At 39.0% G+C, this 56,575-nt stretch carries 64 protein-coding genes (1 of these 64 cut by a window edge); 31 read left to right on the top strand and 33 right to left on the bottom strand.

The window, feature by feature from the left end; genetic code table 11:
- From CDOM16188_RS07245 to CDOM16188_RS07210, 8 genes are all read left to right on the top strand, one after another.
- Window positions 1-318, top strand: partial view of a TonB C-terminal domain-containing protein gene (locus CDOM16188_RS07245; protein WP_172200898.1) — the 3' end only. Its footprint begins 516 nt before the window's first position; 318 of the gene's 834 nt are visible here — the last part of the coding sequence; its start codon lies beyond the left edge, outside the window; it ends in the stop codon at window positions 316-318.
- A 14-nt stretch (window positions 319-332) separates the two neighbouring features.
- Window positions 333-1,607, top strand: a complete 1,275-nt coding sequence (tolB, locus tag CDOM16188_RS07240) for a Tol-Pal system protein TolB (protein WP_172200896.1) — start codon at window positions 333-335, stop codon at window positions 1,605-1,607.
- Window positions 1,608-1,670: 63 nt separating this feature from the next.
- Entirely contained in the window at window positions 1,671-2,192 is a 522-nt protein-coding gene (locus CDOM16188_RS07235; RefSeq protein ID WP_169942757.1) for an OmpA family protein, read from the top strand.
- A gap of 6 nt (window positions 2,193-2,198) precedes the next feature.
- Window positions 2,199-3,110, top strand: coding sequence for a tol-pal system YbgF family protein (locus CDOM16188_RS07230; protein ID WP_172200894.1), 912 nt, complete (start codon window positions 2,199-2,201; stop codon window positions 3,108-3,110).
- 60 nt (window positions 3,111-3,170) lie between these two features.
- Window positions 3,171-3,818, top strand: coding sequence for a peptidylprolyl isomerase (locus CDOM16188_RS07225; protein ID WP_172200891.1), 648 nt, complete (start codon window positions 3,171-3,173; stop codon window positions 3,816-3,818).
- 9 nt (window positions 3,819-3,827) lie between these two features.
- Complete coding sequence (gene fabD / locus CDOM16188_RS07220) at window positions 3,828-4,754, top strand: ACP S-malonyltransferase (RefSeq protein ID WP_172200888.1); 927 nt, start codon at window positions 3,828-3,830, stop codon at window positions 4,752-4,754.
- Window positions 4,751-5,434, top strand: a complete 684-nt coding sequence (locus CDOM16188_RS07215) for a 5'-methylthioadenosine/adenosylhomocysteine nucleosidase (RefSeq protein ID WP_172200885.1) — start codon at window positions 4,751-4,753, stop codon at window positions 5,432-5,434. Before fabD ends, CDOM16188_RS07215 begins: the two co-directional genes overlap by 4 nt.
- Window positions 5,431-6,180, top strand: a complete 750-nt coding sequence (locus CDOM16188_RS07210; RefSeq protein WP_172200882.1) for a tRNA 2-thiocytidine biosynthesis TtcA family protein — start codon at window positions 5,431-5,433, stop codon at window positions 6,178-6,180. The genes CDOM16188_RS07215 and CDOM16188_RS07210 overlap by 4 nt, the downstream gene beginning before the upstream one ends.
- 173 nt (window positions 6,181-6,353) lie before the next feature.
- Here CDOM16188_RS07210 and CDOM16188_RS07205 read toward each other — a convergent pair whose 3' ends face one another.
- From CDOM16188_RS07205 to CDOM16188_RS07125, 17 genes are all read right to left on the bottom strand, one after another.
- Complete coding sequence (locus CDOM16188_RS07205; RefSeq protein WP_172200879.1) at window positions 6,354-6,749, bottom strand: hypothetical protein; 396 nt, start codon at window positions 6,747-6,749, stop codon at window positions 6,354-6,356.
- Window positions 6,731-6,925 (bottom strand): hypothetical protein, encoded by a 195-nt coding sequence (locus tag CDOM16188_RS07200; RefSeq protein WP_172200876.1) that lies wholly within the window; start codon window positions 6,923-6,925, stop codon window positions 6,731-6,733. Before CDOM16188_RS07200 ends, CDOM16188_RS07205 begins: the two co-directional genes overlap by 19 nt.
- A gap of 258 nt (window positions 6,926-7,183) precedes the next feature.
- A complete protein-coding gene (gene recO, locus CDOM16188_RS07195; protein ID WP_172200873.1) occupies window positions 7,184-7,798 on the bottom strand; it encodes a recombination protein RecO in 615 nt (204 codons plus the stop codon).
- 3 nt (window positions 7,799-7,801) lie between these two features.
- Window positions 7,802-8,728 (bottom strand): tRNA-dihydrouridine synthase, encoded by a 927-nt coding sequence (locus CDOM16188_RS07190; protein WP_172200870.1) that lies wholly within the window; start codon window positions 8,726-8,728, stop codon window positions 7,802-7,804.
- Complete coding sequence (locus CDOM16188_RS07185) at window positions 8,725-9,726, bottom strand: LapA family protein (RefSeq protein WP_172200867.1); 1,002 nt, start codon at window positions 9,724-9,726, stop codon at window positions 8,725-8,727. The genes CDOM16188_RS07190 and CDOM16188_RS07185 overlap by 4 nt, the downstream gene beginning before the upstream one ends.
- Before the next feature lie 9 nt (window positions 9,727-9,735).
- Window positions 9,736-10,092 carry an RNA polymerase-binding protein DksA gene (gene dksA / locus CDOM16188_RS07180; protein ID WP_172200864.1) on the bottom strand — a complete coding sequence of 119 codons (357 nt, stop codon included), beginning with the start codon at window positions 10,090-10,092 and terminating at the stop codon, window positions 9,736-9,738.
- A gap of 9 nt (window positions 10,093-10,101) precedes the next feature.
- Entirely contained in the window at window positions 10,102-10,557 is a 456-nt protein-coding gene (locus CDOM16188_RS07175; protein WP_172200861.1) for a 23S rRNA (pseudouridine(1915)-N(3))-methyltransferase RlmH, read from the bottom strand.
- A gap of 3 nt (window positions 10,558-10,560) precedes the next feature.
- Entirely contained in the window at window positions 10,561-11,463 is a 903-nt protein-coding gene (accD, locus tag CDOM16188_RS07170; protein ID WP_172200858.1) for an acetyl-CoA carboxylase, carboxyltransferase subunit beta, read from the bottom strand.
- 154 nt (window positions 11,464-11,617) lie between these two features.
- Window positions 11,618-12,046: a ribosome maturation factor RimP gene (gene rimP / locus CDOM16188_RS07165; RefSeq protein ID WP_172200855.1), complete on the bottom strand. Its 429-nt coding sequence runs from the start codon at window positions 12,044-12,046 to the stop codon at window positions 11,618-11,620.
- The gene (gene rbfA, locus CDOM16188_RS07160; protein ID WP_172200852.1) at window positions 12,033-12,404 is read right to left on the bottom strand and encodes a 30S ribosome-binding factor RbfA; all 372 of its coding nucleotides are present in this window, start codon (window positions 12,402-12,404) and stop codon (window positions 12,033-12,035) included. The genes rimP and rbfA overlap by 14 nt, the downstream gene beginning before the upstream one ends.
- Entirely contained in the window at window positions 12,401-15,061 is a 2,661-nt protein-coding gene (gene infB, locus CDOM16188_RS07155) for a translation initiation factor IF-2 (protein WP_172200850.1), read from the bottom strand. Before infB ends, rbfA begins: the two co-directional genes overlap by 4 nt.
- On the bottom strand, window positions 15,027-15,311 hold the full coding sequence (locus CDOM16188_RS07150; protein ID WP_172200847.1) for a DUF448 domain-containing protein: 285 nt from the start codon (window positions 15,309-15,311) through the stop codon (window positions 15,027-15,029). Before CDOM16188_RS07150 ends, infB begins: the two co-directional genes overlap by 35 nt.
- A 25-nt stretch (window positions 15,312-15,336) precedes the next feature.
- A complete protein-coding gene (gene thrB, locus CDOM16188_RS07145; protein WP_172200844.1) occupies window positions 15,337-16,218 on the bottom strand; it encodes a homoserine kinase in 882 nt (293 codons plus the stop codon).
- Between the two features lie 8 nt (window positions 16,219-16,226).
- Window positions 16,227-16,595, bottom strand: coding sequence for a glycoprotease (locus CDOM16188_RS07140; RefSeq protein WP_172200841.1), 369 nt, complete (start codon window positions 16,593-16,595; stop codon window positions 16,227-16,229).
- Window positions 16,596-16,678: 83 nt separating this feature from the next.
- Window positions 16,679-17,563, bottom strand: a complete 885-nt coding sequence (lpxC, locus tag CDOM16188_RS07135) for a UDP-3-O-acyl-N-acetylglucosamine deacetylase (protein ID WP_172200839.1) — start codon at window positions 17,561-17,563, stop codon at window positions 16,679-16,681.
- Window positions 17,564-17,625: 62 nt separating this feature from the next.
- Window positions 17,626-19,002 carry a M23 family metallopeptidase gene (locus CDOM16188_RS07130; RefSeq protein WP_172200837.1) on the bottom strand — a complete coding sequence of 459 codons (1,377 nt, stop codon included), beginning with the start codon at window positions 19,000-19,002 and terminating at the stop codon, window positions 17,626-17,628.
- Between the two features lie 61 nt (window positions 19,003-19,063).
- On the bottom strand, window positions 19,064-19,894 hold the full coding sequence (locus CDOM16188_RS07125) for a prephenate dehydrogenase (RefSeq protein WP_172200835.1): 831 nt from the start codon (window positions 19,892-19,894) through the stop codon (window positions 19,064-19,066).
- Window positions 19,895-19,986: 92 nt separating this feature from the next.
- Between CDOM16188_RS07125 and bamA the strand changes: the two genes are divergently transcribed.
- The gene (gene bamA / locus CDOM16188_RS07120) at window positions 19,987-22,209 is read left to right on the top strand and encodes an outer membrane protein assembly factor BamA (RefSeq protein WP_172200833.1); all 2,223 of its coding nucleotides are present in this window, start codon (window positions 19,987-19,989) and stop codon (window positions 22,207-22,209) included.
- Window positions 22,210-22,339: 130 nt separating this feature from the next.
- A complete protein-coding gene (gene ribD / locus CDOM16188_RS07115; protein WP_172200831.1) occupies window positions 22,340-23,407 on the top strand; it encodes a bifunctional diaminohydroxyphosphoribosylaminopyrimidine deaminase/5-amino-6-(5-phosphoribosylamino)uracil reductase RibD in 1,068 nt (355 codons plus the stop codon).
- 783 nt (window positions 23,408-24,190) lie between these two features.
- Here ribD and sppA read toward each other — a convergent pair.
- Together sppA and CDOM16188_RS07105 are read right to left on the bottom strand one after the other, a co-directional pair.
- On the bottom strand, window positions 24,191-25,060 hold the full coding sequence (sppA, locus tag CDOM16188_RS07110; protein WP_172200829.1) for a signal peptide peptidase SppA: 870 nt from the start codon (window positions 25,058-25,060) through the stop codon (window positions 24,191-24,193).
- A gap of 105 nt (window positions 25,061-25,165) precedes the next feature.
- A complete protein-coding gene (locus tag CDOM16188_RS07105) occupies window positions 25,166-26,386 on the bottom strand; it encodes a metal-dependent hydrolase (protein WP_172200827.1) in 1,221 nt (406 codons plus the stop codon).
- A 116-nt stretch (window positions 26,387-26,502) separates the two neighbouring features.
- On the opposite strand from CDOM16188_RS07105, the gene aroQ reads away from it, so the two are divergent.
- From aroQ to mnmA, 11 genes are all read left to right on the top strand, one after another.
- On the top strand, window positions 26,503-26,982 hold the full coding sequence (gene aroQ, locus CDOM16188_RS07100) for a type II 3-dehydroquinate dehydratase (protein ID WP_172200824.1): 480 nt from the start codon (window positions 26,503-26,505) through the stop codon (window positions 26,980-26,982).
- 2 nt (window positions 26,983-26,984) lie between these two features.
- On the top strand, window positions 26,985-28,010 hold the full coding sequence (locus tag CDOM16188_RS07095; RefSeq protein ID WP_172200821.1) for a Xaa-Pro peptidase family protein: 1,026 nt from the start codon (window positions 26,985-26,987) through the stop codon (window positions 28,008-28,010).
- Complete coding sequence (folK, locus tag CDOM16188_RS07090; protein WP_172200818.1) at window positions 28,007-28,489, top strand: 2-amino-4-hydroxy-6-hydroxymethyldihydropteridine diphosphokinase; 483 nt, start codon at window positions 28,007-28,009, stop codon at window positions 28,487-28,489. Before CDOM16188_RS07095 ends, folK begins: the two co-directional genes overlap by 4 nt.
- 9 nt (window positions 28,490-28,498) lie before the next feature.
- Window positions 28,499-29,878 (top strand): flagellar biosynthesis protein FlhF, encoded by a 1,380-nt coding sequence (gene flhF / locus CDOM16188_RS07085; RefSeq protein ID WP_172200815.1) that lies wholly within the window; start codon window positions 28,499-28,501, stop codon window positions 29,876-29,878.
- On the top strand, window positions 29,871-30,737 hold the full coding sequence (locus CDOM16188_RS07080; protein WP_169942676.1) for a MinD/ParA family protein: 867 nt from the start codon (window positions 29,871-29,873) through the stop codon (window positions 30,735-30,737). Before flhF ends, CDOM16188_RS07080 begins: the two co-directional genes overlap by 8 nt.
- Before the next feature lie 14 nt (window positions 30,738-30,751).
- Window positions 30,752-31,108 (top strand): hypothetical protein, encoded by a 357-nt coding sequence (locus tag CDOM16188_RS07075; protein WP_169942674.1) that lies wholly within the window; start codon window positions 30,752-30,754, stop codon window positions 31,106-31,108.
- Entirely contained in the window at window positions 31,080-31,787 is a 708-nt protein-coding gene (locus CDOM16188_RS07070) for an RNA polymerase sigma factor FliA (RefSeq protein WP_172200812.1), read from the top strand. Before CDOM16188_RS07075 ends, CDOM16188_RS07070 begins: the two co-directional genes overlap by 29 nt.
- Window positions 31,787-32,893, top strand: a complete 1,107-nt coding sequence (gene fliM / locus CDOM16188_RS07065; protein WP_169942670.1) for a flagellar motor switch protein FliM — start codon at window positions 31,787-31,789, stop codon at window positions 32,891-32,893. Before CDOM16188_RS07070 ends, fliM begins: the two co-directional genes overlap by 1 nt.
- Window positions 32,883-33,731, top strand: coding sequence for a flagellar motor switch protein FliY (gene fliY, locus CDOM16188_RS07060; protein WP_172200809.1), 849 nt, complete (start codon window positions 32,883-32,885; stop codon window positions 33,729-33,731). The genes fliM and fliY overlap by 11 nt, the downstream gene beginning before the upstream one ends.
- A gap of 72 nt (window positions 33,732-33,803) precedes the next feature.
- Window positions 33,804-34,397 carry a TIGR00730 family Rossman fold protein gene (locus CDOM16188_RS07055; RefSeq protein WP_367649341.1) on the top strand — a complete coding sequence of 198 codons (594 nt, stop codon included), beginning with the start codon at window positions 33,804-33,806 and terminating at the stop codon, window positions 34,395-34,397.
- Window positions 34,398-34,531: 134 nt separating this feature from the next.
- Window positions 34,532-35,545, top strand: coding sequence for a tRNA 2-thiouridine(34) synthase MnmA (mnmA, locus tag CDOM16188_RS07050; RefSeq protein WP_172200803.1), 1,014 nt, complete (start codon window positions 34,532-34,534; stop codon window positions 35,543-35,545).
- Window positions 35,546-35,717: 172 nt separating this feature from the next.
- Here mnmA and CDOM16188_RS07045 read toward each other — a convergent pair whose 3' ends face one another.
- Window positions 35,718-36,023, bottom strand: coding sequence for a monooxygenase (locus CDOM16188_RS07045; protein ID WP_172200800.1), 306 nt, complete (start codon window positions 36,021-36,023; stop codon window positions 35,718-35,720).
- A 208-nt stretch (window positions 36,024-36,231) separates the two neighbouring features.
- Here CDOM16188_RS07045 and CDOM16188_RS07040 point away from each other — a divergent pair, with 208 nt between their 5' ends.
- Window positions 36,232-37,161, top strand: a complete 930-nt coding sequence (locus CDOM16188_RS07040; protein ID WP_169942662.1) for a ribose-phosphate pyrophosphokinase — start codon at window positions 36,232-36,234, stop codon at window positions 37,159-37,161.
- Window positions 37,162-37,188: 27 nt separating this feature from the next.
- On the opposite strand, the gene CDOM16188_RS07035 is transcribed toward CDOM16188_RS07040, so the two are convergent.
- Window positions 37,189-37,917 (bottom strand): cytochrome c biogenesis CcdA family protein, encoded by a 729-nt coding sequence (locus tag CDOM16188_RS07035; RefSeq protein WP_172200797.1) that lies wholly within the window; start codon window positions 37,915-37,917, stop codon window positions 37,189-37,191.
- Between the two features lie 9 nt (window positions 37,918-37,926).
- Window positions 37,927-38,295 (bottom strand): thioredoxin family protein, encoded by a 369-nt coding sequence (locus tag CDOM16188_RS07030; RefSeq protein ID WP_169942658.1) that lies wholly within the window; start codon window positions 38,293-38,295, stop codon window positions 37,927-37,929.
- A gap of 174 nt (window positions 38,296-38,469) precedes the next feature.
- Between CDOM16188_RS07030 and CDOM16188_RS07025 the strand changes: the two genes are divergently transcribed.
- Genes CDOM16188_RS07025 through CDOM16188_RS07005 form a run of 5 tightly spaced genes read left to right on the top strand, consistent with a single transcriptional unit; the run spans window position 38,470 to window position 41,470 of the window.
- Complete coding sequence (locus tag CDOM16188_RS07025; RefSeq protein WP_172200794.1) at window positions 38,470-39,186, top strand: DUF4198 domain-containing protein; 717 nt, start codon at window positions 38,470-38,472, stop codon at window positions 39,184-39,186.
- Window positions 39,186-39,611 (top strand): hypothetical protein, encoded by a 426-nt coding sequence (locus CDOM16188_RS07020; protein WP_172200791.1) that lies wholly within the window; start codon window positions 39,186-39,188, stop codon window positions 39,609-39,611. The genes CDOM16188_RS07025 and CDOM16188_RS07020 overlap by 1 nt, the downstream gene beginning before the upstream one ends.
- Before the next feature lie 3 nt (window positions 39,612-39,614).
- Entirely contained in the window at window positions 39,615-40,196 is a 582-nt protein-coding gene (gene cbiM / locus CDOM16188_RS07015; protein WP_172200788.1) for a cobalt transporter CbiM, read from the top strand.
- Complete coding sequence (locus tag CDOM16188_RS07010) at window positions 40,193-40,846, top strand: CbiQ family ECF transporter T component (RefSeq protein ID WP_172200785.1); 654 nt, start codon at window positions 40,193-40,195, stop codon at window positions 40,844-40,846. Before cbiM ends, CDOM16188_RS07010 begins: the two co-directional genes overlap by 4 nt.
- A 9-nt stretch (window positions 40,847-40,855) precedes the next feature.
- Window positions 40,856-41,470 carry an energy-coupling factor ABC transporter ATP-binding protein gene (locus CDOM16188_RS07005; RefSeq protein ID WP_172200782.1) on the top strand — a complete coding sequence of 205 codons (615 nt, stop codon included), beginning with the start codon at window positions 40,856-40,858 and terminating at the stop codon, window positions 41,468-41,470.
- Window positions 41,471-41,563: 93 nt separating this feature from the next.
- Here CDOM16188_RS07005 and CDOM16188_RS07000 read toward each other — a convergent pair whose 3' ends face one another.
- The 11 genes from CDOM16188_RS07000 to CDOM16188_RS06950 all read right to left on the bottom strand — a co-directional run bounded on the left by CDOM16188_RS07000 (window position 41,564) and on the right by CDOM16188_RS06950 (window position 53,007).
- Window positions 41,564-42,070 (bottom strand): YqhA family protein, encoded by a 507-nt coding sequence (locus tag CDOM16188_RS07000; protein WP_169942646.1) that lies wholly within the window; start codon window positions 42,068-42,070, stop codon window positions 41,564-41,566.
- Window positions 42,071-42,307: 237 nt separating this feature from the next.
- Window positions 42,308-43,333 (bottom strand): aspartate-semialdehyde dehydrogenase, encoded by a 1,026-nt coding sequence (locus CDOM16188_RS06995; protein ID WP_172200779.1) that lies wholly within the window; start codon window positions 43,331-43,333, stop codon window positions 42,308-42,310.
- Window positions 43,330-44,634 carry a sigma-54 dependent transcriptional regulator gene (locus CDOM16188_RS06990; protein ID WP_172200762.1) on the bottom strand — a complete coding sequence of 435 codons (1,305 nt, stop codon included), beginning with the start codon at window positions 44,632-44,634 and terminating at the stop codon, window positions 43,330-43,332. The genes CDOM16188_RS06995 and CDOM16188_RS06990 overlap by 4 nt, the downstream gene beginning before the upstream one ends.
- A gap of 3 nt (window positions 44,635-44,637) precedes the next feature.
- Entirely contained in the window at window positions 44,638-45,048 is a 411-nt protein-coding gene (locus CDOM16188_RS06985; RefSeq protein WP_169942640.1) for a hypothetical protein, read from the bottom strand.
- A complete protein-coding gene (locus CDOM16188_RS06980; RefSeq protein WP_253908147.1) occupies window positions 45,024-45,479 on the bottom strand; it encodes an LPP20 family lipoprotein in 456 nt (151 codons plus the stop codon). The genes CDOM16188_RS06985 and CDOM16188_RS06980 overlap by 25 nt, the downstream gene beginning before the upstream one ends.
- A gap of 86 nt (window positions 45,480-45,565) precedes the next feature.
- Window positions 45,566-48,166 (bottom strand): DNA gyrase subunit A, encoded by a 2,601-nt coding sequence (gyrA, locus tag CDOM16188_RS06975; protein WP_172200756.1) that lies wholly within the window; start codon window positions 48,164-48,166, stop codon window positions 45,566-45,568.
- Between the two features lie 249 nt (window positions 48,167-48,415).
- Window positions 48,416-48,988 (bottom strand): ComF family protein, encoded by a 573-nt coding sequence (locus CDOM16188_RS06970; protein WP_172200753.1) that lies wholly within the window; start codon window positions 48,986-48,988, stop codon window positions 48,416-48,418.
- Window positions 48,988-49,539, bottom strand: a complete 552-nt coding sequence (locus CDOM16188_RS06965) for a YajG family lipoprotein (RefSeq protein WP_172200750.1) — start codon at window positions 49,537-49,539, stop codon at window positions 48,988-48,990. Before CDOM16188_RS06965 ends, CDOM16188_RS06970 begins: the two co-directional genes overlap by 1 nt.
- A 9-nt stretch (window positions 49,540-49,548) precedes the next feature.
- Window positions 49,549-50,241 (bottom strand): hypothetical protein, encoded by a 693-nt coding sequence (locus CDOM16188_RS06960; RefSeq protein WP_172200747.1) that lies wholly within the window; start codon window positions 50,239-50,241, stop codon window positions 49,549-49,551.
- Window positions 50,242-50,301: 60 nt separating this feature from the next.
- Window positions 50,302-52,092, bottom strand: a complete 1,791-nt coding sequence (lepA, locus tag CDOM16188_RS06955; protein WP_172200744.1) for a translation elongation factor 4 — start codon at window positions 52,090-52,092, stop codon at window positions 50,302-50,304.
- Between the two features lie 60 nt (window positions 52,093-52,152).
- Window positions 52,153-53,007, bottom strand: coding sequence for an ABC transporter six-transmembrane domain-containing protein (locus tag CDOM16188_RS06950; protein ID WP_172200741.1), 855 nt, complete (start codon window positions 53,005-53,007; stop codon window positions 52,153-52,155).
- Window positions 53,008-53,166: 159 nt separating this feature from the next.
- On the opposite strand from CDOM16188_RS06950, the gene CDOM16188_RS06945 reads away from it, so the two are divergent.
- The 4 genes from CDOM16188_RS06945 to CDOM16188_RS06930 form a co-directional block, all read left to right on the top strand.
- Entirely contained in the window at window positions 53,167-53,802 is a 636-nt protein-coding gene (locus CDOM16188_RS06945; RefSeq protein WP_172200738.1) for an NAD(P)-dependent oxidoreductase, read from the top strand.
- 69 nt (window positions 53,803-53,871) lie between these two features.
- Window positions 53,872-54,297: an Rrf2 family transcriptional regulator gene (locus CDOM16188_RS06940; protein WP_172200735.1), complete on the top strand. Its 426-nt coding sequence runs from the start codon at window positions 53,872-53,874 to the stop codon at window positions 54,295-54,297.
- Between the two features lie 203 nt (window positions 54,298-54,500).
- A complete protein-coding gene (hemE, locus tag CDOM16188_RS06935) occupies window positions 54,501-55,523 on the top strand; it encodes a uroporphyrinogen decarboxylase (RefSeq protein WP_172200732.1) in 1,023 nt (340 codons plus the stop codon).
- Between the two features lie 33 nt (window positions 55,524-55,556).
- A partial coding sequence (locus tag CDOM16188_RS06930) for a nitrate- and nitrite sensing domain-containing protein (protein ID WP_172200729.1) occupies window positions 55,557-56,575 on the top strand: 1,019 nt, incomplete at its 3' end.

Raw genomic sequence — 56,575 nt, 5'->3', positions numbered from 1 at the left:
CAGCTTGATAAGGTAGCCAAGACACCAAAATCGCAAAGGACTGGCGAGTACAATCCTTATGCTGGAGAAATAAGTAGGATTTTAGAGACAAAATGGACGGCATATAAGGCTGATTCTAATGATAATGCTAAAGTTGAGATTAGTATAGATGTCAACGGAAATTTTAGTTACAATATAAAACAGCTGTCATATAACAGTGAATTTAACGATAAGGTAAGAGAATTTTTGCAAAAGATGACATTTGAAAAATTTCCGCCTTCTCAATTAGGAAGACCATTTGTTTTTGAAACAACATTATTGGATAAAATAGAAAATTAAACAACGGAGGATAGATGAAAAAGATTGTATTATTACTAAGCCTAGCTATCGGCTTATTTGCTGCAGATGCAACGATAGCCATCGTAAATAAAGGACTTGCGCTTCCTAAAATCGTTTTGCAAGATGCGACGACTATGGTTAGCGATCAAGCGTTTAAAAGCAGATTTCACAAGATCATGCTTGGAGATTTAAAGGTAAGTTCTGATTTTGAAGTGCTTGATGAATACATCCAAAGCAGCTACGAAGGGGATTCAAACACAAACGTGATGAGCGAAAAGGGCGCGCAACTGATTTTTAGATACGCACTTGAAGGCTCTCCTTCAACTCCGCTTAGACTCAAAGTAAAGCTGATAAATGCCAAAACCGCTACTGCACAATACGAGCGTGCTTACACTATGGACGACGGAGCCAAATTTCCGTTTTTGGCGCATAAAGCTATAGTCGAGCTTGTAAATGAGCTAAAAATGCCTCCTGTAAATTGGATGGAGAAATTTATCGTATTTGCCAAAGGAACAGGCTCAAAACAAAGCGAAATCGTAGTGGCCGACTATACTCTAACATATCAGAAAGTAATTGTTCGCGGCGGATTAAATATATTTCCTAAATGGTCGGGAGCCGATCAAAGTGCGTTTTACTACTCTGACTACAGCGGCACAAAGCTAGTGCTTTATAAATTTGAGCTGGCAACAGGCAAAAAAATTAAAATTTTAGAGACTTCAGGCGGTATGCTTGTGGCTTCTGATGTAAGCGAGAGCGGGGATAAGCTACTTCTTACTATGGCTCCACAAGATCAGCCCGATATCTACATCTATGATCTAAATTCAAAAAAGCTTAAGCAGATAACAAACTACAGCGGTATTGATGTAAACGGAAATTTTGTCGATCACGATAGTAAGGTTGTTTTCGTATCGGATAGATTAGGATATCCAAATATATTTTCTCAAAACGTAAATGGCGGAGCGGTTGAACAGATGGTATATCACGGTAAAAACAACAACTCCGTAAGCGCATATCAAAACTATGTAGTTTATTCAAGCAGAGAAGACGCCAAGAGCGAATTTGGAACCAGAGACTTTAATATCTATCTTATCTCAACAAAGACAGAATATATAAGACAACTTACTGCAAGCGGAAAGAATTTGTATCCGAGATTTTCAAGTGACGGACAAAGTGTAGTGTTTATCAAAGAGCTTGGCGGGCAGAGTTCTCTTGGTATAATTCGTGTCAATGAAAATAAAAGTTTTCAATTTCCGTTAAAAATAGGAAAAATTCAATCAATTGATTGGTAGGTTCGTTAAAGTTTATTTTAAAATTTATGATATAATCACCGAAATTTTTGTAAAAGGATTAATATGAAAAAAGTAGTTTTAGCTTCCGCTGTTGTTGCAGCGCTATTCATGAGCGGTTGTAGCTCTAAAAACCCTGAAGTAGATATGAGCGCAGACTCAAATCAAAACATGGGTATGATGGGTTCATCTACTGATACTATGATGAGCTCTAGTGATAGATTGCAACAGTTACTATCTGCGATAGAAGGGCAAGTAAAGACTGTGTATTTCGATTTTGATAAATTTAATATCAAAAGCGATATGCAACCGGTCGTAAATACAAATGCAAGTTTGTTTAACCAATCAGAAGCTCAAAGCCTAACTATCAAAGTAGAAGGTAACTGCGACGAATGGGGAACAGACGAGTATAACTACGCTCTTGGTCTAAAAAGAGCTAAAGCTACTAAAGACGCTCTTGTAAAACAAGGTGTTTCAGCCGATAGAATTATGGTTGTAAGCTACGGCGAGAGCAATCCTGTGTGCTCAGACAAAACAAAAGCTTGCGACGCGCAAAACAGACGTGCTGAATTTAAAGTGCTTCCATAATCAATTATGACAAATTTTAAAAATTTAGCGGCTCTTTTTATGGGGGCCGCTCTTGCTTACTCTGCTGAAATTTCGGTATTTGATGCCGGAAATTTAGATAGTTCAAATCCTTATGGTTTAACCGACGGTGAAAAGGCTCTGCTTAAAAATAAACAAAAAGTCGAAAATTTAAGTAGAAATATGAATGATGTAGAATCAACTCTAAGCGGTGCTCAAGAGCGAATAGAAGGAATTCAAAGCATCATGGACGGGATGAATTCTCGCATAACTAAAGTCGAAAAACGCTTAGATGAACTTCAAGGTAAAGTAGTAGGCGAGGAAGGCGGTGAAGGCGTTAGCTTGGAATCTCTTAGACAATACGTTGAAGAGAGTCGCAAAATACAAGAAGCTAACAATCAAAAAATAACAAAAGCTTTAAAAGATCTCAGTGCTCTTATAGACAAAATAAATTCAAACTATGTCTCAAAATCTGAGCTTAGTAAAACCGGCTCAAAGAGTGCTGAAAAAGAGCAATCAAGCGAAAGTAAAGATTCAGCCGGCTCTTCTAGTAAATCAGACTTTACTAAACAAAAAATTCAAGATGTCGCTACAGACGCAAAGAAGATGTTTGATGCAGGCAAACTTGAGGACGCAAAAGATAGGTATGAGTTTTTGATAACTAAAAACCATAAGCCCGCAGCTGCAAATTTCTACCTTGGCGAAATTTCATACCAACAAAAAGCCTACAATAACGCTATAAAATACTATCAGCAAAGCATATCGCTTTACGATAAGGCTGATTACACTCCAAAGTTACTGTATCATACCGCAATCAGCTTTGATAAGATCGGCGATACTGCGAGCGCAAATCGTTTCTACAAAGCTCTTAAACTAGGATATCCTGAGAGCAAGGAAGCTAAAGCTTCGCCTGATAGATAAGTCAATTTAGATTAATAAAATTCAGGTATAATCACATTTATTTCATTTGTAGGAGAAAATGTGAAAGATCAAGTTATATCTATGTTTTATGAGCTAAAAGATGCAAAAACAGGCGAAATTTTAGAATCAAACATGCAAACAGGAAGTCAAATTTCATTTTTGACAGGACGCGGACATATCATCCCGAAATTAGAAGAAGAAGTTAGTGTTCTTAAAGCAGGCGATAGAAAAAATATCGTTATTGAAGCTGCCGAAGCTTGCGGCTTATATGATGAAAAAGCGCTTCAAACCTTACCGAAAGAGCAATTTGCAGGAATTGAGCTAAAAGAAGGCATGGAGCTTTTCGGTCAAGGCGAAGACGGCTCAAACGTTCGCGTAATCGTGTCTAAAATCGGAGAGGATGACGTTACGGTTGATTTTAACCATCCTTATGCGGGCAAAGATCTTGAGTTTAATGTTGAAGTTACCGAAGTAAGAGATGCTACGGAGGATGAGATCGCAACGGGAGTCGTAGCTCAAGCGCATGCTTGCGGTTGCGGAAGTCACGGTAAAAAAAGTGGCGGTTGCTGCGGAGGCGGACATCATGACCACGATCACGGCGAAGGCGGTTGCTGCGGCGGTCACGGTCACCATCATGAGGACGATGAGTGCTGCGGCGGAGCTCATCACGATGAGCATGGTGGCGGTTGCTGCGGAAAACATCATTAAGAAATAGTAGTGAAAGCAGCTTTTATATTCCCGGGACAAGGCTCTCAAGCCACCGGGATGGGCAAAGAAATTTATGAAAATTTTAGCTGTGCAAAAGAGCTTTTGCAAAATGCAAGCGATACGCTTAAGATAGATTTTGCAAATTTGCTTTTTTGTGAAAATGAACTTTTAAGCAAAAGCGAATTTACTCAGCCTGCCATAGTTTTAAACTCGCTTATGTGCTATTTGGCCTTTTCTTCGCGTTTAAATTTACAGTCTAAATTTAGTCTCGGTCACTCGCTTGGAGAATTTAGCGCACTAGCTGTAAATGGTGCTTTTGATTATGTGGATGCGATTAAGCTTGTAAATATTCGCGGCAAACTCATGCAGGAAGCTTGTGCGGGCAAAGACGTTTCAATGACTGTTATTTTAGGATTAAAAGATGAAGTTGTGGAAGAAATTTGCGCTAACGGGCAAAAAGATGGCTTTCAAATTTACGCAGCCAACTACAACTGCGACGGGCAGATCGTCGTGGCAGGGCTTAGAGAGGATTTGGCTAAATTTGAAAACGCATTTAAAGAAGCAGGCGCAAAGCGAGTTATGCCTCTTAATATGTCAGTAGTTAGCCACTGTCCGATTCTAAAAAGCGCTAGCGAGGGATTGGTTTCTTATTTGCAAGCCGCTTTAAAGCCAAATTTTACCAATGTCATTTCAAACGTTACGGCTAAGGCTTACAGTAGTAAAGACGAAGCTCTTGATTTGCTTAAAGATCAGCTGGTTAAACCTGTGCTTTATAAGCAAAGTATCGAAAATTTCAAAGATGAGGTTGAAATTTTCATCGAATTTGGCTCAAGCGTACTAAAAGGTATAAACAAAAAGATAACAGACAAGCCGACATACTCGATTACGGATATGAAAAGCTTAGATGAGATTATAAATATTTTGGAGAGTAAATGATAGCGATTTTAGGGGCTATGCAAGAGGAGATCGCTCCGCTTTTAAAGGTTTTGGGCGATTATAAAGAGGTTAAGCACGCAAACAATACGTTTTATCTGGCAAATTTTAAAGGCAAAGAGCTGGTTATAGCTTATTCAAAGATAGGCAAGGTAAATGCAGCCTTGACCGCTACCGTGATGATTGAGAAATTTGGCGCTACTAAGCTTCTTTTTACGGGAGTTGCCGGCGCGCTGAATGAAAATTTAAAGATAGGCGACATGCTCTATGCCAGCTCACTTGTACAGCATGACCTTGATATCACCGCGTTTGGTCATCCTTACGGCTATGTGCCCGGTACTAGTATCTTTGTAAAAAGTGACGCGAATTTAAACGCTCTTGCAGCCAAAATCGCCAAAGCAAAAGGCATAAATTTGCTCGAAGGTGTTATAGCTACAGGCGATCAGTTTGTTTGCAGCGGCGAGCGTAAAGAGTGGATAAAGACTACTTTTAAAGCCGATGCGACTGAAATGGAAGGCGCTAGCGTGGCTTTGGTTTGCGAAAGCCTTGATGTGCCGTTTTTTATCCTTCGTGCGATCAGCGATGAAGCGGGCGGCGGTGCGGAATTTGACTTTGATGAGTTTTTGCAAAGCTCTGCTGACGTAAGTGCGGATTTTGTGCTGGCTATGGTTGAGGAGTTATGATAGAGCTTAGTAAAAAGCTCCTTCGCATAGTCGGTCAGACAAATGCGAAATACAAGATGTTTGAAGAGGGCGATAAAATTTTACTCGCCCTAAGCGGTGGCAAGGATAGCATGACACTTGCTCATCTGCTTAAGCATTTTTGCTTGGTAAGTCCACTGAATTGGCAGTTTGAAGCCGTTACTGTAACTTACGGGATAGGCGAAAATCTTGAGCCTATAAAAGAGCATTTTAAACTGCATGAAATTCCTTACAAAGTCATTGACACGCAAATTTTTGAATTCGGTAGAGAAAAAATTCGTGAAAATACGACATTTTGCAGCTTTTGCAGTCGTATGCGTAGGGGCTATCTCTATACTTATGCTCTTGAAAACGGCTTTAATAAAATCGCCATTGCGCATCATCTTGATGACGCAGCAGAGAGTTTTTTCATGAATTTTACTTATAACGGCGCACTTAGGACTTTGGCTCCAAGATATAAGGCTGAAAACGGACTTGATATCATTAGACCTCTTATACTTGTGCGCGAGCGTCAAATTCGCGATTGTGCGATTAAAAACGAGCTTCCGATAATGAACGAAGAGGAGAGCTGTCCTGCTAAAGCTTACGGTGGCAAATCGCCTCGCGCAAGAGCCGAAACTAAAGCGATGCTGGCAAATTTAGAGAGTGAAAATCCAAAATTTTTCGTTTCGTTAAAATCGGCGTTTGAAAATATTCATTCGGACACGTTTTTTAAATTTGTTGAGTGAATTTTTATCTTATCTGCAAATTTGATTAGTAAAATTTGCTAAACACCACAGTTAGTAAGTGAAAAGTGTTTATAAATTTATCTTGTATAAACTTTTCTTTGTTGAAATTTGACACTTTTACTCCTTGATGGTTTTAATGTTATTATAAATCGTATCGGTTGGATTTTTAAAGATCATCTTTTATACTCTTCATCTACTATCTTTTTTATCTCATCTGATGTTAATTTTTTATATGGTTTAACAATATATTTGTCCTGCCCATCTTTGAAAACTATCTTTCCATTATCCTTGGAGAATATAATGTCTTCTAGCGCTTGTGCTTTTCTATATTTATTTGCCCATTTGAAAAAAGTTTTTACTTCAAATGTCGAGTCTTTTTTAGAGCAATACTCTTGTTCAATATTTTTAGTAAAATTCTCATATCTTAAATAATATGTTAGATTATCATCTATAGTATATGCAGATAAAATACTAAATATATATTGCTCATGACACCAATCATAAGCTCCTTTTGACTCCTCTTTAGTAGGCTGTCCTGCTACATCGTATTTTAAAAGAAGCTCAAGCATACCCTCATGGTTTGGAATCTCATCAAGCACATATGATATACCGAACGCTTTACATCTGAGCCGTCTTTGATGCCGGGCAAGCCGTTAATAGGATTTTTCCTTAGTTTTGGGACATATCCGCTTTCTAGTATCATTTGGGCTAGTTCGATGTAGTTGCAAGATACGACATAGTTCATAGGATGAATTGCATCTTTTGACTCTATATCTTTTTTGTAGCCATCTTCATAGAATCTTTATATTATCTCCACTAATTATGAGCTTGTCTATAAGTGAATAAAGAGGAGGAATAATATATCTTTGTATAGCATTTATCTCTTCAACCTGTAAGGTGGATTAGGATGTATCTAAAGTTATTCAAATTTATCTCCTTATTAATTTGTCAAATTTTAGCATAAAGGGCGGTTTGCCTACCTGCAATTAACTGTTTGATTTAATTAAAACCCTTGCAAGATGATAGTATATAGTTCGTTAACTTCCTCATCGTTTAGCAGGATAGTTGATTTATCTTTAAAAAGATGAGCTATTTTCTCCGCTTCAAAGCTAAAATTTCCCGCGCAATGCGTATGAGACGGCAAAAACCCGCGAGTTAAAGATAGGCTATCTTCGATCTTTTCATCGCAGATAAAGCAAGCAAGCTCGTCATGAAGTCTTCCCTCATGCTCTAAAATTCGCACATAGCTTTCGATGATTAAACGTTTTGGGTTTTGCTTTAGAAATCTCTGCGCACAAATTTCAGCTTGGTTAAAATATATCTCGTCTATATGCTCGACATCTTTTAAATGCGCGTAAAACAGGCGCATAAACTGTTGCCATATGAGTAGACGTTCGCGCACGACAAGCCAGTTAAAACCAAGATGTAGCACGCTTCTAAGATGCGGGAGAAAATTTGCACTCTCGTTTAGCTCAAAATCTATCTTAAAGCCTTGCATAACGCTAGCGTGACGAGCTCCGTAGAATCGGTAGCACTTTATAAGCAGATCCTTTGTCAGGATATAGACGATAAGGTCTTCTTCTTTGGCTTTTTGCGTGTGGATTATGTAGCCTTGCATAATTTAAATTTTAAAGAAGTCTTCTATCTTGTCGCGCATTGTAAAAGCGTCGCTGATGCGATTTATCTCGTCTCTAAATGCGCTTGCGCCTTCTATGCCTTTTGAGTACTGGTGCAAGTGCTTACGAAATATCGACACTCCGTGAGCGCCGTAGTGAGAGAGCATAGCGTCAAAGTGAGCTAGGATTATCTCGCTCTTTAGCTCGTTAGTTACGCTTTGGCCGCTTTTGATCTCGTGAAATACCCAAGGCTTGCCTATGCAGGCCCTGCCTATCATTATAGCGTCGCAATTTGTTAGCTTAAAAACCTGCTCGGCGTTTTTCTCGCTGATATCTCCGTTTGCGATTAGCGGAATTTTAACCGCACTTTTAGCTCTTGCTATAGCCTCATAATCAACCTTTGCCGTATATCCGCCAGCTCTTGTTCGCCCGTGAAAAGCTATATAATCAGCCCCTGCATCTTCAGCTGCTAAAGCTAAAATTTCAGGAATCTTCTCGTCAAATCCTAGCCTCATTTTAACGCTTAGCATATTTTTGTTTGAAGTTTTTTTTATCGTTTCTACTATCTTTTTGAGATTATCTATATCTTTTAGAAGTGCCGAGCCTGCGCATTGCTTGACTACTTTTGGAACAGGACAGCCGCAGTTTAGGTCTATGCCGTCTATTCCTTCAAATTTATTTATGATCTCGACAGCTTTTTTGATGATCTCACTATCGCTTCCTGCGATTTGAACGACATACGGAGTTTCTTCAGGAGATTTTTTAAGCATTTCAAGCGTCTTGTCCGAGCTTTCATAGACAAGTGCGTTTGCGCTTATCATCTCGCTAACAGTTACATCGCATCCAAAACGCTTGACCACGCTCCTTAAAGGCAGATCGGAAAAACCTGCTAAAGGAGCTAAAAAGATAGGCTTTAAGCTAAAGTCTATCATCTAAAGAGCAAATTTTCAGGCACTAGCTTGCCGTTTTCTCTAAGATACATCAAAATTTTGATGTTTTGATATTCGCTTGCGTCGGAATTTTCGGTGATTTCGCGGACTTTATCAAGCATTTGAAACTCAAATAGCAGATACAAATACGCCTCTTCGGCATCGGCATGAGATGATTTTAACTTCTCAAATATGTTTATAAGAGCGTCAGGAGTTATCTTGCCTATTAGAATTTTTGCAGAGTTGTTATACTGAGCTTTTGAAATTTTAAAGTTATCAAGAAGCTCGTAAATTTCATCATTACTTATAACAATCTCATCTTTTACGAAGCGCTCAAGTAGAGTCATGGTCTCTTCTGCGCTCTTTGCGAAATTAAATTTCTTGATGTCTGCAAAACTGCCGGTTGCAATAAGCTTTTCATTAGCTTTTTTAGAAATTTCATCGTTTATCTCTTTGTAGTCTTTAAGCACATCAAGGAAATAGGTTGAATTTTTTTCTATTTTATTTAGCTCGTTTTGTATAAAGAGCGAATTTGTGCTTTGCAGTCTAAATTTCTTAAGATCGACAACTTCTCCATTTAGTATATTTTTTACTGTTTTTGCAACGCTTTCAAGCTCGTCGTCGCTAATAGCTTCGTCTTTGTGTTTGCCCCAAGGAGATAAAATTTTAGTAATTTGCGAAGGAGCTTTGTAAAGCTCTGTTTTAAAATCTTTATTTGTATCAAGCCCCAGCAAAACCTCTCTGGCAAGCTCTTTGTAAAGAGTTTCATCGCGTTTTATGGAGCGTTTAAACATATAAATTTCAAAGCCGTGATATGCGATATGCGCTATACAAAGAATCGCAAAAAACGCCACCGGCAGTACTACCCAAAGCGCAAGCGGCATAGTAAATGAGTAGCCAAGAAGCCCGAAAGTATGATCGGAAGAGTCGATTGAATACACCAAAATACCAAGTAAGACTATATATATCACGCTATATACTATAAAACGTCTTGTTTTCATGATGATTCCTTATTTTTTAGATGTTTTTTCCACTATCTCTCTGCAAACTATGCAGTATCTAGCGTGAGGTTTTACTTTAAGGCGAGCCAGACCTATATCTTCTTCGCACATCTCGCAAACACCGTAGGTTTTATTAAAAATTTTACTAAGCGCGAGATCTATCTCGATAAGCTCTTGTCTTTGTTGAGCGTTTATTGATTGCTCTATGAGTTGATCGGCATTTACCGAAGCGATATCGAATTCATCGCTTACGCCGCTTCCTCTAAGCCCTGCGATCTCGTTGCTTGCATCGATTATATTTTTATTTATCTGTATCTTTCTCTCTTCTAAGAGTGCTTTAAAAAACTCTAAATCGTTTTTGCGCATCTACTTCCTTTACTTGTGATATGGGTGATTTGCATTTATGCAAAGCGCTCTGAAAATTTGCTCAAAGAGCATAAGTTTAGCTATCTTGTGAGCCATTGTCATAGAGCTTAGACTAATTACTTTGTCGGCTTTTTGCTTAAAATTTGAGCTTAATCCGTAAGCTCCACCGATAAAAAGTGAAATTTGAGAGTTGTTGGCAAAAATTCTGGCAAATTCCTCGCTTTTCATCTGCTCTCCTCTTTCGTCAAGTGCGATACAAAAGCCCTTTAAATTTGGCTCATATGCTTCATCGTAAGCTTTTAACGACTCTTCTTTGCTTTTGCTTTGAGCTTTTGCAATTTTGTCGTTAAATATGACGGTATCGGTAATTTTGGCAAATTTAGACGACATCTTGATATACTCTTTTATCTCGCTTTCAAAGCTATCTTGCTTGGATTTTTGTATGGAAAATACCGAAATTTCCAAGCCTTATTCCTCCACCTCGTCCTCTTGCATTATCTGGGCATCTTGTGCTTGTTTTTGCTCGGGCTTGATATCCGTAAGCAGCCTAATCATATCGCCGATAAACTGCTTATGCTCCCTTCTTTCAACTATCGCATCAATTAGACCATGCTCTAGTAAAAACTCAGATCTTTGAAATCCTTCAGGTAGATCAGAACCGATGGTTTGCTTTATAACTCTTTGACCCGCAAAGCCGATAAGTGCGCCAGGTTCAGCTATGATGATGTCGCCAAGCCACGCAAAGCTGGCGCTAACTCCACCCATGGTAGGATCGGTAAGGATTGAAATGTAAGGGATTTTGGCTTCATCAAGCAGCTTTAACGCCGCTGAGGTTTTTGACATCTGCATTAAAGAAAATGTGCTTTCTTGCATTCTTGCGCCGCCTGAAGCGGAGATAATTATGAGCGGTTGCCTTTTATCCAGTGAGCGCTTGATGGCTCTTACTATCTTTTCGCCTTCAACCGAGCCGAGACTGCCACCCATAAAGCTAAAGTCAAAGACTACTAGTTGAGCGTCCATGCCGTCTATTTTGGCTTCACCGCATATCACGGCGCTACTTCTGCCCGTTTTTTCTTCGCTTTCGCTTATGCGTTTTTTGTATGATTTCTTATCTACAAATTTAAGAGGATCGACAGGCCTTAGTTCTGTGTCAAATTCTACAAAACTGCCTGCATCGCAGAGCATCTCTATCCTTCTTTCAGGCTTTAGGCGCATATGATAGCCGCATTTTGGGCATACGTTAAAGCACGCTTCAACTTCTTTGTAATACATAAGCGAGTGGCAGCTATCGCATTTGATCCAGTGTGCAGGAGCTTCGCTCGGAGCTGATTGTTTTTTTCTGGTTTTGGAGAAAATATCTAAAAAGCTCATTTTTACCTACTTTATATATGAAAATTATGCGATTATATCCAAATTTAACATTGTGTTTGCTTATGTTTAAGTGTTTTAGGGTTGTTTTTATGTAAATTTAGAATGTTTGTAAAGTTGAAAGTGTAAATTTAAATTTGAGTGGTAAATTTTAAATTTACCACTCAAAATATGTTTTGGCTTTTTTTATGTCTGAAATTTTGATTTTGAACTTTTGATCTTCGCATTCAAGCTCTATATCTTCGCTATTTGCGGATAATAATTTACCTTTTAGCTTTTTATTTTCGCCGTCTATCGTGGCTGAAATTTTGACTAGTTCCCCAACGCTTGCGATGAAGTGGCTTGGTTTTTCAAGTTTTCTTTCAAGTCCGGGACTGCTAATTTCAAGGTTATAATCCCCGCTTATCGGAGGCTCTACGTCAAATATCGGAGATAGTAATCTAGAGACTTTTTCACAATCATCTAAGCTTACTCCGCCTTGTTTTGTGATGTAAATTCTATAAATGGTTCTGCCGTTTTCGTTTGCAACTTCAGTATCGTAAAGTTCTACACCGCACTCTTTTATTAATTTTTCAAGATTTTGCATTTTTGTTTAAATCCTTTGAAATTTTATCAAAAAGACTATCTATATGATTTTGATACTCCAGCCTATCGTCAAATTTGAAATGAAAATTCGGGCATCGATACCAGCCTTCAGCCGCCATACAGTGATTTTGCAGATATCTTGAAACTCTTTTTAGATGTTCTAAAACGTAAGCCTGCTCGTGCTCGTCAAAAGCCATCTTGTCAAGATATACAAATGCGTCGTATCTGCCCTTTTTGCACTCTACGTCCGTTACGCATAAACCACGCAAAATACTATCTTCAAGAGTGGCAAGAGCTTCAGGGATTAGCTCTTTAAGTACGCTTTGAGTTCTTAGTCGTTTTATCTCGGTCGGATTCATAGAGTGGCTTGTTCCTCTACTTCTTTAAAGCTTTCGATATAGTCGTTTTCTCTTATGTCGTTATAGCCTTCGATGCCAACACCGCATTCATAGCCTTTGGCTACCTCTTTAACATCGTCTTTAAAGCGTTTTAGCGAGCTTACTGTGCCTTCATGAACGACTACGCCGTTTCTGATAAGTCTGATTTTAGCACCTCTGTTGATAGTGCCTTCGGTTACTAAGCAGCCTGCGATAGCACCGATTTTAGGTACATTGATAACTTGGCGAACCTGAGCCTGACCGAGCTGTTCTTCTCGAACGATCGGCGACATAAGACCTCCAAGAAGTGTTTTTATATCATCGAGTAGATTGTAAATTACGTTGTATGTTTTTATCTCGACTTTGCTCTCTTTGGCTTTGTCTTTTATCTCACCCGTTGGACGGATGTTAAATCCTAAAATCACGCAGTTTTCGCTTGCTTGAGCTAAGGCCACGTCACTTTGAGTGATACCGCCTACGCCCGAGTGTATGATATTTACTTTTATCTCGTCATTTCTAAGCTTTTCAAGGCTTGCTTTAATAGCCTCAAGGGAGCCTTGAACGTCGGCTTTTACGATAACGGGAAGTGTTTTTAACTCTCCTTCGGCTATCTTTTCGCTAAGCTCTTCGATAGTAACTTTCGTTGATTTTGAAAGCTCTTTTTGGCGTAAGTATTCAGCTTTTTTCTGAGCGTATTCTCGCGCCTCTTTATCTGTTTTTACGCTTATTAAAGTTTCACCGGCTTCCGGAATTTCGCTAAGTCCTATTATTACGCCACATTCTCCCGGTTTTATATCTTTTAAATTTCTGCCTTTGTCATCAAGCAAGCTTCTTATCTTTCCGTAAGCCACTCCCGCTACAACGGTATCTCCAACTTTTAACGTGCCGTTTTCAACGATGACGGTTGCGACAGAACCGCGACCCTTTTGTTGAGAGCTTTCTACGATAGTTGCTTTTGCATTTGCTTTTGCATTAGCCTTAAGCTCCAAAATTTCCGCTTGCAAAAGTACGATTTCAAGCAGATCTTCAACACCCATACCCGTTTTAGCCGATATCGGCACAAATTCATACGTTCCGCCCCAGTCGGTTGGTAGTATATCAAGATTTGCAAGCTCGGTTTTTACCATATCAGGATTTGCGGTTTCTTTATCCATTTTATTTATGGCTATTATGATAGGAACGCCTGCTGCTTTTGCGTGACTTACGGCCTCTTTAGTCTGAGGTTTTACACCGTCATCTGCTGCAACCACGATGATAACTATATCTGTTATCTTCGCTCCTCTTGCCCGCATAGCCGTAAATGCTTCGTGTCCCGGAGTGTCTATAAATGTGATATTTTTGCCGTTTTTATTTACCATATAAGCGCCGACGTGTTGAGTTATGCCGCCAGCTTCACCCGATGCGACTCGTGAATTTCTAATGTAATCAAGAAGCGAAGTTTTACCGTGATCAACGTGTCCCATAATCGTTATAACCGGTGCTCTTTCAGTCAAATTTGTATCATCGACTTGCTCTTCGTATGCTTTTACGTAGTCAAATTCTTCCTGAGTATCTACGATGTTTACTTCAATTCCAAATTCATCGGCTAGAATTTCGATCGCATCCTCGTCCAAAAAGTCGTTTTTGGTAGTCATCATGCCTAGCATAAACAGCTTGCCGATGATCTCGCTTGGCTGTTTGTTTATCTTCTCTGCAAATTCATATACGCGGATCTCTTTTGGTATATTTACGGAGTCGATTATTTCTTTATTTGAGTTATCGCGCGAGGACTTTTTGTGTTTCTTTCTTGGTCGTCTGCCGATACCTTGCTCTAAAAATGAACCGATTGAGTTGTTTAACGCAGGCTTAAAGGTATTGGTTTGTTTAGTCTTTTGGGTAGGTTGAGGTGCCGGAGTTCTTACCGAAAAATCAGGCAATACCACTACATCTTCATCCTCTAAAACTATATCGCCAAGATCTCTGTCGCCGAGCAAATCAACTTTTTGAGCGCCGTCTTTTTTGGTTGCGGTTGCAGGCTTTTTCTCTTTTTTCTTCTTTTTTATGCTCTCGCCGTCACTAAAAGCAAACATACTTTCTAAATTTCTAACAGGTTCGCTAGGCTCTTTTACCTCTCTTGCGGGTTTTGATACAGGAGCTTCATCTCTTTTTTTCTTAACTATCATAAGTCCGCGTCTTTTTTGTAGGCTTACGTCAGCTAAGCTCTCTTTAGGTTGAGGAGCTGTTATAGGATCTTGTTTTGCAGCCTCCTTCTCTTTTGCCGGCTCTTCAATCTCTTCTTTTGCTACTACAGGCTCCGGTTTTTTAGGTTTTTGGCTCTTTGGGGTTTCTATTTTTTTATCTTCACTCTTGTTTTCTTTTGGCTTTTCTTCTTTTTTAGTATCTTTTTTTGTTTCTTTACTCTCTTTTGGCGCTTTTGATGCTGATTTTTTAGGCTCTGCTTTTTTCTTTTCGGGCTTTTGCTGAAAGCTTTCAGGAATTTCTCCCGTTTGAACAAAAGTATATAGCGCTTCAGCCTCTTCAGGCGTAACTCCACTTGAGTGAGTTTTGACTTTTAGTCCTAGTTCGATAGCTTTTTCCAGTACCTCTTTGCTGCTGTAGCCAAGTTCATTCGCTATCTCTGAAATCCGAATATTCGCCATTTAAGAGTATCTCCTTTAAATTTTGCTCATTTTGCAGAGTAGCGATAAAATTCCCCGCCACTCTACCGAGCGATTTTTTTAAAATTTTCTCATCTTTTATCAAACAATCTTCACATATATAAAAGCTTCTACCGTTTCCTTTGCCATGAAAAAGTGAAGAGTCGATTATGCGGTATCTGCGTAAATTTGCTTGGTTAAAGCGAGTTTTGCATACCGCACACATCCTGATAGGAATATAATTTTGAGTCATTATTATATCTTTTGTTTGCTTTTTTTTAGCTTTTTATTATAAATCCATCATTGTCAAAGGATAAAATTTCAACTCTGAAGCTTTTGAATTTATCTTTTAACTTCTCTTTCAAATTTGATGCGTCATTTTTATAAGATATGTTTAGCATGGTTGAACCGCTTCCTGAAAGAGTGCTCATCAAAGCTCCGTTTTCATAGGCTGTTTTTCTTACGTCAAATAGCTCGGGAAGCGACTTCATCCTGATATCTTCATGCATCATATCTTTTGCCGCAACTTTTAAGAGCTCATATCTCTCTTCAAAAAAGCAAGCCGTCAAAAACGAAGCGTGAGCGAGATTATTTACGCATTCGCTCATAAGATAACTCTTAGGTAGCTTTGTGCGCGATTCTTTAGTGCTCATCGGTTTATCAGGGATCACTACAACGGCTTTTATATCATCTTTGATGAATTTCTTGATATGTGTTACTTGATTTTTACTCACTACCGAGCTTACAAATCCGCCAAGCGTTGCAGGAGCTATATTATCGGGATGATTTTCATAGATCAGCGCTTTATTTAAAATTATGTTTTTATCGACTTTAAATTCAGCTGTCGCATAAGCTGCTGCAATTGCTGAAGTTATAACCGCAGAAGAGCTGCCAAGACCTCTTGAAAAAGGAATTTGGTTTTTAAAGATTATGCGAAAAGTATCTTTTTTGCCTGTAAGTTCTGAGTAAATTTCGTTAAAAACGGATAAGAATAGGTTATTTTTTTTTAATTTTATATTATCTTCACCCTCTCCAAAAATCGCTATAGAAGAGAATTTTGCTCTCGTTACTTCAACCTCGTTATATAAGCTTAGCGCAAGCCCTAACGCGTCAAAACCGGGCCCTAAATTTGCACTTGTTGCAGGAACTTTTATGACCAAATTATCTCCTAAACCGCTTGAATTACGTAGTTTGGTAGAGTATCTAAATTTAGATTTAAAACATCTAAATTTAACGGCAATTCAAATTCTTTAGGTTCTGCTTTTTGAAGTAAAATTTCATCTCCTGTTTTTACGAAGCTTAAGGCTTTGTTTGCTTTTATTGCTCCGTTTCCATTTAATTCAAATCCGCTTATAGCGTAAAATTCGCACTCTTTAACCATGCTAAAAGTTTTTAAGACTATATAAGAGACTTTTGTCCCCATGAAACTTCCCGGTCCATTTGCGTAAATAATCTTTGAAATTTGTAATTTTTGCTCATTGGTAAGTTCATTAAGAATTTCGATAAGCGATTCGTCGGATTTTTTATCGCTTATCATTTTTTGTATGAATTTGCCGTCATTATCATAAATTCCGACGATAATCGGGGAGGATAGCGCAACTACGAGAATTTGGATATGTTTTATGCAAATACCTTTTGATACTCAAGTGCCAAATCGCCTTTAAGAGTAACAATCTCATAGTTTTTAACATCGCTTAAAATGGCTACGGTTAATTCGTGATTTAGCTCATGGCTTCCGGCAAATGAAGTATAATCAGCCATCAAAGGCGCGCCTATAAGGCTTAAATCGCCGATCGCATCAAGAATTTTGTGGCGCACGAATTCGTTTTCAAATCTAAGTCCTTCAGGATTTAGTATGCGAGTATCGTCGATTACTACGGCATTATCTAAGCTTCCGCCTAGGGCAAGGTTGTTTGCTCGAAGCATCTGGACATCTTTTAAAAATCCAAAAGTCCTCGCTCTTGCAATCTCTTCTATAAAAGAACTTTTGCTAAATTCAAAAACATATCTTTGTTCGCCTATGATTGGGTGATCAAATTTGATAGTAAAGTCAAATTTAGGGTTTTTTGACGGAGTTACTTTGGCAAATTTTTCGCCTTTTGTTACTTGAACCTCTTTTTTGATGATTATGGCGCGCTTGTGATCTTCAAGCTTTTGAATCCCAGCTTCATCAAGCATCATGCAGTAGCTGATCGCGCTTCCGTCCATTACTGGCACTTCGTTGGCGTCAAGAACTATGCGGATGTTGTCTATACCATACCCGCTAATAGCGCTTAGCAGGTGCTCGATTGTAGAGATGTAACCCTCTTTGCCGCCTATGACCGTTGCCATTTGAGTATTGATCACGTTTTTCGGTTCTGCTTTGTAGCTAACGCCAAGATCTTTTCTGTAAAAAACTATACCCGTATTTGCGCTTGTTGGCTCTAGCGTTATTTTTATCGGCTCACCTTTATGAAGCCCGATACCGACGCTTTCAACAGCTCTTTTTATCGTTGTTTGTTGCAAAATTTTCCCTTAAAATTCATAAATTTTTTCTAATTATACATATTTTTGGTAACAAATTCTAGTTATTTGCCACTTATCATTTTTTTTGCCGAATTTAGCACGCCTGAAACGTTATCTTTCATCCAGCCCATATCCATCCACTCCTCGGGTCTTACCTCTATGCCTTGCACTATCATTCCAAAATGCAGGTGATCTCCCATCGCAAGTCCGCTAACTCCCGTTGTGCCTATTATATCGCCCGCTTTTACTTCATCGCCTGTTTTTACTGTCAAAGACGTGCAGTGTCCATAAAGCGAAAATACGCCAAATCCGTGATTTATTATCACATTTTGTCCGTAGATTCCGTTTTCTCCTGCAAATTCTACTATGCCGTCATTGCTTGAAACGATGTTCGCTCGTTGGGTAGAAGCAAGATCTATTCCCATGTGCCAAGATTCGCTTATCTCTTGATCGCCTAAGGTATAGTATCTATGATCGCCAAAGCTCGCTACCGCCTTGCCGTTTTTAAGCGGGTAGAATTTCTTAAGACCAAATTCGCTTATCGTATCGGTTGAAATTTTAGACGTAGCGTCGGCTATGAGCTTTTCGTTCGCCGCCCTTAGGGTTTCGTTTACGAATTTCATCTTTTCTACGTTTGACATGCTTTCATAATCTTTTGCGTATTGTTGCGCAAGATCCGGGATTTTTTCATTTAAAAATCTATTTTGATTATCCAGTTTTATTTTAGAAACACGGTAGCTTCGGTTTTGGTAAAAAAACCTTATCTTGCTTCTGCTTTCGTTTCCTGCAAGATCAACCGCTACCACATCGGCGCTAAATGAACTTTCATCCACCGGCCAAGCCACTAAAGACGCGTAGTGATCGTCTTGATAAAATTTGGTAGGTATGAATTTTTTGCCGAAATTTGACTCGATATAGACATCTTTTAACCTCTCGTCGTTTGCTTTAAATACGACTGTGGCGGTGCCTCCTTTGTTTATCGCGTAGGAGTGATTTAGGATGTGAAGATCGGGTTTTTTGCTGTCTACCGTTACTTTTACCTCTTTACTCTCCTTGTTGCCAAAGAAAAAGCCCCATCTGCTCGTATCTACGGCTTCAAATTTGAGAGTATAAAGATCTTTTTGTGCGGCAAATCCCGTCTTTGGAAAAGTTATATTCAGATCAAGCGAACCGATTGGAGCATCAAATTTTTGGTTCGACAAGACTATATCGTTTGCTCCGTCGTTCATAACTATTTTTATCGATTTTACGGCAACATTGTCGGTTATCTTAACCTGCAAAGGGGATTTTAAATTCCAATAAATTTCATCTTCAATACCGATTTGCGGAGCTTCTCGCTCAAACGTATTTGATGTAAAAAGCAAAAATCCGCTTACTGCAAGCAAAACGACAATAATGCCGTAAGCTATAAAATTTGAATTTCTTCCGCGTCTTCTCATAAATTTTCCTAATTTTAATTTTTGCTGAATTTTACTAAAAAGCTATAAATTTCAAGTAAATTTATAAAATTTCGCGTATCTTTCTGGCCTCACTCATCCAATCTCTAAGCTCGTCCCACCTCTCTTCGCGCACCAAATTTTCGCACACTGCAAGTTCGTCTTTAAACATTTTAATAGAGCTTATTAGATTGTCTTTGTTTTGCTTAAATATATCACTCCACATTACGGGCGAGCTTTTGGCGATTCTTATCATTCCGTTAAAACCCGTGCCGCTAAGAGCGATGATGTTTTTTTTATTCTCTTTTTTTAAAACTCCTGCCGCAAGCGAGAAGCTTATCGCGTGAGGAAGGTGAGAGATAAGCCCTACGTGGTGATCGTGCTCTTTTGCACCCATGAATATAATCTTCATTCCAAGGTGAGAAAATAGCTCGACTGATCTTTTTACATGTTTTTCGCTACTCTCTTTAAAATCACAAATGGCAACCACCGCTCCATTAAAAAGCCCTGAAAATGCCGCCGTAGGACCTGAATATTCAGTTCCTGCCATAGGGTGGGCTGGTACGAAATTTGCTCTTATCTTTTCAGGAACTGCTTCGATGATCTTTTGTTTTGTACTTCCAAGGTCGATTATGGTTGTGTTTTCGTCTATGTCTTCAAATTCTTTTACTATATTGATTATCGCTTCGACAGGGATTGCAAGAAAGATGATATCGCACTTCTTTTTCATCTCTTCAAGAGATAAAATTTCATGCACAAGGCCTAGTTCCAGAGCCTTTTTTTCGTGCTCTTTGCTTATATCAAGACCGCTAACGCAAGAGATTAGCTTTTCGTTTTTAAGACAGAGTCCAAGCGAGCCTCCGATAAGCCCAAGCCCTATAATTCCGATTTTCATAGTGATTGCCTTTATGAAATTATTAAATTTATATTGTTTAAAATTAAAATGTGTTATTATACCGCCTAATACTCATTTTTAGGTTAAATTCAATGAAAAAAAGCGTTTTTTTACTACTTGCTGCGGTATGTTTTAGCGGCGCTACCGAGATAAAGTCTATAAATTTTAAGGGTCTTTTGCATCTTTCTCCTGAAGTTGCCAAGGAGATCATGGGGCTTAGAGTGGGTGATGTGCTGACCGGCGATAGCACCGATAGAGCCATATCAAATTTATTTAGGCAAAATTATTTTGATGATATTTATATCGAGGAGAGCAACGGCGACATCCTTGTAGTGGTGAAAGAAAAACCAAGCATAGCAAGACTTGATATAAAAGGCGTCGTTACAAACGATAAGACCGCGATAGACGGACTTATCGGCATAAAACAAGGTCATATGTATGACGAGCTTGCCATAAATAGAGCCAAAGAGCGTATCAGGCAGTATTACGAGTCAAAGGGGTATTTTGATACCGTTATAGACGTGAAAAAAGAGCCGGTTACGGGAAGCGAGAGTAGCCTCTTTGTGACTCTTAATATCAACCGTGGCGAAAATATGATAATCCAAAAGGTAAATTTAATAGGCGCTAAGGTTTTTGATTACGGCGATATAGAGCCTGTCGTGGCCAACAAGCAGCGTGAATTTATGGGCTGGATGTGGGGCAGAAACGACGGTAAGGTTAAGCTCTTTGAACTGCCTAACGACTCTGCGAGAATTCAAGATAAATACTTCCAAAAAGGCTATTTGGACGCTACGGTTTCAACTCCTTATCTTAACGCCTATATGGATAACTATATGGCGGATCTTACTTACTACGTAACCGAAGGAGAGCCATATACCGTATCAAACGTGACCATAGAGGCACCTGATTTCCTTGAGCTTGACGAAAGGGAGATGGTTAAGAAATTTAAGCTTGAAGCCGGAGATAGAATGAATTCGGCTCGCTTAAGATCAGATATCCAAAAGCTTGAAAATATGATAGCCGATCAGGGCTATGCGTTTGTAAGAGTTGTACCTCAGACGTTTAAAAATTCAGATGAGCATACGGTTGATATCACCTACGAGGTAGTTCCCGGAGATAAAGCATATATAAGAAACGTGCAAATTTCAGGAAATGACAGAACTATCGATAGAGTAGTAAGAAGAGAGATGTATCTTACCGAAGGAAATTTGTATAATAGAACCGATCTTGAAGATAGCAAGTCGGCACTTAAAAGAACGAGTTATTTTGAAGATGTCGAGATAAAAGAAGAAAGAGTCGGCGTAAATGAAGTTGATCTTTTGGTAGATGTTAAAGAAGCTTCAACGGGCTCTATAAGTGGCGGTATAGGATATGGAAGCTCGGACGGATTGCTATTAAACGCGAGCGTTTCTGATACAAACGTCTTTGGTTCAGGACTAAAGGGCGTTATAAGCGTAGATAGAAGCGATAATGAGCTATCAGGTCAGATAGGACTTACAAATCCTAGAATTTTTGATTCGGAATACAGCCTTGGCGGCACGCTTTATGCCAATGACTACGATTGGAATAACTATAAAGAGAAATCATACGGTTTTACTACTACGCTTGGTAGAAAGATCACTAGAAATTTAAGTGCTTCGCTTTCTTATGTTATAGAGCAAAGCGACATCAAAGGACTTACCGAAACTCTTCTTAGAACTGGCTACAGAGAAGGTAAAAGCATAAAGAGCGCCTTAATACCTGCTTTAAGTTATAATAGCACTGATGATTATTACCTTCCTAGAAAAGGCATCATGGCAAGCACCAGTCTTGAATTCGCTGGCGTTGGGGGAGATGAGAAATTTTTAAAGAGCAGAACGAATTTTAACTGGTATTTAGGCTTAAGAGAGTGGATTGATTACGATCTTATCTTAAGATACAAGGCAAGCTTTGGCAAAATTTGGGATAGAGGCTATGTGCCTATCAACGAAAAGCTTTATCTGGGCGGCATCAGAAACCTGCGCGGATATGATTCAAGAACGGTTACTCCGAAAAATATCTACGGTGACGAGATCGGTGGCGGAATTTCATTTAACAACTCCGCAGAACTTAGCTTTCCTTTGATAGACCGCGTTAAAATGCGTGGATTTGGCTTCTTTGACTACGGCAAGATAGGCGAAAGTAGCTTAAACGAGATAACAAGATATAGTGCAGGCGGTGGCATAGAGTGGATTACGCCTATAGGTCCTTTGCAGCTGATATTTGCCAAACCGATAGGTAAAAAGCCGGGGGATAAGACGAGTACGTTTGAATTTACCATCGGTCAGAGATTTTAAAATTTTTGTGAGCTCTTTTTAATGAGTTTGAAAATTTAAATTGGAGATAGGCTATTTGCTTTATTTTGATTTAAATTTTCTCACGATATTTTCACTTAAATTTTGATTATCTCAAATTCTTGGACTATCAATGATAAACGATGAATTTTATATGTCTCTTGCTATAAAAAAGGCTTGGGAATTTCAGCTTTTAACCTATCCAAACCCTGCTGTAGGATGTGTTATACTAGATAAAAACGGACGAATTTTAGCTATAAAGGCTCATAAAAAAGCAGGCTTTTTGCATGCCGAACCGTTAGCCGTATTTTTTGCACTTTGCACCCTCAATAAAGATTTTTTAGCTAATTTTTTAAGAGAGTATAACCGCGAGTTTAACTTAAATTTTAGCGACATCTCAGATCTTGAAAATGCCGATTTGGAGCCCAAATTTACCTACGAATTTATACTTAAAAACCACGATAATTTATTAGAGCATGCTAAGGCTTACGTTACTCTTGAGCCATGCTCTCACGAGGGCAAAACTAAGTCTTGCGCAAATTTGCTAAAAGAGCTTAGGTTTAGCGAAGTTGTCATCGCAAGAATAGATGAAAACAAAATCGCTTCCGGTGGCGCTGAAATTTTAAAAGCTAGCGGAATAAAAGTAAAATTTGGCGTTTTAAAAGAGGCTGCAGATGAACTCATAGAGCCTTTTTTAGCTTGGCAAAGCGGAAATTTTAGCTTTTTTAAACTCGCTCTTAGCGCAAACGGAGTAACAAGCGGAGGAATAATATCAAACGAACTTAGCAGAACTCATTCCCATAAGCTTAGAAGTGTGTGTGATATGTTGGTAATCGGCGGAAATACGGTTAGAGTTGATCTCCCTACGCTTGATACTAGGCTTATCTCAAACGGCAAAAATCCTGATATTTTGATATATTCAAGAGATAAAAATTTTGATAAAAGTATCCCGCTTTTTAATGTCAAAAACCGCAATATTGAGATTTCAGATAGCTTGGAAAATGCTTTTAAAAAGCCTTTGGTAATGTTTGAAGGTGGAGAAAATTTCTTAAAAAATCTTGACGAGCGTGTTAAATGGATTTTGATATATCAATCAAGCGAGTTCAAAGACGTGCCTAATGCAAGGTTAAATTTAAAATTTAAAAGGCTTTTTGGCTCCAATTTTGCAAGCGACAGCTATACTTGGCTTAAAAGAATTTGACTTTTATATTTTTAGCCTGCAAAAATAAATTTTAGTAATTTTTCTTTATACAAATTTACGTTTTTAAGATTTTGTAATAATACGCAAAAATGTCTTATAATCTTTAAACTCAACTATTTTATTTCTAATTTGCTTTTTATACCATATGAGTTCATAATGCTTTTGGCGGTAAGAATTTATTTAAATTGTATAACGAACAACTATGTTATATTTATAAATTAAATTTAATAATAAAGAATTAATTAAATAAAAGTTATTAAGTAGTCTAAAATAACGAATTTGCAAGGCCTGAGACTACACGGGAAGGGAAAGAAAGGGAAGGGATGTTTTGTCTCAGACCCACAGTGTAATTATATAAATTTAAAATTTAAAATTAGTTTATTTATTATAATTTTTTATTTTATTTTTATAATTATGAAAAAATATTAATTAAATATATTTCGTACGATTGTTATTTCAAATAAAAAAGCAATCACTATACACGCTTTTCCTATTCAGTTTTATATGGCTATAAAGCCCCTTGAATTATTTGGACACTAAATACAAAAATAAGCCCAAAAATATTTTATATTTTTGTTAAGATAAAGTTTTTATTATGAGATTTTTGACTTCAAAAAGCACAACTAAAACTTGCACAAAAAATACCACACGTAGTCCGAAAGTAGCAGTCTAGCACACCCACTTCCTTTAATTTTTCAGGATGCATACCTGGTACTTTACGGATAGAGCGATTAATGTTTGGTTTTTAACAAATGTCAGTGTTTTATTTTACAGAGCCTATCTTTATCTTACGCTCGTATTTAAAAACATATCCAAAAGGCTATTTACATTTTTTTGCAAAAACTCGTCTAAAAATTTCTCAATTTTAGGCTTTTGTTTCCAAGTAGGCTGGCTCACACCGCTTAGCTCTTCTATCTCTTTTCTTGCCGAATAATAGTCACTTAGCTCATCGATTAAGCCCATATTTTTCGCTTCACTCGCTAAAAATACCCGTGCGTTTGCCCATTTATCGCTAGCGTTTATATCAAGATTTCTAGCCGCCGCAACATCGCTTACAAACATATTGTAAGACTGCTTGACCAGGCGCTCAAGCTCGGTACGCTCAGCTTCGTTCCACTTTCTGGCAAACGTTCCCGCCTCTTTAAATTCACCCGCTTTTACTACTTGCTGTGCCACTCCGATCTTGCTTGCCAGTTCGCTTATGTCGGGCGCTTGCAAGATGACGCCGATGGAGCCGATAAAAGAGCCCGGATTGGCTAGAATTTTATTTGCGTTTACTCCTGCATAGTAGCTTCCGCTTGTCATTGATCCGCTTGTGTAGGCAATGACCGGTTTTTTAGCTCTTAAATTTTTAACCGCTATTGCAAGCTCCGTGCTTGGAGCAAGTGCACCGCCAGGGCTATCGATGAATAGCAAGACGCCTTTTATCTGATCGTTTTTGCTTGCGGCGTGTATCTCTTCAAGCGTTTTTGAGCTGTCTCTGATCGCGCCTGAGATGTTTATTTGGGCTAAATTTGGCGCATTTACGCCATTGTTATCGCCGCTTGAAAATATCAAAAACAAGATCAGCAGAAATATCATCGCCTTAAAATAAGTGTTTATAAATTTTAAAATCGCAATTATAGGCGAAAAAATCAATTTTAAAAATCCCATAAATTTCCTTTTTGTGTTTTAATTTTCATAAATTTGACAAAGATTGTAGCAAATTTATGAAAATTCGCTCATAAATTTAATCAAAATCCTGCCATGTATTTAATCTTAAAGCTCGCAAATTTTGCCGTTTATGTAAAGATTTCGGCAATTTTTAGTGTGAAGCAAAAGCATAAGTGCAAGTTCGCTCTCTTTGATCTCGCCAAACCCTTCATAAACAGCTATATCAGCGATTTTGCCGGTAGCGACCTCTCCTAAATCTAGCCCTAAAGCTTTTGCTGCGTTTGAAGTTGAAGCTAGGATTAAAATTTGGGCTAAATTTTGAGGATTAAATTCGCTATGGATTAATAAATTAGCTCTTAACTCATCAAAAAAATTCAGGCTTATATTTGAGCTAAGTCCGTCCGTGCCGATGTTAAAAGGAATTTTTTCGTCAATTAAATTTTGTAAATTTAGTGTCTTTTTACTAAGCAGGCGGTTTGAAAATGCACAATGCGTAACACTATGAAATTCGCGCTCAAATTTGCTAAAATCATCAAGATAAACGCAGTGCGTAAAGAGCGTTTTGATACCGGAAAATAGTGATATAAAGCTATTTACGTCATAAAAAGGCGTGGCTGATTTGTTAAATTTGCCAAGCCACTCTTTAAACCCGCCGGACCCATTCGTAAGCCAATCTTTTTCGTGATTTGATTCCATAAGATGAGTCGATACGATTAAATTTTCATCGCGGGCGATTTGAAGTGCGAAATTCGCCAGTTTGGGATGAGTGGAGTAGGGCGAATGAACCGAAATCGCGGGAATAAAAAGCTCGTTTTGTGCCTCTTTACTCTTTTTAAATCGCGAGATGAAATTTTGCTTGTTAGTTTCTAAAATTTGCTCGTTTGTGCCTAAAATTTCATTAAAATAAATTATCCGCGCGCAGCTTTTTACGCAAGGCTCAAAGTCGCTTCCGAAGCTTGAAACAGCGCCTATCGTGCCCACTCCGCTTCTTTGAATTTCTTTTATGGTTTTTGCTATAAGCGCTTGGTTTGCCTCTTTTGAAAGCTCGCTGCGAGAGGCTATTACGCTACTTAACCACTCTAAAAAATCCCCATAAACCAGGCTTGTTTTATTTGCGCTGAATTCAAGATGAACGTGCGGATTTATAAATGCAGGAGCGATGATAGCGTCTTTTGCGTCTATGAAATCAGCCTGCGGAAATTGTTTAATTAGCTCGCTTGCTTCGCCCGTTTTTAAAATTCTATCCTCAAATGCTACCGCTTTATCCTTTAAGATAGTGAAATTCTCATCGCAGAGCATGATAAATTTGGCTTTTATAATTGTCATTTTTTAACTCCGAATTTGTGTGATTGTAGCAAAAAAACTCAAATCATAGAAGTATGATATAAGAAATAAAAATGTATAATTAAAGCTAAATTTAAAATTTACGAAAAGGATAAAACGTGGAAAGAAATTTCAAAATTATGGTGATCCAAGGTCCAAATATCAACCTTCTTGGCACACGAGAGCCTAATATCTACGGCATTATGAAGATGGAGGATATACACTCTCAGATGAAGCTTTTTGCAGAGCAAAATAACATAGACATAGAATTTTTTCAAAGCAACTTAGAGGGCGAAATCGTAGATAAAATTCAAGAGTGCTTTGGCGAGGTTGACGGTATCATCATAAATCCTGCCGCTTACACGCATACTTCAATAGCCATTAGAGATGCGTTAAGTGCGGTAAATTTGCCTGTTATCGAAGTGCATATAAGCAACATCCACCGCAGAGAAGAATTTAGACAAAAAAGCATGATAGCGCCTGTTACCGCAGGTCAAATCATCGGCTTTGGACCTGTGGGATATCATCTGGCTATGATCGGCATGCTTCAAGTTTTTGAGCAAGTAAAAGCGATGAGAGCGGCTCAAAAAGCGGAGTAAGAATGCGAAATTTTATCCTAAGAGATGAAAACGCTATCTATGCGCAGTGTGGATATAGCTGTGATAATGCGATATTTTTAAGCATTAACGGGCGTAAATTTTTCCTGACCGACGCAAGATACGCTATCGAAGCAAGAGAGCTTGCCAAAGGGTGCGAAGTCGTTGAGATAGAGCGCTCTTTGATAAAGGATACTAGGCTATTTTTGCGAAAAAACGGGGTTAAAAAGATGGATTTTAACCCGCTTGATTTTAGCTACGGCGCATTTAGTGAGCTTAGTAAAAATCTTAGGATAAATTTCACGCCAAAGCCTAATTTCTCACAAATTTCACGCATGATAAAGAGTGAAGACGAGATAAAAATTTTAAAAGAGGCAGCAACTCTTGGAGCAAAGTGCTTTGATGAATTTGCTCAGTTTGTAAGGCAAAACGGCGAGGGAATGAGCGAAGAGGAGCTGTTTTTTAATGCCGAGCTTATATTTAAGCAGCGCGGCGAGCTTGAGCTTAGCTTTAGCCCGATCGTTGCGATAAACGAAAATGCGGCTAAAGCGCATGCCTTGCCAAGCAAAAAGAAGCTAAGACATGGCGATTTGCTCTTACTTGATGCCGGTGTAAAATTTAAGCATTACTGTTCTGATAGAACTAGAACTGCGTGCTTTGATGAAAATTTTAACTTTTCAAAAGAGCAAAATTTTAAAAGCTCAAAGCATCAAGAGATTTACGAGATAGTAAAAGAGGCTCAAATTTTAGCTATTAAAGCCGTTCAAATCGGTAAAAAAGCTTGCGAAATAGATGCGGCGGCGCGTGAATTTATCGCCAAGCAAGGCTTTGGAAAGCAGTTTTTTCACTCTACGGGACACGGTGTGGGGCTTGATATACACGAGCTTCCGTTTATCTCTGCCCGCTCAAACGAGATCATAAAAGAGGGCATGGTTTTTAGCGTGGAGCCTGGGATTTATATAGAGGGTGAATTTGGCGTAAGGATCGAGGATGTCGTAGTGGTTCGCCAAGACGGAGCTGAAATTTTATGAAGCTAGCCGGAATGAGACGTTTTGAAAAAAGCGTTTTTTTTCCGAGAGTTTTAAATTACAAACACGGCTTTAAAAATGTCGCAGTCTTAGGACTTGGCGGTAATATCGGAGAGGTTAAAAAGCGTTTTGATAGGCTTTATAGAGCTTTGCAAAACGATAAGCGGATACATATCGTAGAGAGTTCCGAAATTTTAGTAAATGAAGCCTTTGGGTTTAAAGAGCAGGCGGATTTTTATAATTCGGCGGTCTTGATTCAAACTAGCCTAAGTGCTAGAAATTTGCTTAAAGTAACGGCGAATTTAGAGAGGCGTTTTGGGCGGATTCGTAGCTTTAAGGATGCGCCAAGAACGCTTGATATAGATATTTTATATTTTAGCGGAGCGAGTAGAAATGACGCGAGACTTACTCTTCCGCATGTGGGAGCAAAGAGCAGGTTAAGCGTGATTTTGCCGCTTGGGTTAATGAAAAGGGTTAGGTAAGGAGTAAATTTGGCAACGAAGCTTTATACATTTACGGGCGAAAGTAGCATAGAAGCTCTTAAAAAGGCGCAGGAGCAGTGCGGAGAGAGGGCTATGCTGGTTACCACTAAGCAAATTCGACCAAAAACGATAAACAAAAAGCCTCTTTATGAAATTTTAGTAAGCGTGGAAGAGGAGGATGAGCCAAAGCAAGTCGCAAAGAGCGTTAATTTAAAAGGCTATGATAAATTTCAAAACCAAAATAACAAATTTGAACAAAGACCGAAATTTGAGATAGAAGAGCTTCCTTTAAGAGATGATTTTACCGTTTCGGACGATGAGCTCTTTGGTAAATCCCGTGCTAAAAACGAGTTTAAAAGCGATGATAATATCCTTGTAAATATCTCAAAAGCCGCAAAAGAGATAAGTGAGATAACCAAATCAAGCGGCATGCAAAGCATACAAAACGACAATCCCGAAGGCTATAACAAAAAAATCGATGATGTAGCAAAGCAGATGAATGCGCTAAGCGATAAGGTAAATTTGATAGCCGACATGATCTGGGAAGAAAAGGCGCCTGGCAGAAACAATCTCGTCATACCGCCTGAATTTGCAAGTATCTATAAAGCGGCTAAAAAAAGCGGTATGAAGGAAGAGCACTTAGAAGCGATCATGCAAACTACAACCCAAAATATGCCGGCTTCGATGAAAACAAATCCAAACGCCGTTAAGCGGTATTTTTATTCTCTGCTTCGCAAGATGCTTCCATGCAGGATCGAGCAAGATAATAAAAAACAAAAGATAATGATGCTGGTTGGGCCAACGGGAGTCGGCAAGACTACCACTCTTGCCAAGCTTGCCGCGCGGTTTGCTTATAGCGGCGAGAAGCGCTATAAAACGGGCATTATCACCCTTGATACTTATAGGATCGGTGCGGTTGAGCAGCTCTTTCAGTATGCCAAGATGATGAAGCTGCCGATACTTGACGTGATCGAGGTTGAGGACTTTAAAAGCGCGATAAAGCAGCTAAATCACTGCGACGTGATACTTATAGACACGACGGGAAATTCGCAGTATGATAAAGAAAAGCTAGCTAGGCTTGAAAAATTTTTAAAGAGTGCGGATGCGCAGATAGATGTGAATTTGGTCCTTTCTGCGGGCTCAAAAGTCGAAGATCTGCTTGAAATTTACGATGGATTTTCATTTCTTGATATAGATACTTTAATTATCACCAAATTTGACGAGACGAAAATTTTCGGTAACGTCTTTTCGCTTATTTATGAGACAAATACGCCCGTTAGCTTCTTTTCGGTCGGGCAAGAGGTGCCTGATGATATCATGGTGGCTAAGAGCGAATTTTTAGTCGAGTGCGTGCTGGAAGGCTTTGAAAAGGAAGCAAACAATGAGTAGTCAAGCCGATAAACTAAAATCTCTCGTAGCTTCAAATAAAAGAGCCAAAAACACTCATTTTGTAGCTATCACAAGCGGTAAAGGCGGCGTTGGCAAGAGCACGATAAGCGCGAATTTGGCAAACATCCTTGCAAACAACGGCTATAAAGTGGCCTTGTTTGACGCGGATATCGGGCTAGCGAATTTAGACGTGATACTTAATGTGCGTGCTAGTAAAAATTTGCTTCACGTGCTAAAGGGCGAGTGTTCACTAAAAGATGTTTTAATCGAGATAAAGCCGAATTTGACGCTGATTCCTGGCGAAAGCGGCGATGAAATTTTAAAATTTAACAACCAGTTTTTATATGAGAGATTTTTAGATGAGGCCAGCGTGCTTGACGGGCTTGATTTTCTCATCATTGATACGGGTGCGGGCATAGGCGGAAATACCCATATGTTTTTAGAAGCCGCCGATGAGGTGATAGTAGTAACAGTGCCTGATCCTGCGGCGATTACCGATGCTTACGCGGTTATAAAAGTAACTTCAAAGATAAAAGACAACATGCTTATGGTTTTTAACATGGTTAAAAACGAAAAAGAGGCGGTTAGAATTTTTGAAAATATCCAAAAAGTAGCGCGCGCAAATATAGGAAGCGGACTGAAGCTTGAGCTTTTGGGCTATTTAAGTGATGATAAAAACGTATCGCGCAGCATAAAACAGCGAACACTTTTTACTCAGGAGAGTGAATTTAGCTTAAGTAGCGGCGAGATGAAGGATATCGCTTCAAGGCTACTTTACAGGTTGGAACGAAAAGTGCTTGATACGACGGATAACAGGAGCTTTAAGGGCTTTTTTAAACGTTTAATAGAGCAATTTTAAATTTAGGACGAATTTTGAGAGCGGAAAATTTTATAGCGTTTTTTACGGTGTGCGGGTTTTTCATAGGACTTATGTTTGTTACTTTAAAAGTAAGCGAACCTATCGAGATGATGGTGTATACATTTCTTATAACATTTGTCTTTTACCTGCTTATTCACATCATTATCATGAACTACATCGACGCTAAGAGAATTTTAAAAGGGCACAGCAAAGAGGAGTATGAAGAGACGGCTGATTATCTCATATCCGAGCTTGGTATAAGAGAAAAGCGTATAGATAGCCTGCTTGCCAAGCTTGCGGTGGAAAATGCGCTTATTAAGCAAACCTTGAGTAGCAAAAAGCATGGACAGAGCAAAGCAAAAGCAGCTTAACGCTTATGCGCAAACGATAAAAAAAGAGCAAGACGATATAGTCTTGCAGTACATGCCGGCACTGCGCGCGATGGCTTTTCGCCTAAAAGAACGTCTGCCTTCGCACATAGACGTAAATGACCTCATAAGCACCGGGCTTGAAGAGATGATCAAGCTATCTCGCAAGTATGATAAGGAGCAAAATGACTCGTTTTGGGGCTATGCTAAAAAAAGAGTTTACGGCTCGATGCTTGATTTCTTGCGAAGTCTTGATGTGGTAAGCAGAGCCAGCAGAGCGCTTATAAAGAGTATTGACAGCTTGGTTGATGAATATTTCAATGCTCACGAAGAAGAGCCTAGCGATGAGTATTTAGCTAGCGTTCTTGATGAAGATATAGATAAAATTCGCGATGCTAGAAACGTAAGCTCGGTAGTTATGACTCTTAGTTTGGACGATCAGATGCAAATTCTAAGTGAAGAAAACGTACTTGATAGAGTTGAAAAAGAGGACATGATAGAAAATATCGAGCAAATTTTATCCACTTTTAGTAAGCGTGATCAGCTGATAATTCAGCTATACTATTATGAAGAGTTAAATTTAAAAGAGATTAGCGAAATTTTAAATATTACCGAAGGGAGAATTTCGCAAATTCATAAACGTTTAATGAGTAAGATTAGAGATAGGCTTGAGGGTAGATAATGGCTGATATTTTAAGTCAAGAAGAGATAGACGCACTGCTTGAAGTTGTCGATGAGGACGGCGATACAAGCGATATAGGAAGCTCATCGCAAGAAGATCAAAGACAGATAATTATCTATGACTTTAAGCGTCCAAATCGCGTTTCTAAAGAGCAACTTCGCGCGATAAAAGGCATTCACGATAAGCTTGCACGAAATCTGGCAAGTCAAATTTCAAGCGTTATGCGAAGTATCGTTGAAATTCGCTTGCATAGCGTTGATCAGATGACATACGGCGAATTTTTGATGAGCTTGCCAAGTCCTACCAGCTTTAACGTGTTTTCCATTAAACCGCTTGATGGAAACTGCGTTCTTGAAATAAATCCAAGTATAGCTTTCCCGATGATAGATCGCTTGCTTGGCGGTAACGGCGAAGGATTTGAAACTAGCAGAGAGCTAACCGATATAGAGGTAAATTTGCTTGACGCGATCCTTAGAATGATGATGCAGCGTCTTAAGGATAGCTGGAGCATGATAACCGACATGTATCCAAACGTGGAAGCTAAAGAGAGTAGTCCAAACGTCGTACAAATAGTCTCTCAAAACGAAATCGTTATCATGGTCGTTATGGAGATAATTGTAGGAAATTCAAGCGGTATGATAAATATATGTTATCCTGTCATCTATCTTGAGCCGATATTAAGCCGTTTGGCAAACCGCGATATAATGCTTGGCGAAACAAGCGCAAAAAAGAGCAGAAATAAAGAGCTTAAGACTCTAATCGGGCGAGCCGAAGTGCTTTATGAGGCGATTTTAGGTAAGGCAAATATAAGCGTAGATGAATTTTTGAATTTAAAAGAGGGCGATATACTTCGTCTTGATCGCTCGGCCAATGATAAAGCTATCGTAACAATCGATAAAAAAGATGTCTTTTTAGCAGAAGTGGGGCTTCATAGATTTAGAAAATCAATCAAGATAGAAGAGCTTATCAGAACCGATAGGGACGAGATTAAGCATATCTTAGAGCAGTATGAAGAAGAGCGCAAAGCAAAACTTATGAGTTACGAACAAGAGCATAACGAATATGACGATAATATGTTAGATGAAAGCAGCGAATATGATGAATGAATTTTTTAAGTTATTTGTAAATGAGGTAAAAGCGACCATCGAAGGACTTACCGGCAAAACCCCCGATATAGGTCCAAAAGCCGAATATGACGCTCCAAATCAAGAGGGCGTAAAGCCTCCTTTGGCGGTAGCAAACGTAAATATAAGCGGTGATATAACGGCTAAAATGATACTCGTAGCTACACCGGTGCTAATGAGTGCGGTAAGCGAGTGGATGATGGGCGAAGAGGAAATTTCGCGAAACGACGAGCTTGGCGAAGATGAGCTTGACGCTACGAAAGAGATATTTTCAAACATAATGGGTGCTTTTGCAACTTCGCTTGGCGCGCAAAAAAATATGCCGAAGCTGAATTTTGAAATTTCAAAGGTAAATTTCATAGACGAAAGCTCAAATTTTGATATAAGTTCATTTGAAAAACTCTATGTATATACCGTAAATATCGAAGATATACAAGAACAAATCGGAGTTGTGGTTGATTTTTCTTTTGTTAAATTTTTTAACAAAGACCATAAAGAGGGCAATGCAAATTCAAAGAGTCAAGATGACGGCGCAAAAAGCGAATTTAGCGCCGAAGAGATGCGAAATATCGGTCTTATCATGGACGTTCGCCTGCCTATACGGGTGCGAATCGGCTCAAAAAGAATGCTTTTAAAAGATGTTTTAAGTATGGATATAGGCTCGGTAATTGAGCTAAATCAGCTTGCAAACGATCCGCTTGAGATATTAATCAGCGATAAAGTCGTAGCTCTTGGCGAAGTCGTTATCGTGGATGGAAATTTCGGTATCCAGATAACGCAAATAGGAAGCAAAAAAGAGCGCTTGGAGCAGCTTAGGTAGCGATTGAAGGCTTTTTTGAGCAAAGCAGCCTTAATCTACCGCTTAAGCCTTATAAATATGACTTAAAGAGAAATAATGGAAAAAATTTTAAATGATTTAACGAAATTTAGGGATTTTGCGGCGTATAAAAATCCTAGCGTTACGTTTTTTGGTTCGGCTAGATTTGAGCCTGATAATAAATTCTGTAAGATGGCTTACGAGCTTGCTTATGCTCTTGCAAATGACGGCTTTGCCATAGTTAGCGGCGGAGGCGGAGGCATAATGGAGGCTGCTAATAAAGGCGCTTTTGATAGCGGCAAGAGCCCTTCAATCGGACTAAATATCGTCCTTCCTTTTGAACAGATGACAAATCCTTATGCGACTAGCAAATTCGTGTTTGAGAGCCTTAATGCACGCAAATTTGCGCTTATTGAGAGATCAAAGGCGTTTTTGATTTTCCCAGGAGGATTTGGTACGCTTGATGAGCTTTTTGAAATTTTGGTTCTTGCTCAAATTCGCAACAAAAGAGCTAAAATTTATCTTATCGGAAGTGAGTTTTGGAGCAAGCTTGACGATTTTATCAAAACTACTTTGATCGAGGAAAAAGCCATCAGCGCCGAAGATCTGAATCTTTATGAAATCAGCGATGATTTACCAAAAATCGCAGCTGAAATTTCTCAAATTTAAAATTATTTTATAAAATCGCACAAATTTTATTCAAAGATACTCTTAAACCCGTTTTTGATATTTTTAATGTTAAAGTCTGCGGGTATATTCAAGTAGTTTTAAATTCGCGATAGGGTATATATAAAAGGAAAATAATGAAAATTTTAATGGCGATGAGCGGAGGCGTTGATTCTACGATTAGCGCGAAAATGCTAAAAGAGCAAGGACACGAGATAATAGCTTGCTATATGAAGCTGCACAAAAAACCCGGTTATCACGAAAAAAACATTGAAAAAGTAAAAAAGGCCTGTGAGTTTTTAGGTATCAAAATGCACGTGCTTGATCTGCAAGATGAGTTTGATAAATACGTATATCAGCCGTTTGTGGATACTTATAAAGATGGTCGCACGCCAAATCCATGTGCTCTTTGCAATAAATTTATAAAGCTTGGCGAGCTGCTGAAATTCGCTAAAAATTTAGGCTGCGATAAGCTTGCTACAGGGCATTATGTGCAGGTTGAAGACGGATTTATCAAGGTTGCAAAAGATCTTAATAAAGATCAGAGTTATTTTTTAGCTCAAGTGCCACAAGAGGTGCTTAAGGATATGATTTTTCCGCTTGGCGATAAGCTTAAAAGCGATATAAAAGAGCTTGCAAAGAGCGTTGAGAGCTTACGTGAATTTGGCGAGCAAGCCGAAAGTAGCGAAATTTGCTTTGTGGATACTACATATATAGATGTCTTAAATCGCCACTATGATACGAATTTGCCGGGAGACGTGGTTGATAAAAGCGGAAAAGTAATTGGCAGACATAGCGGCTATATGCACTATACTATCGGCAAAAGGCGAGGGTTTGAGGTCTTTGGCGCGCATGAGCCGCATTTTGTTTTAAGCATAGATAGTAAAAGCAACCGGATAGTTGTCGGCTCAAAAGATGAGCTTGAGCGTAGCGATATCAAGATACAAGATATAAATATGTTTATTAACGAGCGAGAATTTGAGTGTGATGTGAAAGTTAGATACCGAAGCGTGCCTTTGCGCGCTCGTGTTTTGATAGACGGACAAACGGGACATATAGAGTTAAAAGATAGCGCTTACGGCGTAGCTAGTGGGCAGCTGGCGGTGTTTTACCGAGATGATTTGGTTATCGGAAGCGGGTTTATAGTTTAAATTTGCATTTCGTAAATTTGAATTTAGCCAGAGTGAATTAAGCTTTTAGATGTTTTAATTCACTCCTTGATTTGCTGCCTTATCTTTGGGAATTTACATTACCGCCTTTATGAACCCTTCTGTAAATATACTTTATGTTCAAATCAAGACTTAAATCGCCCGTAAATCTCATCTATTTTAATTTAAAATTTGTAATTGCGCTTAGTTTTTCATTAGCGTCTAAAATTTCATATCTGAAATTTGTAGCAACTTTGAATTCTTCAAGCCTTTTAGTGTGCATTTTGGCGTAAGTTTCGGCTTGTTGGGCGCTGTTAAAGGCATAAATTCCGCCGGCTATGCCTTTTTCTTCATTTTCGGTCCAAATTTTCCAGATAAATCCGCTTTCTTTGGTTATGGACTGGGCTAACTCTCGGCACTGCTCATACATTTTCTCGCCATAACCGCCTTTATAATCAAATAAAACTTGCATTATTACCATTGTGCCTCCTTTGAAATTTTAAAAAATTTATCATAAGCCGACTTGATATAAGCTCAAATTTGTAAGCAAGCTTAAAATTTGCGCTAAAATCGTTACGTTTAAGCTTTTTATCGCTCTTTACACAAAGCTAAAATTTAAGTCGCAAAAGCAAATTTAAGTTCATTGTTGCTAAAATAACTCATCCAAAAACTCACAAAGGTAAAATTTCATGAGAGGTTATAAAATTTTCTCCGGTACCGCAAACGTCGAATTTTCCAAAAAAATTTCTCACTATCTTTCGCTTCCGCTTAGCGAGGCTACTATTAAGAGATTTAGCGACGGCGAGATCAGCGTGCAAATCGGTGAGAGCGTGCGCGGTAAGGATATTTTTGTCGTTCAGCCGACATGTGCGCCTGCAAACGTAAATTTGATGGAGCTTTTGATACTAACGGACGCTCTTAAAAGAAGCTCCGCTAGCTCGATAACTGCGGTGATTCCTTACTTCGGTTACGCAAGACAGGATAGAAAGGCCGCTCCTAGAGTGCCGATTACCGCTAAGTTGGTGGCAAACATGATACAAACGGCGGGTATTAACCGCGTGGTTACCATCGATCTTCACGCAGGGCAAATTCAAGGCTTTTTTGATATCCCAGTGGATAATCTTTACGGCTCGATAATATTTAACGAATACATCAAAAACAAACATCTGAAAAACCCTATCATAGCAAGCCCTGATATCGGAGGTGTAGCGCGTGCTAGAAGTGTGGCTAAGAATTTAGACCTTGATATCGTTATTGTTGATAAGCGCCGCGAAAAAGCAAACGAAAGCGAAGTGATGAACGTCATAGGCGACGTAAACGGCAAAGACGTGATACTTGTAGATGATATGATCGATACGGGCGGCACGATAGTAAAAGCTGCTAGAGTATTTAAAGAAAGAGGTGCAACTAGCGTGATGGCATGCTGTACTCATGCGGTGCTTTCGGGCAAGGCATATGAGAATTTAAGCGATGATGCTTTAGATGAGCTTGTTATAACCGATACGATCCCGCTAAAAGAGCAACTTGATAAGATAAAAGTTCTAAGTGTCGCACCGATATTTGGAGAAGTGATAAGACGTGTCTATCACAACGAAAGCGTAAATTCGCTATTTGGATAGAAATTTAAAAAGATTTTAGGCAAAGGCCTAAAATCTTGTTGTAAGATCGGTTAGCCACTCAGGACTAATCTCTACTAAAAACCCTTCAACTACCTTATCAAGCCCCGTTAAAACCATAAGAGAAATTACGATTAAGCAAATTCCCATGATGATTTTACTTTTGCTTGCAAAATTTGCGATTTTCTCTCTTTTATTTTTAAAGCTCTGTCTTGAGGCAAGCCCGATGGCTATGAGAGGTATGACTGCCGAAATTCCAAATACGGTCATAACTATAAATACGTTTAGCAGGCTTTCTGCACGTGAAGCCAGAGCTATCGCCGCTCCAAGAGTAGGCCCTACGCACGGAGACCAAACGGCTCCAAGCATAACTCCTACTATGAATTGTCCCTTGGCGCTGTCAGGATTAAATTTGGCTAAAAATCCTTGAGCTTGATTGCTAAAGCCGCTTGTTTTAGAGCTTATTAGCTCTTGCATTTTTGGACTAATAAGCCAAATTCCAACCAAAAGCAGCAGTATTCCGCCTACGGTTCTTATGGTAGAGCTATCAAGCCCAAGCGCAAGTCCTACCGAGGAAAGCAGAGTGCCTATAAGGCTAAAAGATAGCGCCATACCAAGCGCAAGCGTTATAAGTCCGAATTTTGATCTGCTAAGAGCCGAAGAGACTATAATAGGCAGTATCGGCAAAACGCAAGGACTTAACGTGGTTAAAATTCCCGATAAAAAGCTAAAAAACAGTGTGGTGGTGCTGATATCCATAAAATTCTCTTAAAACGCCAGCTTTACTTGCTCTTTAATCTTCTCTTCGTTGGTTTCATAAAATGTCCTTGAAACCTCTTTGCCGTCTTTAAAAACTATGATAACTGATCTATCGTTTGCACCAAGGCTCTTTACCTCGTCTTTTTGGCTATCAAAATCAACGGTTAAGAAGCTAGCTTTGTCGCTGTTTTGTTTGGCGATTTGGTCTAAAACTTTCTCTTGCTTTTTGCAAGTGCTACACCAAGTAGCGTGGATATGTACCACCACACCTTTACCTTCGCTCATAAGCTCGTCAAATTTAGCTTTACTAAAAGCTTCTCCTGCAAATGAAAAGGTCGCAAACGCTAAAGCGACGACTAAAATTTTAAACACTCTCATATTTTCTCCTTGTCGGTTTTAATTTGTTGGCGTATTTTATATTTCCTGTGTTAATCAAGTGTAAAATTTATACTTTTTGATAAAATACTTTATCTGCTTAATAAAATTTCAGAATACATTAAATTCCTCGGCTCTATAATACTAATTGTAATAAATTATTATTAAAGGAGTAGTATGTCAAATAAAATGTTATTAAAAGCTATCTTTATAGCTACGGCTCTAACGATGAGTGCACAGGCGCACCAAGTGGTCGCTCAAAGTGTGGGTAAAAACAAATTCGAGCTTAAATTTTGGGCTCACGATAAATTTGAAAACTACGCTTCAAAACAAGTTTTGGGCGCTAAGGCTTATGACGAGAATTTAAAGCTAATCAAAACAGGTATAGTTTACAACTACGACGATGACAAGAAGTTGCCTGAAATCTTGACCGATAAATCGCCTGCCGTAGTTACGATGACCTTTGATGCAGGACATTGGGTGCAAACGGATAAAGGCTACGTCGTGGGAGATAGAGCAAAGACAAAAGGGATAGTTTTTGACGCGATTAGAAGTGTGAAGATAGGCAAAACCTACTTTTCGTGGAATGAAAACTTCTTAAAGCCCATAGGTCTTAAGCTCGAGGTTGTAGCGCTTAGTGATCCGTTTAAGATAAAAGTAGGTGAGAGCTTGCCCGTGCTTGTTCTAAAAGACGGCAAGCCTGCTAAAAACGTTGGTTTTGAAACGGCAAAAGATGATATAGATAACGTAACAAACGAATTTGGCATCGCGCTTATTCCTATTAAAGAAAAGGGCTTAAACATCATCGCGGCTAAATCTTCAGAGCCTATTTTTACCGACGAAAGCGCTGAAAGAATGCTTATACAAAGCTCAATATCATTTGAGGTCAAGTAGTGAAAATTCTAGCTTTTATAGCGGCTTTATGCTTAAATTTAAGCGCTCACGGGCTATTTTATAGCGCACATGAGGGCAAAGCCATAATCATAAATGCAAATTTCACAGAGAAAATTCCTGCCGCTTATGCCCAGATCGTCATATACGAGGGCGACTCTGCCATACCGCTACTAACTAGCACAATGGATAGCGGTGGGAATTTTGCATTTTTGCCGCCTCGCAAAGGAGCATATAGGGTTAAGATTACCGCAAGTAGCGATCATGGCGAGCATATGAAAGAATTTGATATCGATGCAAACGATGAGCTGGCTCTTAATAGTTATAAAGAGCCTGTTTATCAAAAATATCTTGGAATTTTAAGCGCCATAGGCATAATCTTTGGTATTTTTGGTATCATTGCTATTATTAAATCAAGAAAAGTATGAAATTTGCACATATCAGAAGGAATTTTAAATAGCGAAATTTTAGTTGCGGGCTGGGTCGTCTCGGGCGGAATTTGCGCTTATGCGCTTTATAAGCTTGATTTTGAGAGTATCCCGAAAGTCGCTATGCTAACGGCGCTGTTTTTTCTTGGATCTTTTGTGCATATCCCCGTGGGCCCAAGTAGCGTACATCTGCTTTTTAACGGCATTATCGGCGCGCTTGGCGGCTTGCAGGCGTTTTTAGCCATTATGATAGCGCTATTTTTCCAAGCCCTGCTTTACGGTTTTGGAGGTATAGGCGTACTTGGGGTAAATACCTTTATCATGGCGGCTCCTGCGGTTTTGGTGTGGTATTTTTTAAGGCCGCATTTAAGTGTAAAACCGAATTTGATCTCCTTTGTCGGTGGATTTGCGCCTGTTTTACTAAGCGTTGCCTTGCTTATAACCATACTTTTAATAAGCAGCGCAAGGCTTGATTACGCTGTTTATATGATTTTTATTTTCAACCTGCCTTTGATGTTTATAGAGGGCTTGATATCGGTTTTTGCACTGCGTTTTATCTTGCGTTATAAGCCAAATTTCTTATGAGTCGGCCGGTTTGCTATCTTTTAAGCATTATCGTTTATGATATCTTTTTGCTAAATGCGAGCGAAATTTATGCGGTTGATTTTGTAGCGCCCGTGCTTGCCTTTATCCTATTTCAAAAAGATAAAAAAAGAGCTCTTGTTTGGCTACTTTATTTAAATATATTTTTGATTTTTATCGTTATTTCTTACACTTTAAACGGCGATTTTGCAAGTGCAAAAAGCATTTTTATAAGGACGAATTTAATCTTACTTTTAGTTTTAAGCTTGCTTCTTGGCAAGGATAGTTATTTTGTTATTAAGGCTCTTTTTTCTTTGCACTTACCGCAAAAATTAATCGCCATAATGATGATTTACGCTAAAGTTTTTGAAGAGCTTTTAGTGTGGGTCAAGGATATGCCAAAAACTCTTAAAATTCGGGGTGTCAAACGTGAAATTTCACTTTTTTTCTTTAAGGCTTATGCAAGCCTTATCGGTAAGATTATCGTTAGCGGGCTTGATCGCTCGTTTGGCATATTTAACGCTATGAAAGTGCGAGGATATAGCGGAAAGATAGCATTTTTACCTGCTTTACAGGCAAGCTTGGCAGAAATTTTGCTGTTTGTAATTATTATTTTAACGGCTATTTTTAGAGCTTATAAAAATTTTATCTAAAGAGGATATATGCTGATAGAGGCTAAGAATTTATCTTTTAGTTACGGCAAAAGCGTGCTTTTTGAAAATATAAATTTGCAAATTTCTTCAAGTTCAAGAATTGTGATTTATGGAGCTAACGGGAGCGGCAAAAGCACGTTTTTATCGATACTTGCAGGCATAGCTTCACCAAATTTGGGCGAGATAATAAAACCGGATAATCTACAAATTTCATATCTTTTTCAAAACAGCTTTGATCAATTCGTAGCTCCAACCGTCATCGAAGATGTAGCCTTTTCGCTTTTAGCTAGTGGGGTTAATCCCAAAATTGCACAACAAAGGGCTATGGATATGCTTGAGAAATTTGAAATTTCTCATCTTGCAGATAGATCGATCTACTATCTTTCAGGCGGTGAGAAACGGCTCGTGGCGATAGCGGGCGCTTTGATAAAAGACGCTGATTTATATTTGTTTGATGAGCCTTTTAACGAACTTGATGATGTTAAATCAGCTCTTACGCTTGCAAATTTAAATGCCAAAAATAAGCCTTTTGTGGTGATAACTCATAGTAAAAAAGAAATTTTAAGCAAAGAGGCGCGATGCTTTTTATTTACCGCAAACGGGCTTTTAAAGCAGGAGCAATGAGCCAAATTTGTTTGGTAAAATTTAGCAAGACTATAAGGCAAAGTTTAAATTTATGCTTTTAAAGATGATTTAAGAGGCAAATTACCTCTTAAATTAGTGTTCGCCTTTGTGCAAGAAGTAAAGCCCAAGGCAAAGCGCAAGAATCGACGCTGCAAGATAAGTCATCTCAAGCGGAGTTGTAAAATTTGCGTGCAAGACGCGCTGGAAGAAATTTACGATTAAGACCATGATGATGACTTTTCCGATCTTGTCTTTTAGCTCGTCAAGCGAGTGTACCTCTAAAACCTTGCTTTGCTTTGACTCTTTAAGAGCTTCGATCTCCGAGATAAAGAGCTCATAGATACCGAAACTAAATATATAAAGAACCAGCGCCATGAGATATAGATCTATCGCTCCTACGATAACGCCCACTACATCCGAGTGGAAATTATCAGGATGGATGCCTTTAAAGAAGTAATTCCAAACGTCATTCATGATAACCAATACATCGTAACTTGCTATGATAAAGAGCACGATAGCCCCAAGCAGACCGAATATAACGGGAAGTATGGTAAATTTATTGCTTGCAAGCAAGATTTTTTCAAATACTTTTGAAAACATCAAATTCCTTATTTTTAATTTGGCTCGTATTTTACAGTTTTTTTTCTTAAATTTATGACTCTGTTTTTTTTGTTAAAATTTACCTGCAGATCAATGCTTGGTAAAATTTAAGCTTTGAGAAAAGCTTTATTGCGACATTTTTTCTTGAGGATAATATAAATTTTAGGATTTAAAGGCTAAATTTGTGCTCTTAAGCCATTCAATTTAGCCTTAATCACGGGCTTTAAAGCCTGCAAATTACTCTTGCATTTGCACCCATTTTTGAGCGATTCTTACCGCGTTGGTTGCGGCTCCTACGCGAATTTGATCTGCTACGCACCAAAGGTGAAGGACGTTATCTCGGTAGTTGTCTTTGCGAATTCTGCCTACATAAGTGTAGTTGGTATCGCTTGCGGTTAGAGGCATAGGATAAATTTTCTTTGACGGTTCGTCTTCTATGACGATACTAGGTGCGGCTCTTAGTACCTCTCTTGCTTTGTCGGCATTGATATCTTGGCTAAAGTGTATAGTGATAGCCTCGGAGTGGCTTCTAAGCACCGGCACACGCACGCAGGTAGCACTTACTTCGATATTTTTATGGAGAATCTTTTGGGTTTCGTTTACCATTTTCATCTCTTCTTTCGTGTAGTCGTTGTCTAAAAACACGTCGATATGAGGGATGAGGTTAAAAGCTAGTTGGTGAGCGAAAATTTTTGGTTCGCACTCGTCAAGTTTAAATTCAAAGAATTTTTGAAGCTGTAAGACAAGCTCCTCCATGCCCTCTTTGCCCGCACCGCTTGCGGCTTGATATGTGGCGACATCTACGCGAGTTATGCCGTATGCGTCATCAAGAGGCTTAAGCGCTTGCACCATTTGAATGGTCGAGCAGTTTGGATTGGCGATGATGCCGCGATTTACCCATTTGACTATATCTTGCGGATTGCACTCAGGAACCACTAAAGGCACATCTTCATCCATCCTGAAGTGGCTTGTGTTGTCTATCACGACCGCTCCGCTTTGAGCCGCAAGGGGTGCGAATTTCGCAGATATCGATCCGCCTGCACTAAAAAATGCGATATCGATCTCATGCTCATCAAATACGCTTTCAGTAAGCTCTACGACCTTATAGGTCTTGCCGTTAAACTCAACTTCGCTTCCGGCACTTCTTGCGCTTGCAAGCGGCAACAGCTCATTTACGGGGAAGCTAACTTCTTCCATCACACGGAAAATTTCCTCGCCGACCGCACCTGTAGCGCCTACTACTGCGACATTAAACTTTCTCATAAACCCTCCTTTATACCATATTTTTTAAGATTCTCTCGCAAATTTTCTTCGCTTAAATTTAAAATTTCGCACGCCTCTTTTAAATTTCCGTCCACGCTTTTTATTACGTCGATTATAAGGTCTTTTTTTATCCCTTCTTTATCCTTTGGCTTTCTTGATTGTAAAAACAGATCGCTAGCCGAAATTTCATCTCCTTCGCTAATTATAGTGGCTCTTTGAACTACGGAAATAAGCTCTCTTATGTTGCCCGGGAATTCATACTCTTCAAGCTCTTTTGCAGCTTCTTTGGAGAATTTTTTAGCCTTGAAGCCAAATTCTTTGCAGGAATTTTCAAGAGCGCGATTTGCTATGGGCAAAATTTCCTCTTTGCGCTCTCTAAGAGGCGGGATAAAAAGAGGAATGGTATTTAATCTGTAAAAAAGATCCTCTCTAAATTTGCCCTGTTTTATCAAGTCTTGCAAATTTGCGTTAGTCGCGCAAACTATCCTTACATCTATTTTAATGCTTTTAGTAGCTCCAAGGCGCGTTATTTCCCTTTCTTGAAGAGCTCTTAGAAGCTTTGGTTGCAAATTTAAAGGCATCTCTGCAATCTCATCTAAAAATAGCGTCCCGCCGTCGGCGAGCTCAAACTGACCCTTTTTTTGAGCCGAAGCGTCCGTAAACGCTCCCTTTTCAAAGCCAAAAAGTTCGCTTTCAATGAGATTTTCAGGAATGGCCGCCATGTTTAGCGCGATGAAAGGCTTGTTTGCGCGAGGAGAGCTTTTGTGTATAAAATTTGCAAAGAGCTCTTTTCCCACTCCGCTTTCGCCGCTAAGCATTATGCTAACATCGGTTAAAGCCGATTTTTTAGCTATATGAAGCGTTTTTTCAAGAGCGGGCGAAGTGGAGTAAAATTCGCTTGATTGGGTAGCTTTAACTTCGTTTGGTTTTTGTATTTTTTTAGATAATTTTTGATTTAGAATTTCAACTCTTTTTATAGCTTGATAAAGCGTTTCTATATCAAACGGCTTTGTTAAAAAGTCTTTAACTCCAAGCCTTACGCTCTCAATGGCTTTGTTTAAAGTAGCATTTCCCGTCATTATGATAACGTCAAATTTGCCCTCTAATTTTTTTATAAATTCAAGTCCGTCCATCGTAGGCATATTGATATCGGTTATTATAAGATCGGTATCGTCGCTTAGCTTCTTAAGAGCTTCAACTGCGCTTTTGTAGCTTTTGATTTGCAATTCTTCGTATTCGCCAAGCGCTATTTCAAGGGATTTGCGCATATTTATGTCATCTTCGACAATGACTATATTCATAACCTACTCTTTTATCTTAAATACGCCGATAATAGCAGAATTTGGCTTAAATTTAATTGTAAATCGAATCGGCAAAAGCGTTACATCGGTTTTTGTGTGTAGATTTACGCCCTTTGAATTTTGGCTGTGAGTATAGAAGTCTTGAACTTTAAATTTATAAGATACGAAGCATTCAAAAAGCTTGTCTTTGTGCAAATTTAGATAGGTTAAAGCGTCATTTTGCTCATTTTTCTTTTCGTTGATTTCGCATAAAAATTCATCTTGAATATTGGTTAAAACCATAGCTTTTGATATGGCTAAATTTTCGTAGTTTATAATGTGATTTTTAGTAGAAATTTTGGCCCAAAGGATAAATTCCTCTGAGCCAAAGAGAGTTGATATCAGAAGTATCAGTATGCAAAAATTTCTTGCCACTTGCTTTGATCTAGTTTAAGTTCCATTCTAACGCGGTAAAGACCGTCTTTGAAGTCATGCTCGACTATCGAAGCGTTTTTGATAAGACCGCTTACTTGAGCTGTTATGGTTGAGTCTTTTAGCATCGCATCTCTAACGGTATCGCGAGAGTTGATCTTTACTCCGTAAAGCTTTTCTGCAAGCTGTCTGTGAGCGTCAGCTATCGCTGCGCGTTTGGCAAGAGCTAAAGATTGGGCTTGAGAGACGGTGTTAAGAGGGGCTATGCCTTCACCTACCGCACTAAACATCGCTTCTGCCGGAGCTATGTCATATATCATCTTTTCTTGCTTCATGACATCTCTTATATCGTCTTTATCGATCTTTTGTATGACGACATCTTGCTGTGCCATGCCTAAATTAGCGTCTTTGCTAGAGCAACCGCTCATAACCATAACCGCCACGCCGATCATCGCAACATAAAAACTCTTCATTTTATAACCTTTTTATAAATTTCATTTGCCAATCATTAAAGCAAAATTTATTCCAAAATACTGCCGCCGTCTTCGCCCTGCTCATCGCCTTCTTCACTTGGACTTTCTTCCTTAGGGCATGCTGCTACGCTTACCACGTCGTCTCCGTCGACATTTACGACTATTACGCCACTTGTATTGCGACCGGCTTTTCTGATGCTTTGCATATCTACCCTGATCATCTTGCCGCTTGAGGTTAGAGCCATCAAATCCTGCTCTTCATCAACCATCAAGACTCCGACAAGATCGCCTGTGCGATTTGTTAGCTTCATGCAGATTACGCCCTTGCCGCCACGATTTGTTAAGCGATACTCTTCAGCGGTTGTGCGCTTGCCGATACCTTTTTGAGATATGCTAAGCACCTCTTGATCGTTACTTTCAATTACTGCCGCACCTACTACCTCGTCGCCAAGCTCTTTAAATTTAATTCCCGTTACGCCGCGAGCCGTTCTTCCCATCTGGCGAACTTTGCTAACATTAAATTTAAGACACATTCCTTTTTTAGTAACGATAAAGAGCATTTTGCCGGCAGCTACACTATCGACGTTTTCGTCTAAATTTTCATCTTGAATTTCTATCTCTTGAGTTAAGGCTGTATTTTCATCATCGCTAATAGGCGGGATAAATTCATTTTCATCGCTCTCAACGATCAGCGCGGTTACCAGTTCGTCGTTTTCATCAAGAGTAATGGCTCTTACGCCGATAGAGCGGATGTTTTTAAATTCGCTTAAATTTGTGCGTTTTACTACGCCGTTTTTCGTAAAGAACGCAAGCGACTTGTTTTCGTTAAAATCAGTTGTCGGAATGATCGCTTTTATCTTTTCGTCAGGCTGAAGCTGGACTAAATTCACTACCGCTTTGCCTTTTGCCGTGCGACTTCCCTCAGGAATTTTATAAACTTTCAGCCAGTAGAGTTGCCCACGATCGGTTACAAACATCAGCGTATCGTGAGTATTTGACGTAAAGAAGCTTTCGATGAAGTCATCATCGTATGTAGTTACGGCTACTTTGCCCTTACCGCCTCGCTTTTGCTTCTCGTATTGCTTGCTTGGCACTCGCTTGATATATCCGCGATGAGTTATGGTTACGACCATGTTTTCATTAGGTATCAAGTCCTCGATATCAATATCGTCATAATCGTCCACTATCTCGGTAACGCGCGGAACTTTAAATTTGCTCTTTATTTCGATGAGTTCTTCTCTAATCAGTGTTTCAAGCAAGGTTTCGCTCTTTAAAATTTCGTCAAGTCTTGCTATCTCGGATAGCAGTTCTTGAAGCTCGTTATCAAGTTTTTCGCGCTCAAGACCGGTTAGCTTGCTTAGCCTCATATCCAAAATCGCGTTTGACTGAAGCTCGCTAAGTCCAAATTTCGCCATCAATCCATCTCTGGCCGAAGTCGTATCAGGGCTATTTTTTATAAGTTCTATTACTTCATCGATATTATCAAGCGCGATTTTAAGGCCCTCTAAGATATGGGCTCTTGCGCGTGCTTTTTGAAGTTCAAAAATAGTGCGTCTTATTATAACCGTCTTGCGGTGATTTAAAAACAACTTAAGCAGATCGATAAGACCGAAAATTTTAGGCTCTTTGTTATCTATCGCAAGCATTATGACGCCAAAGGTGCTCTCCATAGTTGTCGATTTAAAGAGATTGTTTAGTACTATGTCGCTCATCGCATCGCGTTTAAGCTCGATAACTACGCGAATTCCGTCTCTGTCGGACTCATCACGCACTTCACTAATGCCTTCTATCTGTTTTTCTTTAACAAGATCGGCTATTTGCTCGATTAAGCGAGCCTTGTTTGTTTGGTAAGGAAGCTCGTCAATTACTATCACGTCTTTGTTCGGCTTTTTTTCGATATGAGTTTTTGCTCTTATCTTTACGCGACCTCTACCTGTTTTGTAAGCTTCGATAATGCCTTTTTTGCCAAATATTATACCGCCTGTCGGGAAATCAGGACCCTTGATATGTTCCATAACCTCTTCAAGAGTTGCGTTTTTATTATCAAGAACCAACAAAAGTCCGCTTATTAGCTCATCAAGGCTGTGCGGAGGGATGTTTGTGGCCATACCTACCGCTATACCGCTTGAACCGTTTAAAAGCAAATTCGGAACCCTACTAGGCAAAACATCCGGCTCAACGGTGCTGTCATCGTAGTTTGGAATAAAATCAACCGTGTCTTTATCTATATCGCGAAGAAGCTCTTCAGCCAAATTTGTCATTCTAGCTTCCGTATAACGCATCGCCGCCGCACCGTCGCCATCAACCGAACCAAAGTTTCCTTGACCGTCAACGCTTGGATATCTCATAGAAAATGGCTGAGCCATACGAACAAGCGCGTCATATACGGCTGTATCGCCGTGCGGGTGGTACTTACCGATGACATCACCTACGATACGAGCCGACTTTTTATAAGGGCTTCTTGAGCCTACTCCAAGATCGTTCATGGCGTATAAAATTCTTCTATGAACGGGCTTAAGTCCGTCTCTTGCATCAGGCAATGCGCGTCCTATGATAACGCTCATAGAGTAGTCTAGATAGCTTGCTTTTATAGAGTCTTCAATGTCTATAGATTCGATATCTTGATTTGCTTCAAATATGTTTTCCATTTGTATCCTTAAAATTAACTCATAGATTCTAGCTAAAATTTGATAAAAGATGGCTAAATGCGAAATTTGATACGTAGATTATTAAGCATTTATTAGTAAATTAATTTGATATGTTTTTTGAATTAATCCGGTAAAAGAAAGCTTGTGCATTGATGTTTTATTGTACAGGCTGATTAAATGATTTGTTATCTATCAAATATCTCTTGGGTCTTATACAATAAAGCTGTATGACAAATTTGGCTTTAGCTCTTAATACTTCGCATCAGCTAAAACAAGTCCGAACAAGACCTCTACGCCAAATTTTTCAAGTGCTGTTTTAGCTTCAATCATCGTAGTTCCCGTAGTTATGATGTCATCAACCAAGATAACGGGGAATTTTGGAATTTTGCTTAGCTTGAAATTTCTTGGATGCTTTATGCGAAAGGCTAAATCCTTGCCCGAATAATTTACATCAGAGCTTGCATGAAGGCAATAATGAAGCGGCTTGATCTCATCGCTTTTAAGAGCGCGAGCCAAAATAGCCGTGTGAGAATAATCAAATTTAACCCTATCATCTATCGCTACGGCATTTATTTTTGAGCCGAATTTGAAATTTTGAGCAAATTTTTTGAGACTCAAATTTGCAAGGCTTTTGTATATAAATCTGCCGTGAAATTTATGCTTGGAGTGGATTAAATTTTTAACTTCGGAGTAGTCAAAGAAGCTGTAAATTTTAAAATCGTCTTTTAAAATTCTTGTTTTTAAAGATGAATTTTTAAGGTGCAAGGCGCAAAATTTGCATAAAATTTTAATGCTTAAGCGCCCACAATTTGCGCACCTCATCAGCTTTTTAGGATTTGAACGGCGGCTCGTTTTACGATATCGCTTAAAAGTTCGTCTATAAATTTGTCAAATGCGCCGCTTGTCTGGATAGGGGCGAATTTGGTTTGCGTTTGTGCGACATTTTTTGTGATGGTCTGATCGCCGCGTCTTATCGTTAGCATTACTTTTGCTTCGCCTTTTAGGTTGTCCGTGCTATATCCGCTTAAATTCGCTTTAAGCCATACGATTTCCACATCAACTATTATATCGCTAGAAAAGCTTACAACTTGCCCGCCGAGCCTTGAAATTTCCTTTTCAAGAGCGTCTTTTAGCCAGACGGAAATATCATTTTGAAGTGTAACGTATTCGCTAACGTCGCCTTTTGAATTCGTTATAGTTGCGACTATGCTTTTATTTTGGCGATTGTCTATGACCGAATTTATCTGAACCTGTTTGGCAAATCCTAAAGAATTTGAAGTTGAGTTATAAGGAGATAAATTTAGAACCGAACTTTGTTGTGCGCAACCTAAAAATAAAAAAGGAAGTAGGGCGATAAGTATGTATTTTTTCATGAATTTCCTTTATAGCTTTGAAATTTCTTCAGCGACTTTGTTGGCCATCTGTTTTGAAAGAAGGTGTATGTATAGACTAAAATCCTCTATATTTTCGGCTTCAAGTTTTCTGGCTTCTTGTCTTGTATTTACGTTTAAAACTCTTGTTTTGTTTATGTTTTTTACGCCTAATTTGCCTTGCATTATAGCCGTTAGGACTTGCCCGTTTTGGCTATAAAGACCTTCGTAATTTGTAAAGGCAAAATCAACTCTATATGTATAAGGTGACTCTTGGCTATCTACCGTAAGTATTCCTCTGTTTCGTAACTCGTCTTTTAAAAACGCGTAAAATAAAGCCTCTATGCGATCTTTTGTTTGCAGTTTTACTGTTTTGTTTTCGGCTATAAATTTAATCCCGCTATTTTCATCCCTTTGATCTATTACCGAATGTATATAAACCTTTTTAATTGCGGCATTTGTGTCGATTCTGCTTTGCTTTAGGCAGCATTTTATAGCTATATCGCTAGTGTATTCTACGCCGTTTATCTTTAAGTTTTCACCTCTGCTGTCGGCACAAGATCTGCAATCGGCTTTTATCCGCATAATCTCTTCGTACCCTGCGGCATTGTTGTGAGATACTTTAGTGCCGCCGCCAAACCAATTAAGCCAGCCGGAACATCCAGTGAAAAATAATACTATAAACAAATATATTAGATATCTCATGCAAACTCCTTATGTTTTATAAATCCAAGCAAATTTTATTCCGCCAACTAAATTTAAACTCTAATCTATCTTAAGCACGCTTAAAAACGCTTCTTGAGGTAAATTTACCTTGCCTATGGCTTTCATTCTTTTTTTGCCCTCTTTTTGCTTTTCAAGCAACTTTCTTTTACGCGTGATATCACCTCCGTAGCACTTTGCCGTGACGTTTTTGCCCATTGATTTAACTGTCTCGCGCGCTATGATTTTATTGCCGATACTTGCTTGGATAGCTACTTCAAAAAGCTGTCTTGGCACGATCTCCTTCATCGCTTTTACGAAGTCGCGACCCTTGCTTTGCGCCTTGCTTTCAGGCACGATGATGGATAGCGCATCGACCGTTTCGCCGGCAACTTTGATATCAAGCTTCACCAGGTCTCCCTCTCGGTACTCGCTAGGCTCATAATCAAAGCTCGCGTAGCCTTTGGTGCTTGATTTAAGCTTATCGTAAAAGTCCATCACGATCTCATTCATCGGTATATCGTATTCAAGCAACACACGCTCTGGCGTGATGTAGTCCATCTTGGTCTGAATCGCTCGGCGGTTGTTTAAAAGCGTGATGATATTGCCTAAAAATTCACTCGGCGTGATGATGGTCGAGCGCACGTAAGGCTCTTTGATCATCTCGATTTTATTTACAGGCGGAAGCTGGCTTGGGTTTTGAATCTCTAAAATTTGCCCGTCCGTTTGGATAACTTCGTATGTCACGGTCGGCGCAGTTGCTATCAGATCAAGGTCAAATTCACGCTCTAAACGCTCTTTGATGACCTCCATGTGAAGCAGTCCCAAAAATCCAACGCGAAAGCCAAATCCAAGAGCCACAGAAGTCTCAGGCTCGTAGCTTATGGAGCTGTCGTTTAGCTTAAGCTTATCAAGAGCGTCGCGCAGATCTTCAAATTTGTCCGTTTCTATAGGATAAAGTCCTGCGAACACAAATGGCTTTGCTCGCTCAAAGCCGCCGACGGGTTCTTTAAGCGGATTTTTAGCAAGCGTTATCGTATCTCCTACCTGCACGTCGCTTACGTTTTTAAGTCCAAGCACGACTATGCCTACTTCGCCTGCACTTAGCCTGCTTGTCTTAATAGGCGCGATTGGGTTTGGATACATAAGATCAAGCACGATATGCTTTTTGCCCGTGCCCATAACCAAAATTTCGTCGTTTTTAGCTAGCTCGCCGTCATACACGCGCACAAGAGCCAGCGCGCCAAGGTAGTTGTCAAACCAGCTATCGTAAATCAGCGTCTTAAGCGGACTTTTTATATCTCCGTGAGGTGGCGGAATTCGCGTGATGATGGCTTCAACAAGCTCTTTTATACCTATGCCGCTCTTTGCGCTTACTTCAATAGCATTTGCGCAGTCAAGCCCGATAACGTGCTCTATCTCGTTTTTAACGCGCTCGGCATCTGCCGCCGGAAGGTCGATTTTATTTATCACGGGGATGATTTCAAGGTTGTTTTCAAGTGCGATATAGACGTTTGCGATGGTTTGAGCTTCGACTCCTTGGCTTGCGTCTACTACCAAAAGCGCACCTTCGCAGCTTGCTAGACTTCTACTTACTTCGTAGCTAAAATCAACGTGTCCCGGAGTGTCGATTAGATTTAAGATATATTTTTCGCCGTTTAGGTTGTGTTCAAGTCTCACGCTTTGAGCTTTTATCGTGATACCGCGTTCTTTTTCGATATCCATCGTGTCCATTATCTGGCTACTCATCTCGCGGTCGCTTACCGCTCCGCACTCTTGGATTAATCGGTCTGCAAGAGTGCTTTTGCCGTGATCTATGTGGGCTATGATGCTAAAATTTCTTATGTTTTTCATTCAAATTTGCTCTTGTGTTTAAAATTTGTCTTATTTTGCCAAAAAATCTTTTATTTTTCGCTAAATTTGAGTATTTACCCGCTTGCCTATATCTTTTAGTTTTGAAAACTGCTCGATGAGGTTTGGCGCGTCATCAAGGCTTATGGCAAAGGTCCATAGGTATGTTATTACCGAGTAGATATGTCCTGCGGTTGCTTTATCGTTTGCAAGAGTTATAATAGCTAGGCCAAAAAGTACGGCGGCGCTTATGCCGATGATTAAAAAGCTCATCGCTTCGCGGTTTGATATCCTTACTCTTAATAGCGAAAGTAGCTTGTAGTGCCTTTTTAGCTTGTTTTCTCTAGCTTCTTTTATCCTGCCAACCTCTTTTTCTATCTGGTTGTTTAGTCTTAAGTAGAGTTTGTCGTTTTTGCTTATGTATCTTGGTAACAAAAGAGCAAATATAACGATTACTATAAATGTCGCCAGACCCACGTAAAATTCGATAAAAAATAGCATAACCACAGAGCCAAAAATAGAAACCGCCGAAGTAAAAAGCATAGGAAAATGCTGCTCGAAGAAATCCACAAATTCCCGCGACAAATTCGCTCTTGCTATTATTACGGAGTCGTTTTTTGAGTCTTTTTTCTCGCTCATTATGACTTTTACTGCAAGATCCGCATAAATTTTAGTAAAGACCTGTGTATCTACCCTGCGTCTTGCGGCACCTATACACCAGCCTATAAGCACCATGAGCGAATAGGTAAGCGCAAGTAAGACTTTGCCCTCTATGATGGCGTTTATGGCGATACCTGCTAGCAGTGGATATATAAGAAACAGTCCGTTTTCGGCAAGCACTAGACTAAATGCTAAAAATAGCTTTTTGAAATTTTGCTTGGCGATGAATTTTAGCGTTTTAAAAGCGCTATTTTGCATGAAATTCCTTTGTTTGAATTAGGCTAAATTTTATAAGCTTTTAAATTCGATGTCAAATTTAAAATTAGTTGTAACTATTGACATTACAATAAAAATTAGATAGACTTCGCTCGTAAGTTGTAATTAAAAACATTACAACAAAATTTTAAAGGATCTAAAATGAAAAAAGTAGCTATCATAGGCGCAAACGGAAAGAGTGGCAAAGAGTTAGTCAAAGAAGCTTTGCTTCAAGGTTATGAAGTAATCGCTATCGTGCGAAACAAAGAGTATAACAACGATCAAGTTAAAGTCATTTATAAAGATGTGTTTGAGCTTAATAAAGAAGATTTGAGCGAATTTGACGTCGTTATAAGCGCATTTGCCGTATGGACGAAAGAAACTTTTCATCTTCATGCAAAGCACACCAAGCATCTTGCCGATCTTCTTAGCAGTAGTAAAACAAGGCTGTTTATCGTGGGCGGAGCGGGAACTCTTTATGTAGATAGCGACCACAAAGTAATGCTAATGGACGCGCCTGATTTCCCGACTGAATACCTAGATGTAGCAAAGGCTGACGCAGGATCGTTTTATGAGCTAAAAGATAGAAAAGATACACTTTGGACTTATGTTTCGCCTGCTCTAAATTACGATGAAGGCGGAGCTAGAACAGGTAAATATAAAATCGGAAGCGATGAGCTTATTTTAAATTCAAGCAACCAAAGCTACATAAGCTATCCTGATCTTGCTTTGGCGATAATTGACGAGATAAAAAACCAAAACCATATAAATAGATGCCTAACTGCGGTAAGCGGCTAAAATTTATGTTTTTGCCCGTAAAATTTGCTATTTTTAGCTAGAATAACGAAAAAATATTTTTAGGTAAAAATGCAAATAGGGCAAAAATTTTCAATCGCGGTTCATATTATTTTAAGTGTCGAGTTTTTTAAAGAGGATAAAAACACTAGCGAATTTCTGGCAGAAGGTATAGGGGTAAATCCCGTAATAGTAAGAAATATCACTGCTCTTTTGAAAAAAGCTAAATTGATAAAAACTTCTCCCGGTGTAGGCGGACTATCCTTGCTAAAACAGCCAAGCGAAATTACGCTACTAGATATTTATAACGCTGTAAATTCGGATCAAAAAGAGCTTTTTAAAATACATCAAAAATCCCCTGCCGCTTGTCCTCTCGGCGGGCAAATTCAAAATTTGCTAAGCGGACATTTTTTAGCTGCGCAAAACGCTATGCAAAACAAACTCTCTTGTATAAATTTACAAAATTTACTTGACGAGCTAAGGGTTTTAGGCTCTTAGTTTGATCTTTAAAATTTTGTTTTAGCAAGTTAATATTTTCAACCAAGATAAGGTTAAACTAAATTTTAAAACAGCCGATATAGAATGAATATTTGGTAAATGAAAGTTTAAAATATGCATAAAATAACACTCGGCTTATTGTCAAATTTTAAATACTTTAATAATAAATGTGATACAATCGGTAAAAATTTAAAGGAAATTTAATGATATTTGTAGATGCTTGTTTCAAAAGACCTACGCCTTATACTCCTGTGTGGATGATGCGTCAGGCTGGGCGCTATTTGCCCGAGTATATGGCGGTTCGCAAGTCGGCGGGAGATTTTTTATCGCTTTGCAAGGATTATAAAAAGGCAAGTGAAGTAACCATCCAGCCTGTTGATATTTTAGGTGTTGATGCGGCGATACTTTTTAGCGATATCTTAGTCGTGCCACTTGAAATGGGTATGGATTTAAAATTTGTGCAAGGTGAGGGACCTGTTTTTAGCGATCCGATCAAGACAAAAGAGGACTTAGACAGGCTTGACGTGCAAAAATCAATCAAAAATTTAAGCTATGTTTATGATACGATCAAGCTAACTCGCGAAAATTTGGCTCAGGATAAAGCGTTAATCGGCTTTTGCGGCGCTCCTTGGACGATAGCTACTTATATGATTGAAGGCGGCGGGACGAAAACTTATGCTGTTAGCAAGAAACTTTTATACTCAAATCCTGAATTTATGCATCAAATTTTAGCCAAAGTTACCGCTGCGCTTATCGGCTATATGAAAGAGCAGATTAAAGCGGGCGTAAATGCGGTGCAAATTTTTGATAGCTGGGCGGCGGCGCTTGAGATGAGTGCGTATTTTGAATTCGGGTTTAAATACATCTTGGAGATAGTTGATGCACTTAAGGCTGAATTTCCGCAAATTCCAGTTATTGTATTTCCAAAGGGCATAAGCGGATATCTTGATAGGATAGATGGAAATTTCGAGGTTTTTGGCGTGGATTGGAGTACTCCGATAGAGCTTGCCAAGGCGAAGTTAAGCCCTAAATTTGTCCTTCAAGGCAATATGGAGCCAACAAGACTATACTCAAAATCAGCGATTGATGAGGGTGTGGATAAAATTTTAGAAGCCATGAAAGATACGCCTCATATATTTAACTTGGGGCATGGAATTTTGCCTGATATTCCTGTAGAAAACGCAAAACATTTCATAAGGCGAGTTCAGGAAAAAAGCGCAAGATAAAGTTAGCGGGTTTAAAAACTAAAAGGAGTGGTTTTGAATAATATAAGGATAAAATTTAAGATAATGGCTATAGTTGTGGCCGGTTTAATCGGGCTTATAGCTGTAAGCGGTTATCTTTTTAAAGGGATTTTAGATACGCGCGATAGAGCCGAATATAGCGAGCGAGTCGTTGATATAGTCGTAAATAAAAACGCTCTTATTCACGAGATGCAAAAAGAGCGCGGATTTAGCTCCGGAGTGCTTGCAGGAGGTGATAATGCAAAGCTCTTGGCACAAAGAAAACTTGTCGATGCGGCACTTGAAAGACTTAAAGAAAAAGACGAGATGCAAACCAAGCTTGCGCCTCTTCGCAAAAGTGTAGATAGTCGCCAAAACGCAGGACAGCTAGCGCAATTTACGAAGATGATCAGAGATGAGATCATATCGATAAACGGATATAGTGCGCATATTGATCCGAATTTGGTAGATGATCTTAAAAGAAGCTTGATAATAGGCGAGATAAAAGAGTCTTATGGGATATTGCGCGCTACTTTAGTGGGAGTATTTACCAAGCGCAGTATAGACAAGATTGATTACAATAAAGTCGTATCTCTTGATAGCGTAATAGGTAAATTTTCTAAGGATTTTGATGATTTTAACCCTAAAAATTTTAGAGATGAATTTGACCGAATAGTAAGAGATAAAAGTGAGTTTAAAGAGGTAGGCAAGATAGTAAAAGACACTATAGAGATAAGCTCGGGATACACGCCTGAATACAGTCCTTCGGCTTGGTTTGAAAAGGCTACCGCGGTAATAGATCAAATGAGAGAATTTGAATTACAATTACTTGAAAACATGAAAAATCAAGCCTCCACAATAGAAAAAAATGCCAATAATCAGCTTATGATAAGTGCCGTTTTGATAGCCTTTTGTCTGATAATTCCTCTTGTTATATCGATAATAATAGGTAAAAATTTGATAAAGAATATAGAAAGTACCAAAAGCGGTCTTGTTGAATTTTTTAACTTTTTAAATAACAAATCACAGAATGCCAAGCTTTTAAATTTACAAGG

It is taken from the genome of Campylobacter sp. RM16188, from assembly GCF_012978795.1.
In the GTDB taxonomy this organism is placed as follows: Bacteria; Campylobacterota; Campylobacteria; order Campylobacterales; family Campylobacteraceae; genus Campylobacter_A; species Campylobacter_A canis.
Note: the sequence above shows the minus strand (reverse complement) of the source record. Positions and strands in the feature narration are given on the sequence as shown.

Coding starts and splice junctions, on each gene's coding strand:
- tolB (WP_172200896.1), top strand. CDS start 333: ATGAAAAAGATTGTATTATTACTAAGCCTAGCTATCGGCTTATTTGCT.
- CDOM16188_RS07235 (WP_169942757.1), top strand. CDS start 1,671: ATGAAAAAAGTAGTTTTAGCTTCCGCTGTTGTTGCAGCGCTATTCATG.
- CDOM16188_RS07230 (WP_172200894.1), top strand. CDS start 2,199: ATGACAAATTTTAAAAATTTAGCGGCTCTTTTTATGGGGGCCGCTCTT.
- CDOM16188_RS07215 (WP_172200885.1), top strand. CDS start 4,751: ATGATAGCGATTTTAGGGGCTATGCAAGAGGAGATCGCTCCGCTTTTA.
- CDOM16188_RS07210 (WP_172200882.1), top strand. CDS start 5,431: ATGATAGAGCTTAGTAAAAAGCTCCTTCGCATAGTCGGTCAGACAAAT.
- CDOM16188_RS07205 (WP_172200879.1), bottom strand. CDS start 6,749: ATGCTTGAGCTTCTTTTAAAATACGATGTAGCAGGACAGCCTACTAAA.
- CDOM16188_RS07200 (WP_172200876.1), bottom strand. CDS start 6,925: ATGAACTATGTCGTATCTTGCAACTACATCGAACTAGCCCAAATGATA.
- recO (WP_172200873.1), bottom strand. CDS start 7,798: ATGCAAGGCTACATAATCCACACGCAAAAAGCCAAAGAAGAAGACCTT.
- CDOM16188_RS07190 (WP_172200870.1), bottom strand. CDS start 8,728: ATGATAGACTTTAGCTTAAAGCCTATCTTTTTAGCTCCTTTAGCAGGT.
- CDOM16188_RS07185 (WP_172200867.1), bottom strand. CDS start 9,726: ATGAAAACAAGACGTTTTATAGTATATAGCGTGATATATATAGTCTTA.
- dksA (WP_172200864.1), bottom strand. CDS start 10,092: ATGCGCAAAAACGATTTAGAGTTTTTTAAAGCACTCTTAGAAGAGAGA.
- accD (WP_172200858.1), bottom strand. CDS start 11,463: ATGAGCTTTTTAGATATTTTCTCCAAAACCAGAAAAAAACAATCAGCT.
- rimP (WP_172200855.1), bottom strand. CDS start 12,046: ATGCAAAATCTTGAAAAATTAATAAAAGAGTGCGGTGTAGAACTTTAC.
- rbfA (WP_172200852.1), bottom strand. CDS start 12,404: ATGAATCCGACCGAGATAAAACGACTAAGAACTCAAAGCGTACTTAAA.
- infB (WP_172200850.1), bottom strand. CDS start 15,061: ATGGCGAATATTCGGATTTCAGAGATAGCGAATGAACTTGGCTACAGC.
- CDOM16188_RS07150 (WP_172200847.1), bottom strand. CDS start 15,311: ATGACTCAAAATTATATTCCTATCAGGATGTGTGCGGTATGCAAAACT.
- CDOM16188_RS07140 (WP_172200841.1), bottom strand. CDS start 16,595: ATGATAAGCGATAAAAAATCCGACGAATCGCTTATCGAAATTCTTAAT.
- CDOM16188_RS07130 (WP_172200837.1), bottom strand. CDS start 19,002: ATGAGAAGACGCGGAAGAAATTCAAATTTTATAGCTTACGGCATTATT.
- CDOM16188_RS07125 (WP_172200835.1), bottom strand. CDS start 19,894: ATGAAAATCGGAATTATAGGGCTTGGGCTTATCGGAGGCTCGCTTGGA.
- bamA (WP_172200833.1), top strand. CDS start 19,987: ATGAAAAAAAGCGTTTTTTTACTACTTGCTGCGGTATGTTTTAGCGGC.
- ribD (WP_172200831.1), top strand. CDS start 22,340: ATGATAAACGATGAATTTTATATGTCTCTTGCTATAAAAAAGGCTTGG.
- sppA (WP_172200829.1), bottom strand. CDS start 25,060: ATGGGATTTTTAAAATTGATTTTTTCGCCTATAATTGCGATTTTAAAA.
- CDOM16188_RS07105 (WP_172200827.1), bottom strand. CDS start 26,386: ATGACAATTATAAAAGCCAAATTTATCATGCTCTGCGATGAGAATTTC.
- CDOM16188_RS07095 (WP_172200821.1), top strand. CDS start 26,985: ATGCGAAATTTTATCCTAAGAGATGAAAACGCTATCTATGCGCAGTGT.
- folK (WP_172200818.1), top strand. CDS start 28,007: ATGAAGCTAGCCGGAATGAGACGTTTTGAAAAAAGCGTTTTTTTTCCG.
- CDOM16188_RS07080 (WP_169942676.1), top strand. CDS start 29,871: ATGAGTAGTCAAGCCGATAAACTAAAATCTCTCGTAGCTTCAAATAAA.
- CDOM16188_RS07070 (WP_172200812.1), top strand. CDS start 31,080: ATGGACAGAGCAAAGCAAAAGCAGCTTAACGCTTATGCGCAAACGATA.
- fliM (WP_169942670.1), top strand. CDS start 31,787: ATGGCTGATATTTTAAGTCAAGAAGAGATAGACGCACTGCTTGAAGTT.
- fliY (WP_172200809.1), top strand. CDS start 32,883: ATGATGAATGAATTTTTTAAGTTATTTGTAAATGAGGTAAAAGCGACC.
- mnmA (WP_172200803.1), top strand. CDS start 34,532: ATGAAAATTTTAATGGCGATGAGCGGAGGCGTTGATTCTACGATTAGC.
- CDOM16188_RS07045 (WP_172200800.1), bottom strand. CDS start 36,023: ATGGTAATAATGCAAGTTTTATTTGATTATAAAGGCGGTTATGGCGAG.
- CDOM16188_RS07040 (WP_169942662.1), top strand. CDS start 36,232: ATGAGAGGTTATAAAATTTTCTCCGGTACCGCAAACGTCGAATTTTCC.
- CDOM16188_RS07035 (WP_172200797.1), bottom strand. CDS start 37,917: ATGGATATCAGCACCACCACACTGTTTTTTAGCTTTTTATCGGGAATT.
- CDOM16188_RS07030 (WP_169942658.1), bottom strand. CDS start 38,295: ATGAGAGTGTTTAAAATTTTAGTCGTCGCTTTAGCGTTTGCGACCTTT.
- CDOM16188_RS07025 (WP_172200794.1), top strand. CDS start 38,470: ATGTCAAATAAAATGTTATTAAAAGCTATCTTTATAGCTACGGCTCTA.
- CDOM16188_RS07010 (WP_172200785.1), top strand. CDS start 40,193: ATGAGTCGGCCGGTTTGCTATCTTTTAAGCATTATCGTTTATGATATC.
- CDOM16188_RS07005 (WP_172200782.1), top strand. CDS start 40,856: ATGCTGATAGAGGCTAAGAATTTATCTTTTAGTTACGGCAAAAGCGTG.
- CDOM16188_RS07000 (WP_169942646.1), bottom strand. CDS start 42,070: ATGTTTTCAAAAGTATTTGAAAAAATCTTGCTTGCAAGCAATAAATTT.
- CDOM16188_RS06995 (WP_172200779.1), bottom strand. CDS start 43,333: ATGAGAAAGTTTAATGTCGCAGTAGTAGGCGCTACAGGTGCGGTCGGC.
- CDOM16188_RS06990 (WP_172200762.1), bottom strand. CDS start 44,634: ATGAATATAGTCATTGTCGAAGATGACATAAATATGCGCAAATCCCTT.
- CDOM16188_RS06980 (WP_253908147.1), bottom strand. CDS start 45,479: ATGGTTATGAGCGGTTGCTCTAGCAAAGACGCTAATTTAGGCATGGCA.
- gyrA (WP_172200756.1), bottom strand. CDS start 48,166: ATGGAAAACATATTTGAAGCAAATCAAGATATCGAATCTATAGACATT.
- CDOM16188_RS06970 (WP_172200753.1), bottom strand. CDS start 48,988: ATGAGGTGCGCAAATTGTGGGCGCTTAAGCATTAAAATTTTATGCAAA.
- CDOM16188_RS06965 (WP_172200750.1), bottom strand. CDS start 49,539: ATGAAAAAATACATACTTATCGCCCTACTTCCTTTTTTATTTTTAGGT.
- CDOM16188_RS06960 (WP_172200747.1), bottom strand. CDS start 50,241: ATGAGATATCTAATATATTTGTTTATAGTATTATTTTTCACTGGATGT.
- lepA (WP_172200744.1), bottom strand. CDS start 52,092: ATGAAAAACATAAGAAATTTTAGCATCATAGCCCACATAGATCACGGC.
- CDOM16188_RS06950 (WP_172200741.1), bottom strand. CDS start 53,007: ATGCAAAATAGCGCTTTTAAAACGCTAAAATTCATCGCCAAGCAAAAT.
- CDOM16188_RS06945 (WP_172200738.1), top strand. CDS start 53,167: ATGAAAAAAGTAGCTATCATAGGCGCAAACGGAAAGAGTGGCAAAGAG.
- CDOM16188_RS06940 (WP_172200735.1), top strand. CDS start 53,872: ATGCAAATAGGGCAAAAATTTTCAATCGCGGTTCATATTATTTTAAGT.
- hemE (WP_172200732.1), top strand. CDS start 54,501: ATGATATTTGTAGATGCTTGTTTCAAAAGACCTACGCCTTATACTCCT.